Genomic DNA, 56,414 nt, shown 5'->3' on the forward strand with positions numbered 1-56,414 from the left:
ATGGTGGGTCGTGTGGGATTCGAACCTACGACCAATTGGTTAAAAGCCAACTGCTCTACCAACTGAGCTAACGACCCAAATATGGTCGGGGTAGGGGGATTCGAACTCCCGACATCCTGCTCCCAAAGCAGGCGCGCTACCGGACTGCGCTATACCCCGGTTTGAAATTGGCTCCGTGACCAGGACTCGAACCTGGGACCCAATGATTAACAGTCATTTGCTCTACCGACTGAGCTATCACGGAACTACATATTTCAAAGTTACTGCTGTGTTGCTTCCTCTTCGACCCTGTCCGTATCGCTACGTTAGCGTCTCTGAGGCGCGCTATTCTACAATCTTAAAAACCCCTGTCAACCCTTTAAATTGCTTTTAAGACAATGATTTGCGCTTCTTTCTGATTTCTTCTTGGGGAGAAGAAACCCGTGGGCTGACGTTGCTGCGGGGCGCACTTTACAAGCCTTTGCCTTACAGTTCAACGCCCTATCGAAAAAAAAGGCCCCGCAATGCGGGGCCTTCTATGGTTGCGCCAAGCGCAGGGCTTAATGGAAGACGATTTCGTCGTCTTTCACCGTCGCCGTGACGCGGGTGCCAGGCATAAAGCTGCCCGACAGAATCAGCTGCGCCAGTGGGTTCTCGATCCAGCGCTGGATCGCACGTTTGAGTGGCCGTGCGCCATACACCGGGTCGTAACCAACCGCGATCAGCTTGTCCAACGCTTCGCCGCTCAGCTCAAGGTCCAGCTCGCGCTCAGCCAGGCGGCTACGCAGGCGGCCCAACTGAATCTCGGTGATGCCCGCGATCTGATCCCGCGCCAGAGGCTCGAAGATCACCACTTCATCGACCCGGTTGATGAATTCCGGACGGAAGTGCGTGGTCAACGCGTCCATCACCGCCGCACGCTGAGCTTCACGATCACCTACCAATTCCTGGATCTGTGCCGACCCCAGGTTGGAAGTCATCACGATCACCGTATTGCGGAAGTCCACCGTACGCCCGTGGCTGTCCGTCAAGCGACCATCCTCCAGCACCTGCAGCAAGATGTTGAACACATCCGGGTGCGCCTTCTCGACCTCATCCAGCAGGATCACCGAGTAAGGCTTGCGCCGCACGGCTTCGGTCAGATAACCGCCCTCTTCATAGCCTACATAGCCTGGCGGTGCACCGATAAGGCGAGCCACCGAGTGTTTCTCCATGAATTCGGACATATCGATCCGCACCATGGCCTCTTCAGTATCAAAGAGGAACTCGGCCAGGGCCTTGCACAACTCGGTCTTACCCACACCGGTCGGGCCGAGGAACATGAACGAGCCGCTTGGACGGTTCGGGTCGGACAAACCTGCCCGGGAACGCCGTACCGCGTTGGACACCGCCACCACGGCCTCTTCCTGGCCGATGACGCGCTGATGCAACAGGCTTTCCATCTTCAGCAACTTGTCGCGCTCGCCTTCGAGCATCTTAGACACAGGAATACCGGTCCACTTGGAGACTACTTCGGCAATTTCTTCCTCCGTCACCTTGCTGCGCAGCAACTGGTTTTCAGGCTTGCCGTGCTGGTCGACCATCTGCAGGCTGCGTTCCAGGTCCGGGATCACCCCATACTGCAACTCGGCCATGCGGTTCAGGTCGCCTTTGCGGCGCGCCGCTTCAAGTTCCTGGCGAGACTGCTCGATCTTTTGCTGGATCTGCGCCGAACCCTGTACTTCGGCTTTTTCCGAGGTCCAGATTTCTTCGAGGTCCGAATACTCACGTTCCAGGCGGACAATTTCTTCCTGAAGTTTTTCCAGGCGCTTCTTGGCCGCTTCGTCTTCTTCTTTCTTCAACGCCTGGGATTCGACTTTCAGTTGAATCAGGCGCCGATCCAAGCGATCCAGCACTTCCGGCTTGGAATCGATCTCCATACGGATGCGGCTTGCCGCTTCGTCGATCAGGTCGATAGCCTTGTCCGGCAACTGGCGATCGGTGATATAGCGGTGGCTCAATTTGGCCGCCGCAATAATCGCACCGTCGGTGATCGCCACCTTATGGTGGACCTCATAGCGCTCTTTCAGGCCACGCAGGATCGCGATGGTGTCTTCTTCGCTCGGTTCTTCCACCAGTACTTTCTGGAAGCGACGCTCAAGGGCTGCGTCCTTTTCGATGTACTGACGGTATTCGTTGAGCGTAGTAGCGCCGACACAGTGCAACTCACCCCGCGCCAAGGCCGGCTTGAGCATGTTGCCGGCGTCCATGGAGCCTTCGCCCTTACCGGCGCCGACCATGGTGTGCAATTCGTCGATAAACAGAATGATCTGCCCTTCCTGCTTCGACAATTCGTTAAGCAAGGATTTGAGGCGCTCTTCGAACTCACCCCGGAACTTGGCACCGGCAATCAGCGAGCCCATATCCAGAGACAGCAGGCGCTTGCCTTTGAGGCCGTCTGGCACTTCACCATTAATGATGCGCTGGGCCAGGCCCTCGGCAATCGCGGTTTTACCCACGCCAGGTTCACCGATCAACACCGGGTTGTTCTTGGTGCGACGTTGCAACACCTGGATGGTGCGACGAATTTCGTCGTCACGGCCGATCACCGGGTCCAGCTTGCCTTCTTCGGCACGCTTGGTCAGGTCTACGGTGTACTTGTCCAAGGCCTGGCGCGACTCCTCATGGTTAGGGTCGTTCACCGCCTCGCCGCCACGCAGGTTGTTGATGGCGTTTTCCAGGGCTTTCTTGCTCACGCCCTGGCCCAGCAACAATTTGCCGAGCTTGCTGTTTTCGTCCATGGCGGCGAGCAGCACCAGTTCGCTGGAGATGAACTGGTCACCTTTCTGCTGGGCCAGGCGGTCGGCCTGGTTGAGCAGGCGCGCCAGATCCTGGGACATATTCACGTCACCGGTGGGATTCTGGATTTTCGGCAGTTGGTCGAGCTCTTTGCTCAACTCCTTGCGCAGGCTGTTAACGTCAAAGCCCACCTGCATCAGCAAGGGTTTGATAGAACCACCTTGCTGTTCCAGGAGTGCCTGCATCAAGTGCGCAGGCTCAATGGCCGGGTGGTCGAGGCCCACCGCCAAGGATTGAGAGTCGGACAAGGCCAACTGTAATTTGCTGGTTAAACGATCAATACGCATTAGTCACCTTCCTTTTGAGCAGGCCGGAGCTATGAACAAACACATCCTGAATGAAGAAACCTGCCAGATACCCTTATAGATGGGGTGGATTCTGGGCGTTTCAAGCGGCGGACGGTTGATACAGATCAGGACAGTCTAGCGTTCAAGCCAGATAAGGGAGGCGAATCGGCCCGTACGTGGGCTTCGGCGATAAGAAAAGAAACGCGGGTCGGTCACAGTGCACAACCCGCCACCATACACAGCGCTAACACCGCGCGCGGCCAGACGCAGGCGCGCCAGCTGGTAAATGTCAGCCAGGTACTTGCCAGGGTTGTGGCTGGGAACAAAGGCTTCAGCGGTGGCACGCAGTTGCTGCATGAACACTTCACGCACTTCCGGGCCAACCTCAAAGGCTTGTGGGCCAATGGCAGGGCCGAGCCAAACCAGAACGTCTGCGGGAGCGCTATCCAGGCTTTCGAACGCGGCCTCCAGCACCCCAGCGGCCAAGCCACGCCAACCGGCATGGGCTGCGGCAACCCGGGTGCCCGCTCGATTACAGAACAGCGCAGGCAGGCAATCGGCGGTCATGGATGTGCAGGCAATGCCAGCGGTGCTGGTCCAACTGCCATCTGCCTCGACAGTACGACCCGGATCGGCTTCAACCACCCGAGTACCATGGACTTGGCGCAACCAGGCAGGCTGGATATCGAAGGCGTCACTCAGGCGACGGCGATTCTCAAGGACGGCCTCAAGGCTGTCCTCGACATGATCGCCGAGGTTGAGGCTATCGAACGGCGCCAGGCTGATGCCGCCCGCACGGGTGGTGACGCAGGCTTTTACCCCAGCCGGCGCGGGCCAGTCAGGTATCAGCCAGTCATTCATCCGACAAACGCCTCGCGATCCTGCTTGAGCAGCGAAAGCAGCCAGACCAGATCGTCTGGAAGTGGCGATTCCCAGCTCATGCGCTTACCGCTCGTCGGATGATCCAGTTCCAGGAAGCGTGCATGCAGTGCCTGGCGCGGGAACGTCTTGAGCGACTCAACCATGGTCTGGCTGGCCGCCGGCGGAATACGGAAGCGGCCACCGTAGGCTGGGTCGCCGACCAACGGAAAGTTGATGTGCGCCATGTGCACGCGAATCTGGTGGGTACGCCCGGTTTCCAGCTTGACCCGCACATGGGTGTGAGAGCGGAAACGCTCCAGCACACGGTAGTGGCTGACGGCCTGCTTGCCGCCCTCCATCACCGCCATACGCTGGCGCTGCTGGCCGTGACGACCAATGGGCGCGTTGATTTTGCCACCGGCCACAACGACGCCGATCACAATGCACTCATAGATGCGGCTGACGCTACGGCTCTGCAATTGCGTAACCAGTTGCGTCTGCGCCTGAATGGTCTTGGCTACCACCATAAGGCCGGTGGTGTCCTTGTCCAGACGGTGCACGATGCCGCAGCGCGGCACATTGATGATGTCCGGCACGTGGTGCAACAGGGCATTGAGCAAGGTGCCATCAGCGTGCCCGGCGGCCGGGTGAACCACCAGACCCGCGGGTTTGTTGATGACCAGGATGTCGTCGTCTTCATAGACGATATCCAGCTCGATGTCCTGGGCAACCCATTCTCCCTGGGCTTCCTGCTCGGCAGTCAGCTCAAGAATCGCACCGCCATGGACTATGTCTCGCGGGCGGATAACCGCCCCATCCACAGTCAGGCGGCCGTCTTTGATCCAGGCGGAAAGGCGCGAGCGCGAGTGCTCAGCGAATAATTGTGCGGCGACTTGATCGAGGCGTTGGCCGCCCAATTCGGACGGCACCTCTGCGCGAAGTTCAATTTTATCGGACATGCTCAGACTAGGCGTGGCGTAGCCTTTGGTTTCGGCTGCGCGCTTGTGGTTAAATACGGCGTCTTTTGCCCCGAGGCTTTCAACGGGGCGCTCATCATAACAGGACGGCCCCGCCCAAGACAGCGGCCGTCATAGGGACGCAAGCCGCCATGCAAGTGAAACACCTGCTGCTGATCGCCATCCTCGCCATGACTGCTGCTTGCTCGTCAACAAAGGACGTCGTCGACGAAAACCTGAGCGAAGTCGAGCTGTACCAGCAAGCTCAGACAGACTTGGACAATAATAGCTTCACCAGCGCCACAGCGAAGCTGAAGGCATTGGAGTCGCGTTACCCGTTCGGCCGCTATGCCGACCAGGCCCAGCTTGAGCTGATCTACGCCAACTACAAGAACGCCGAGCCGGAAGCTGCCAAGTCCGCTGCCGAGCGTTTCATCCGCCTGCACCCGCAGCACCCGAACGTGGACTACGCCTACTACATGAAGGGCCTGACCTCGTTCGACCAGGATGTTGGCCTGCTGGCGCGCTTCCTGCCGCTGGACATGACCAAGCGCGACCCGGGTGCTGCCCGCGACTCCTATAACGAGTTCGCCCAGCTGACCAGCCGCTACCCCAACAGCCGCTATGCGCCGGACGCCAAGCAGCGCATGATCTACCTGCGCAACCTGCTGGCTTCGTACGAGATCCACGTGGCCCACTACTACCTGACCCGTCAGGCTTATGTGGCCGCCGCCAACCGTGGCCGCTACGTGGTGGAAAACTTCCAGGAAACCCCGTCCGTGGGTGACGGCCTGGCCGTGATGACCGAGGCTTACCAGCGTCTGCACCTGGACACCCTGGCGACCACCAGCCTGGAAACCCTGAAGCTCAACTACCCTGACCACCCTAGCCTGAAAGACGGCCAGTTCGTGCCTCAGGTTGACGAAGCGGACAACCGTTCGTGGCTGAGCAAGTACACCCTGGGCCTGATCGAGTCCCGTCCACCGCTGCCGCCGGGTGAAACCCGCGCCAACCAGGACGTGATCAAGCAGTACCAGGACGCCAAGGACGCCATTCCTTCGGAGCTCAAGCCGCACGACGAGAACGGCGATGTGATCGAAGAAGAAGAGCCGCAAGCCCTGGGCGACAACCAGGACCGTTCGTGGTTCAGCTACATGACCTTCGGTGTGTTCGACTGATTGTTCGACGCAACGCAAAAGGGAGCTCTGAAGGAGCTCCCTTTTTTATGAGCGAGTATTTATTGCCCTGTGCGCCCGTGACCACCTTGGCTAAACTGGCGCATTACTTGTCGAGAAACTGCCCATCATGCTTCGTCTACTGTTCTGGATTGCCGTCATTGCTGCCGCGGTATGGTTCTGGCGCAAATTCAAAAACCCTGCCGGCCGCCAGCAGCGGCCTGCTGAGCCGGATGCGGCCCTGATGGTGCGTTGCGCCCACTGTGGCGTGCATCTGCCCCAGGACCGCGCACTGAGCTCACGCCAGGAATGGTACTGCACCCAAGCGCACCTGGAACAAGGGCCAAAGTTTATCCAGCGTTGAGGCGCCCTACAGGGGCGTAAGGCGCTGGATCAATGATCGGAGCCCGCGCCAGCAGCAAGTCGGTGAACAACTGGCAAGATGCCGGTGCGAGTACCAGACCATTGCGGTAATGCCCGCAATTGAGCCACAGCCCCCTGAAGCCAGGGACCTCACCGATAAACGGTATACCTTCGGGTGAGCCAGGCCGCAAACCGGCCCAATGCCCGACTACCTCGGCGTCCGTCAAGGCGGGAATCAGTTCCTGCGCAGATGCCTTGAGGCTTTCAAGCGCGGTGTCGGTCGGCGTCTTGTCGAATCCTTCATGCTCCAACGTGCTGCCGATCAGGATGTGCCCATCCCGCCGGGGGATCGCATAACGCCCCTTGGCCAGGACCATGCTGGATAAAAAATCGGACGCGCATTTGTACAGGATCATCTGGCCTTTAACCGGCTCCACGGGTAGCCCCAAGCCCAGCGTACCCAGCAATTGCCCGCTCCAGGCGCCGGCCGCGAGCACCACGTGATCCCCCAAAACGTGGCCCGTAGCGGTATTCACACCCACCACCCTGCCGCCGCCGAGTACAAAGCCCGACACATCGCATTGCTCGCGAATCGTCACGTTCGGCAACGCCAGCAGCGCCGCCTTCAATGATTTGACCAGGCGCGGGTTGCGAACATTGGCTACGTTGGCCATGTAGATCGCCTGGGAGTAGCCGCCCCCCAGCACCGGCACCGCGTCATGGGCCGCCGATACATCCACCTTGCTCAACGGTCGCCCTTCACGGGCAGCCCAGGCCAGTGCTTGCGCTTCGTCACCCAGGTCGAGCCAATACAAACCCGTGGTATGTACCTCCGGATCGACGCCGGTAGCGGCAAATAGCCGTTGCGCCAGTTGGGGGTAAAAATCCTGGGACCAATGGGCCAAGGCAGTGACCGCCTGGCTATATCGCCACGGGTACAACGGCGAGACAATCCCACCGCCCGCCCAGGAAGCCTCTTGCCCAAGCCCACCGCGCTCCAGCAGCGTGACCGCCTGGCCCTCACTGGCGAGGTTGTACGCCGTCAACAGCCCGATTACTCCGCCGCCGACAATCACCACTTGCTGTTGCTTAGCCATCATTTGATCCAGCCGATACACAGGGAAAGGCGCGCCCGGCGCCCACGCTTCAAGTACGCTCATCCTTGCCCCCAGCAGACCTTGGGCGACATTTCAGGCCCTGCTCCCGGGTTGCCGCGCATACCGGTGCTGGTCAAGCTGAATGCTGCGCACGCGTCGTTCGCCATGACCGAGTCCGCAGCGGGTGTGGCGAGCAGGTCAAAATCCTGAGGGTTGAGGACGGCACTGATTCTATAATGATCATTGCCCGCGCTGACGTCGCCTGCATCAATAAAAGTGCCATTCCTCGTATAAGAACGCTCCAGTTGCTGGGCCTGTTCGCTCAACAACGCGACGATCTGCGCCCGATACGCCTTCTTCACCTGGCTGAGGTACCCGGGATACGCAATCCCGGCCAGCAACGCGATGATCGCCACGACGATCAGTAACTCAATCAGGGTAAAACCCTGGCTCTCCTTGCCCATCCGATTGCTCCTTATTGAAGTTGCCGCCATAAGACCCGTCGAAACTTGACGCGGCCGCCCTCCTCTACACGGGCATAGACCGTCTCCAGCACCGTGCGCGATTGCCCCGCGAGACCGACCGAAGTGACTCGAAAAAGCGTGGCCAGGGAATGGGACGGCAAATGAGCCAGCCCTTCACCCTCGCCGAGGGATTGAATGCCATAAAACCCATTCTTCAAGGCGAGCCAGGTGATCGCCGAGACAGGGTTCGTCCCGGCCGCCGTCAAGGAAAACGCTTCAGCAGGCGGCGCACAACGGGTGATCGAATGGCAGACAGGCATCGTCTGGCCAACCCTTTGCACGGTCGACTCCCCCAACCTCAGGCCGCTTTCGGCAGATTGAAACGATTGATTGCGATGCCACAGGCTGCTCGCGACTTTTTGCTGGGAGACCGCAGCCTGCATCGAGGACAGCCCCACCTGCGACAGCACCAACAGGAACACCAGACTGATCAGCAGCACCGTCCCGGCCTGCCGCATTTGGATGCCTCCCTGCATGGCCGCTGCCCCTACCCCAGCCGATTTCGCAGTGCCGCCACGACACTGTAGGTCTGGTCCTTCACCCGCCCAGCGGGGTCTTGAAGGGTCATGAGGATGCGCACGCTGCGTATCAACGACGCATCGGCCGGATGGCTGTCATAGCGCTCCACAACTGTTGATGCCGAGGTGGCTGCCATGCCGAAGCTGACGTCGAATGCCAGCACGTTATCCATCAATACTGCCTTGGCCGGTGCTGCCGGGGTACTGATCTTCAACTGACCCGATTCGTAGGTATAGGTAAGTTGGCGTATGCCAAAGCGAAGTTGGCCGGGTTCGGCTCCTGGCGGTGTGCCTGCATAAGCCCTGGCCGTCTCCTTGCAGTCGGACAACACTGTCCAGTCAGTCTTGCCGACGCCATCGGCGACATTCGCGGTCACCAGCGTCAGTGACTTCGAACTCCCCGCCGCTTCCCAGCTTATGGGCCGATCAAAGGCAGCCGGAGCATTGTCGATAGCGGAAACGGCCAAACACCCCAGCATGCCTGCCTGGCGAATATCCTGGGTGATCTTGCTCAGCACAAACCGCGCATCATCCTGCAGCAGCATGGCGGCCTGCTGGCTGGCATGGGTCAACCGCGAACTGATCAGTATCTGGCTCGCCCCCAGTATCAAGACCAACCCGATGGCAAGCGCCAGCAACACTTCCACCAGACTGAAACCTCGCGCAAGACGCTTCATTGCGACACTCCCTGTTCATTACTGATGCGACTGGTCAGCGTGAAGGTTTCCCGCGCACCTGGACGGTTTGCTGCCCGGGCATCTGCCCAACTGATGCTGATGGTGACCTCTTGCCCGTTCACCACCACTGAACCTTTGGCATCCTCGCCGGCAAAACCCGTGATATTGGCCTCGAAATCGTGCAGGTCGAGGTCACGCACGCTGGCGGTGGCAGTGTTGGGCGGCGCCAGCTCTGCCCTGCCCCATGTGTAATCGGCGCCAGCATTGGTGCGAATGCGGTCGAGCATGTCATAGGCAATAAAACTGGCTTGGCTGGTCATCCTGGCGCTGTTGGTGTACTTGAGCGCGTTGAGTTGCAGCACCGCAGCGCCCATCAGGCCGATCGCCAAAATCAACAGCGCTACCAGCACCTCGACCAGCGTCATGCCGGATTGGCGCGAGTGCGCAACGCGCAGGAATCGGTTCTGGCAGGCTGGCATTTGCGTCGTCATCCATGTCGAAGGCCGGTGAAAAAAAGCAGGCGAGACCTGCTGTGCGACCCAAGACTAGCGTCGGTTTTCGAGCGGCGCTGCTCCCGGAACAAAGGGAAATACTTTGGACATAAAGGCCATCATCCAGCGCCACCGACCAAGCGCTATACCTAGAAAACCCACTCGTGCCCAAGGAGGGAACGCACATGAAACAACAAGGTTTCACCCTGATTGAGATGTTGCTGGGGCTGATCGTCACCAGTTTCCTCGCGCAACTGGCCGTACCCGGTTTCAAGGGTTTACATGAATCGCAGCAACGACAAAACGTGGCCCAAGCACTTGCCTCCGGGCTGCGCTACGCACGCACCGAGGCCATAGCGCGTAACCGGGCGGTGGTCATTCATGCAAAGGACGAGGACTGGAGCCTGGGATGGCGCGTGATACTGGATGTGAGTGGGCGCGGCCACCTGGATGACGACAATCCGGTATTGCTGGAGCGCGAGAGCAATGGGCGCGTGCCGGTCGCCGGTAATGGCCCGGTTTCGAGCCAGGTGCGCTTCAGCGGCCTGGGGGAGCCAGTGTTCGCCGGCGGGGGATTTCGTGCCGGCACCGTGCATGTGTGTGGCAAGGACCAGGCACAGAGCCTGTATCAGATCGTGCTGGCCCCCAGCGGGCGCGTCAGCCTGCGCAGTGACAAGACCGAACAGGCCTTATGCCGAGGCTATTCCAGCACCCTGGCCGTCAGAGCAGCGAGCGGACCCGCAGTTCCTTGGGCATCGAGAACGTGATGTTTTCTTCACGACCCGCCAGCTCATCGGCGCCGGTAGCACCCCAGGCTTGCAACTGTTGGATCACACCGCGCACCAGCACTTCCGGAGCGGAGGCACCCGCCGTGATGCCGATACGCTCGACACCATCGAACCAACTGCGCTGCATGTCTTCGGCACCGTCGATCAGGTACGCCGGTGTGGCCATGCGTTCGGCCAGCTCACGCAAGCGGTTGGAGTTGGAACTGTTAGGGCTGCCGACCACCAGCACTACATCGCATTCGTCCGCCAGTTGCTTGACCGCATCCTGGCGGTTTTGCGTGGCGTAGCAGATGTCATCCTTGCGGGGGCCGCCAATGGCCGGGAATCGCGTGCGCAGGGCGTCGATGACGCGGCTGGTATCGTCCATGGACAAGGTGGTCTGGGTGACGAAAGCCAGGCGATCAGGGTTGTGTACCTGCAAGTTGGCAACGTCTTTCTCGTCTTCCACCAGGTAGATGGCGCCGCCGTTGCTGGCGTCGTACTGGCCCATGGTGCCTTCGACTTCCGGGTGACCGGCATGGCCGATCAGGATGCATTCGCGACCGTCGCGGCTATAACGCGCCACTTCGATGTGCACCTTGGTTACCAGCGGGCAGGTGGCATCGAACACTTTAAGGCCACGGCCAGCCGCTTCGGTACGCACGGCCTGGGACACGCCATGGGCACTGAAGATGACGATAACGTCGTCGGGTACCTGGTCGAGTTCTTCGACAAAGATCGCACCGCGTGCGCGCAGGTCTTCGACCACGAACTTGTTATGCACGACTTCGTGGCGCACATAAATCGGCGGCCCGAAGACTTCCAGGGCGCGGTTGACGATTTCGATCGCCCGGTCCACGCCAGCGCAGAAGCCACGGGGGTTGGCGAGTTTGATTTGCATGCTGTGCCTCGTGCCTTGCAGGCCAAGAAATTGGATCAACTCAGCTCTATAGAATAAGCATCTGTGGGAGCGGGCTTGCCCGCGATGCAAACGACTCGATGTATCAGATACACCTAGGTGATGCTATCGCAGGCAAGCCAGCTCCCACACAAGCCAGCCCCACAGGAACCGGTTTCGTCAGTTAGAGCGCTTTAACGTCGATGATTTCAACATCAAACGTCAAGGTTTTACCGGCCAACGGATGGTTGAAATCGATGGTCACTTGCGCATCATCGAAGGCTTTGACCACACCAGGCAATTCGGTATTCGCCGCATCATTGAAGATCACCAGCAAACCTTCCGACAGGTCCATGCCGTCGAACTGCGAACGCGGGATGATCTGCACGTTTTGCGGGTTGGGTTGGCCGAAAGCGTTTTCCGGCAGGATCTGCAGGTTGCGCTTGTCGCCCGCCTTGAACCCGAACAATGCCGCTTCAAAACCAGGCAGCAGGTTACCGTCGCCAACCTTGAAGGTCGCCGGGGCTTTGTCGAAGGTGCTGTCTACCGTGTCGCCATTTTCCAGGCGCAATGCGAAATGCAAAGTGACTTCCGTGTTCTGGCCGATGCGTTGCTCAGCCAATACCTGATCAGTCATTGACGGTTTCTCCGGTTTTCTTGCTCTTGAACATATCCAGCGCCAGCATGATTGCACCAACGGTGATGGCGCTGTCGGCAAAGTTGAACGCCGGGAAGTAGTGGCGGTTTTGCCAATGCACCAGGATGAAGTCGATCACATGGCCCAGGGCGATGCGGTCATACAGGTTACCCAGCGCGCCGCCCAACACCAGGGCCAGCGCGATAGCCAGCCAGGTGTCGTCGCGGCCCAGGCGCTTGAGCCACACCACCAGCACGGCACTGACCACCACGGCGATCAGCGCGAACAGCCAGCGCTGCCAGCCACCGCCATCAGCGAGGAAGCTGAAGGCGGCACCCGTGTTATAGGCCAGGGTCCAGCTGAAGTAATCCGGGATCACCACGATTTGCTGGAACATTTCCAGGGAGCCCTCGAAGTGAGCCTTGCTGACCTGGTCAATGACCAGCACCAGCAGGCTCAGTACGAGCCAGCCCAGACGTCCGAAACGACTGGCTGTATTAGGCATAGTGACGAACCTCGCCTTCACCGCTGATGTTGTCGACACAACGACCACAGATTTCCGGGTGCTCAGGGTTCACGCCGACATCCTCACGGCAGTGCCAGCAACGGGCGCATTTAGGGAAGGCCGACTTCACCACCTTGAGCTTCAGGCCCGGTACCTCGGTGACCACGGCATCTGCCGGGGCCTGGGCGAAAGGTGCCAGGCTCGCGGTGGAGGTGATCAGTACGAAGCGCAGTTCGTTGCTCAGCTTGGCCAGGTCAGCAGTCAGGCCGTCCTCGGCAAACAAGGTGACTTCGGCTTGCAGGTTGCCGCCCACGGCCTTGGCCGCACGCTGAACTTCCAGCTCCTTGTTCACCGCAACCTTGACGGCCATGACGCCTTCCCAGTACTCGCGGCCCAGTTCGAAGTCGGCCGGCAGTTCGGTCAGGCCTTCGTACCAGGTGTTGAGCATGACCGACTCGTTACGCTCGCCCGGCAGGTATTCCCACAGCTCGTCGGCGGTGAACGCCAGGATCGGCGCGATCCAGCGCACCAGCGCTTCGCTGATGTGGTACAGCGCGGTCTGCGCCGAACGGCGAGCCTTGCTGTTGGCGCCGGTGGTGTACTGGCGGTCCTTGATGATATCGAGGTAGAAACCGCCCAACTCCTGCACGCAGAAGTTGTGGATCTTGGAGTAGACGTTCCAGAAGCGGTATTCGCCGTAGTGTTCCTGCAACTCGCGCTGCAACAACAGGGTACGGTCCACGGCCCAACGGTCCAGCGCGAGCATGTCTTCGGCCGGCAGCAGGTCGGTGGCCGGGTTGAAACCGGTCAGGTTCGACAGCATGAAGCGCGCGGTATTGCGGATACGACGGTAGGCGTCGGCGCTGCGGGCCAGGATCTGGTCCGACACGGCGATTTCACCCGAATAATCGGTGGAAGCCACCCACAGACGCATGATGTCGGCGCCCAACGTATCGTTGATCTTTTTCGGTTCGATCACGTTCTTCAGCGATTTGGACATCTTGCGGCCCGTCTCGTCGACGGTGAAGCCGTGGGTCAGCAGCTCGCGGTACGGCGCGTGGTTATCGATGGCGCAACCGGTCAGCAGCGACGAGTGGAACCAGCCACGGTGCTGGTCCGAACCTTCCAGGTACAGGTCGGCACGCGGGCCGGTCTCGTGGCCCATAGGGTGCGAACCGCGCAGCACGTGCCAGTGAGTGGTGCCCGAATCGAACCACACGTCGAGGGTGTCGCTGATCTTGTCGTACAGCGGCGCTTCATCGCCCAGCAGCTCGGCGGCGTCCAGCTTGAACCAGGCTTCGATGCCTTCCTGTTCAACGCGCTGGGCCACGACTTCCATCAGCTCGACGGTGCGCGGGTGCAGCTCACCGCTTTCCTTGTTCAGGAAAAACGGGATCGGCACGCCCCAGTTACGCTGGCGGGAGATGCACCAGTCAGGACGGTTGGCGATCATCGAGTGCAGGCGCGCCTGGCCCCAGGCCGGGACGAACTTGGTGTCTTCGATGGCTTTGAGCGAGCGTACACGCAGGGTGTCGCCGCTGGTCGGCTCTTTGTCCATGCCGATAAACCACTGCGCCGTAGCGCGGTAGATCAGCGGGGTCTTGTGACGCCAGCAATGCATGTAGCTGTGCTGGATGGTGGCGGTTTGCATCAACGCACCGACTTCACGCAGCTTTTCGATGATCGGCTGGTCAGCCTTGAAGATGAACTGGCCACCGAAGAACTCGAGCGAAGGCACGTAGACGCCATTGCTCTGCACCGGGTTGATGATGTCATCGTTGACCATGCCGTACTTCTTGCAGATCACGAAGTCGTCCACACCATAGGCAGGCGAGCAGTGGACAATGCCGGTACCCGAACCCAACTCGACGTAGTCAGCCAGGTACACAGGCGACAGACGGTCATAGAACGGGTGACGGAAGTTGATCAGCTCCAGCGCAGAACCAGTGGTGGTGGCGATCACCGAACCTTGCAGCTCGTAACGCGCCAGGCACGACTCGACCATTTCCTCGGCCAGCACCAGCAGGCGATCACCAACGTCCACCAGGGCGTAGGTGAATTCCGGGTGCACGTTCAGCGCCTGGTTGGCCGGGATGGTCCACGGGGTGGTAGTCCAGATCACGATGGCCGCCGGCTTGCTCAGGCTTGCCAGGCCAAAGGCCTCGGCCAGCTTGGCGTCGTCGGCGATCGGGAAGGCCACGTCGATGGTCGAGGACTTCTTGTCTTCGTACTCCACTTCCGCTTCGGCCAGGGCCGAACCGCAGTCGAAGCACCAGTTCACGGGCTTGAGGCCCTTGAACACGAAACCGCCCTTGACGATTTCAGCCAAGGCGCGGATTTCACCGGCCTCGTTCTTGAAGTTCATGGTCTTGTAGGGGTTGTCCCACTCGCCCAGTACGCCCAGGCGGATGAATTCGGACTTCTGGCCTTCGATCTGCTCAGTGGCGTAGGCACGGCACAGTTCGCGGGTCTTGTCCGCGCCCAGGTTCTTGCCGTAGGTCACTTCAACTTTATGCTCGATCGGCAGGCCATGGCAGTCCCAGCCCGGAACGTACGGTGCGTCAAAGCCCGACAGGGTCTTGGAGCGCAGGATCATGTCCTTGAGAATCTTGTTCAGCGCGTGACCGATGTGAATCGTGCCGTTGGCATAAGGAGGGCCGTCGTGCAGGACGAATTTCGGACGATCCTTGCCAATTTCGCGCAACTTTCCGTACAGGCCAATACTGTCCCAGCGCTGCAGGATCTGCGGTTCGCGCTGTGGCAGGCCGGCCTTCATTGGGAAGGCGGTGTCCGGAAGGTTTAGCGTGGCTTTATAGTCGGTCATTTAAGGCTCTTCGGTTAGCGATGGGCGCTAGGTGCGGCTAGTCTAGTGCACGGGCGGCGGCGACATCCGCATTGATCGCCGTTTTCAACGCCTCCAGGGAGGCGAAACGCTGCTCTTCACGCAGCTTCTGGTGGAAAACCACCGTCAAACGCCGGTCGTATAAATCACCGGCAAAATCCAAAAGGTGAACTTCCAGGTGGGCCTTGCCATCACCTGCAACCGTGGGTCTGACGCCTATATTGGCGACTCCCGGCCACGATTGGCCATCGATGTCGACGCTTACCAGGTAAACCCCGGTCAGCGGCACACGACGGCGCTTGAGTTGCACGTTGGCGGTTGGCGTGCCCAATTGGCGCGCCAGCTTCTGGCCGTGCAATACCCGTCCGGCAATGCGGAACGGGCGACCGAGCAAACGCTCGGCCAGGTCGAAGTCGGCGGCGGCCAGGGCGTTACGCACCTGGGTGCTGCTCACGCGCAGGCCGTCCAGTTCGACGGTTTGCGCGGCTTCGACAGTGAAACCCTGATTGACACCGGCATGTTGCAGGAAATCGAAATCCCCGACCCGGTCACAACCGAAATGAAAGTCGTCGCCGACCTCCAGGTGCTGTACACCCAAGCCGTCCACCAGGATGCGGTCGACGAACTCGGCGGCGCTGAGGCTGCGCAAACGCTGGTTGAATGCCAGGCAGAGAACACGGTCCACGCCCTCCTCCGCCAACAGCTGCAGCTTGTCCCGCAAGCGCGCCAAGCGGGCCGGCGCGGTTTCGGGGGTAAAGAACTCCCGCGGTTGTGGCTCAAAAATCACCACGCAGCTGGGCACGCCCAACTCGACCGCACGCTCGCGCAGCCGAGCCAGGATAGCCTGGTGGCCACGGTGAACACCGTCAAAGTTGCCAATAGTGGCGACGCAGCCCCGATGCTCGGGGCGCAGGTTGTGGAGACCTCGAACCAGCTGCATAACGCGCTTCTTGCTCATAAAGTGGTCGATTATAACCACACCCAGCCCCGGACGACAGGCAACTGCGCAGGCCAAATGGGTCGAATCGATAAAACAACCGTTTTATCGCGGCAAAGTCTCTATCCCAACGACTTGCGATTGAAATCACGCAGGCGGAAACCCTGCAACAGCAACATCCCGAAGTACACCACCACGCCCGCCACTACCAATGCGCCCAGGCGCATGAAGCGCTCCAGCATATTGCCTTGGCCCCAGGCCGGCATGATGTGCATCAGGCCAAACAGCACAACCGACATCGCTGCTACCGCCACCAGCAACTTGAGCGCAAACAACCCCCAGCCTGGCTGCGGCTGGTACATCTGTTTTTTGCGCAATTGGTAAAACAGCAGGCCTGCGTTTATACATGCCCCCGCGCTGATCGCCAAAGCCAGGCCGGCGTGGGCCAACGGGCCGATAAACACCAGGTTGAGCAGTTGCGTGACAACCAGGGTAAAAATCGCGATTTTCACCGGCGTGCGGATGTTTTGCTGGGCATAGAAGCCGGGCGCCAGCACCTTGATCACGATAATGCCGAGCAGGCCGACAGAGTAGGCGACCAACGCATGCTGGGTCATCAAGGCGTCATGGGCGTCGAATTGCCCGTATTGAAACAGCGAGACCGTCAACGGCTCGGCGAGGATGCCCAGGGCCAGGGCGCACGGCAACACCAGCAGAAAGCACAGGCGCAGGCCCCAATCGAGTATGCGTGAGTATTCCTGGCGATCCTTGCTGGCGTATGTACGCGCCAGGGTCGGCAGCAGGATGGTGCCCAACGCCACGCCCAGCACACCGGATGGCAATTCCATCAGGCGGTCGGCGTAGTACATCCACGACACCGAGCCGGACACCAGCAACGAGGCGAACGCGGTGTTGATGATCAGGGAAATCTGACTGACTGACACTCCGAGGATCGCCGGCAGCATGTTGCGCATGACACGCCAGACGCCGGTGTCCTTGAGATTCAGGCGCGGCAGTACGAGCATGCCGATTTTTTTCAGGTGTGGCAGCTGGTACAACAACTGTGCCAGCCCGCCGGCCAGCACCGCCCAGCCCAGGGCCATGACGGGTGGATCGAAATACGGGGTGAGGAACAGCGCAAAAATAATCATGCTGACGTTCAGCAAGGTCGGCACAAAGGCCGGTACCGAGAAACGATTCCAGGTATTGAGGATCGCCCCGGCGAGCGAAGACAGGGAAATCAGCAATATATAAGGAAAGGTCACCCGTAGCAGATCAGTGGTCAGCGCGAACTTTTCCGGCGTATTGGCAAAACCGGGCGCCGTGGCCCAGATCACCCAGGGCGCGGCGAGCATCCCGACGATGGTTACCAGCATCAGCACCAGCGTCAGCAAACCCGAGACGTAGGCGATGAACGTACGAGTCGCCTCCTCGCCATGCTGGGTCTTGTATTCGGCCAGAATCGGCACGAACGCCTGGGAAAACGCGCCTTCGGCAAAGATCCGCCGCAACAGGTTGGGCAGTTTAAAGGCAATAAAGAACGCATCCGTGGCCATGCTGGCGCCAAAGATGCGGGCCAGCAGGGTGTCACGCACGAACCCCAATACCCGGGAAATCATCGTGATAGAGCTGACGGCAGCCAACGATTTGAGCAGATTCATTGAAAGAGTTTGCGCCTATAGATAAAGAGCAGGCGAACTACGCGCCCACTTATGCGATACTGCGCGTCTGCAACAGCACAGAGCCAAAGCTCGCGAGTTTACAGGTCAAGCGCCGGAAATAAATCACCCGCCTCTTCAGATCGACCACTCAGCAGTTCGCATCAGCCGCCCTTGACAACCCGTCAAGTCATCGGCATGATTCGCGGCCTATTTTGTTTGCTATTTCCTAAAAAGTCTTTCGAGGAGCTCGACGGTGGCCAACACACCTTCCGCCAAAAAACGTGCAAAACAGGCTGAGAAGCGTCGCAGCCACAACGCCAGCCTGCGTTCCATGGTTCGCACCTACATCAAGAATGTAGTCAAAGCCATCGACACCAAAGACGCTGAAAAAGCTCAAGCAGCTTACGTTCTGGCTGTGCCTGTTATCGACCGTATGGCCGATAAAGGCATCATCCACAAGAACAAGGCCGCTCGCCATAAGAGCCGCCTGAATGGCCACATCAAGGCTCTGAGCGTTCCTGCTGCAGCCTAAGTGGTAACAACTGCCACGTAGCCCAGGTTGCGTAACAGTTAAGAAATGCCCCGTACCGAAAGGTCCGGGGCATTTTTGTTTGCCCCTGAAAACTGTAGGAGCGAGCTTGCTCGCGAAGATCGTTAACGATGACGCGGCAAGCCTGGCGCCCAGCGGGGATCTCAGGTTTTTTCGCGAGCAAGCTCGCTCCTACAGAAAGTTGACCGGGAATATTCTCAAGGCAAAAAAAACGCCCCGAACCAGTCGGGGCGTTTTTGCTACCACCTGATCAAAACATCAATCAATGGTGATGACCGCCTTCACCGTGGACATGGCCGTGAGCCACTTCTTCCTGGGAAGCGTCGCGGATGGCCACGATCTTCACTTGGAAGTTCAGGCGCTGGCCCGCCAGAGGGTGGTTGCCGTCAACGGTAACGTCGTCGCCGTCCAGGTCGCGGATGGTGACAATCTGCATTTGGCCGTCCGGCGCGGAAGCGTGGAACTGCATGCCCACTTCCAGCTCATCAACACCTTCGAACATGCTGCGGCTCAAGGTGCTGACCAGTTCGGCGGAGTATTCGCCGTAGGCATCTTCAGGTTCTACGGCGACGGTCAGTTCGTCACCGACGTTCTTGCCTTCCAGAGCCTTTTCCAGGCCCGGGATGATGTTACCTGCGCCTTGCAGGTAAACCAGCGGCGCGCCGCCGGCGGAGCTGTCGATGACCTCACCAGCGTCGTTGGTCAGGGTATAGTCGATGGAGACAGCCTTGTTAGCGGCGATCGTCATGGGGCGAGACCTTTTGCAAAAGAATGAAGAACGGACAAGTCTAAACAAGGATTTGCCCGAAAGCGAACGGAACCCGGACGGACGGGGCCGATCAACGGTCACGATCACAGGTTTTCATCAGGACGACGATGGGCACTGGGTGGCCGAGCTGTCCTGCGGCCACACCCAGCACCTGCGCCACCAACCGCCCTGGCAGTCGCGCGCCTGGGTGCTCGACCCCGCGCAACGCCTTGAAAAAATAGGCCAGGCCTTTGCGTGCGGCTGGTGTGCGCAAGGGCACGAATAACGATAACCTTGGCGCCTGATTCGCGGTAGGCACTCACCCATAGAGCGCCACCCAAGCCATGCACCTCCAGAGAATTCGCATGCAGACTTTTTTTATCGCGCCCACCGATTTTGGTGTGGGTCTGACCTCCATCAGCCTTGGGCTGGTGCGCACCCTGGAACGGGCCGGCCTGAAAGTCGGTTTTTTCAAACCCATCGCCCAGCCACACCCTGGCGATACCGGGCCGGAACGCTCCACCGAGCTGGTGGCGCGCACCCACGGCCTGAAACCGCCGCAGCCCCTGGGCCTGGCTCACGTGGAGCGCATGCTCGGCGACGGCCAGCTCGATGAGCTGCTCGAAGAGATCATCACCCTTTACCAACAGGCAGCCGTAGGCAAAGACGTGCTGATCGTCGAAGGGATGGTGCCGACCCGCAGCGCCAGCTACGCGGCACGGGTCAACCTGCACCTGGCCAAGAGCCTGGACGCGGAAGTGATCCTGGTCTCGGCGCCGGAAAATGAAGTGCTCACCGAGCTTTCCGGCCGTGTGGAATTGCAGGCCCAACTGTTTGGCGGTCCCAAAGACCCGAAAGTGCTGGGCGTAATCCTCAACAAGGTACGCACCGACGAAAGCATGGAAGCCTTCTCGGCGCGCCTCAAAGAGCATTCGCCGCTGTTGCGTAGCGGTGATTTCCGGCTGCTCGGCTGCATCCCCTACCAACCCGAGCTGAATGCCCCGCGCACCCGCGACGTGGCCGACCTGATGGGCGCGCAGATCCTCAACGCCGGTGACTACGAAAGCCGGCGCATGACCAAGATCATCATTTGCGCGCGCACCATGCGTAACACTGTCGAGCTACTCAAGCCCGGTGTGTTGGTAGTGACACCGGGAGATCGCGACGACATCATCCTCGCCGTCAGCCTGGCCGCCATCAATGGCGTGCCGCTGGCCGGGCTGCTGCTGACCAGCGACACCCTGCCCGACCCACGCATCATGGATCTGTGCCGAGGCGCCTTCCAGGCCGGGTTGCCGGTGTTGTCGGTGAGCACCGGCTCCTATGACACCGCCAACCAGCTCAATAGCCTCAACAAGGAAATCCCTATCGATGACCGCGAGCGTGCGGAAATCATCACCGATTTCGTCGCCAGCCACCTCGATGCACGCTGGCTGCACCAGCGTTGCGGCACGCCGCGGGAGATGCGCCTGTCGCCGGCGGTGTTCCGTTACCAGTTGATCCAACGCGCCCAGGCCGCCAACAAACGCATCGTGTTGCCCGAAGGCAGCGAGCCGCTGACCGTACAGGCCGCCGCAATCTGCCAGGCCCGCGGCATTGCCCGTTGCGTGCTGCTGGCCAAGCCTGCGGATGTGGAGGCAGTCGCCCGCGCCCAGGGTATCGACCTGCCCGAAGGCCTGGAGATTCTCGACCCCGACCTGATTCGCCAACGCTACGTGGAGCCGATGGTCGCCTTGCGCAAGAGCAAAAGCCTCAACGCGCCCATGGCCGAGCAACAACTGGAAGACACCGTGGTGATCGCCACCATGATGCTCGCTCTCGACGAAGTGGATGGCCTGGTCTCCGGCGTTATTCACTCCACCGCCAATACCATTCGCCCTGCCCTGCAACTGATCAAGACCGCGCCGGGCTGCACCTTGGTGTCGTCGGTGTTCTTTATGCTGTTCCCCGAGCAGGTACTGGTGTACGGCGACTGCGTGATGAACCCGCACCCAAGCGCTGCGGAACTGGCGGAAATCGCCCTGCAAAGCGCCGACTCGGCGGCCGCGTTCGGCATCACGCCACGGGTGGCGATGATCAGCTATTCCAGCGGTGACTCGGCCAGCGGCGAGGAGGTGGAAAAAGTCCGCGAAGCCACCCTGCTCGCCCACGAACAACAAAGCTCGCTGCTGATCGACGGCCCGTTGCAATACGACGCCGCCGCCAACGAAAACGTCGCCCGACAACTGGCGCCCAACAGCCAGGTGGCAGGCAAGGCCACCGTCTTTGTATTCCCGGACCTGAACACCGGCAACACCACCCACAAAGCCGTACAACGCAGCGCCGATTGCGTGAGCCTGGGGCCGATGCTCCAGGGCCTGCGCAAACCGGTCAATGACCTGCCACGAGGCGCCCAGGTGGACGACATCGTGTACACCATCGCCCTGACGGCGATCCAAGCCGCCAACCGACCCATGGATATCTAAATGCTGGATTTTCTACCTGCCGCCGTGCGCGGGGTGATCGCTTCGCTGTTGCTGGCGCTGAACACGATCCTGCTGTGTTCGTTCCTGTTTATCGTGGCGCTGTTCAAGGCGCTGCCGTTCGCCAAGCGCCTGAGCGAATGGCTGATGAACCACACCCATGAAGCCTGGGTCACCAACAACAAGGGTTGGATGAACCTGGTGCGCCGTACGCGCTGGCACCTGACTGGCCTTGAGGGCCTGGACTACCAGCACTCGTACCTGGTGACCAGCAACCATCAGAGCTGGGTCGACATCATGGTGTTGCAGTACGTGCTCAATCGGCGCATTCGCCCCCTGAAGTTCTTCCTCAAGCAAGAGCTGATATGGGTACCGGTGATTGGCCTGGCGTGGTGGGCGCTGGGCTTTCCCTTCATGAAGCGCTACAGCAAGGCTTATTTGGAGAAGCACCCGGAGAAGAAAGGCAAAGACCTGGAAACCACGCGCAAGACCTGTGCGAAGTTTCGCGACAATCCCGTGGGGATTTTCAACTTTGCCGAAGGCACACGCTTTACGCCGGGCAAGCATGCGCAGCAGCAGTCACCGTTTCGCTACCTGCTTAAACCCAAGGCGGGCGGCATTGCGTTTGTGTTGGATGCCATGGGCGAGCAGCTCAAGTCACTGATCAATGTGACCATCCACTACCCCGCCGGGCGCCCAGGTTATTGGGATTTGCTGTGCGGTAACGTGAAGGACGTGGTGGTGCACTTTGAAGAGGTGCAGATACCGGCCGAATTCATCGGCAAGAATTATGAGCAGGATGGGGAATATCGACTGGCGTTCCAGGGCTGGATCAACCAGTTGTGGCAAGACAAGGATGCATTGTTGGAACAGCTGCACAAAGACTTTCCGGCCAGCCGCTGATCAACATGTGGATGCAATTTAATGTGGGGGCTGGCTTGCCTGCGATAGCGGTGGATCAGCTAAGTTTCAATAAACTGACAGTCTGCTATCGCAGGCAAGCCAGCTCCCACATTGACCGAGTCCACATTTGAGAATATGTAAAAAGCCCGCCACCGGGTAACCGGTGGCGGGCTTTTTTGTGCGGCAATAAAGCTTAGATCGCGCCGCGCTGACGCAACAGTTCCAGCACTTGCTTGACGCTGTCTTCCAGCGACAACGCCTGGGTGTCGATCACAAGGTCGGCATTCAACGGCACGTCATACGGGAAGGATTCGCCAGGGATGTTATCCCCACCAGCCGCGTACAAACCTTGCGGGTCACGCTCGGCGCACACCAACGGCGATGCCTGCACGTAGACGGTCAGCAGTCGGTCCGCACCAATCAGCGCCTTGGCCTGTTCACGGCCTTCGGCATCCGGCGCAACGAAGGCTGCCAGGGTCAACAGGCCGGCTTCATTGAACTGACGCGCCACATGAGCGGCACGACGCCAGTTCTCGGTACGCCCGGCACGGTCCTGCGGCAACCCTTTGTTCAGGTCGTGACGCAGGTTCTGGCCGTCCAGTACGAACACCGCACGGCCCATGTCGAACAGCTTGCGCTCGACCGCATAGGCCAGAGTGCTCTTGCCAGCGCCCGACAAGCCGCTGAACAACACCGTGGCCGGCTGCTGGCCGAAACGCAGGGCGCGCTCTTCGGTGGCGACATGCGCCAGGCTGCCGTGCTGCGCAGCGCCGCCATGACCCACCGGTGGCGCGATGATCATGCCCGCGGCGACCGTGCCGTTGGTCAAACGATCGATCACGATGAACGCGCCGGTGGTGCGGTTGCTGTCGTAACCGTCCAGGGCGATGGCGGCGTCCAGGCTGACCTTGACCCGGCCAATTTCGTTGAGCTGCAGCGAACTCGCCGGGCCTTCGGCCAGGGTGTTTACGTCCACGCGGTGCACGATGCTGGTGATGGAACCCGGCACGTAGCTGGTGGCGCGTTTGATGTCGTATTTTTTGCCCGGCAGCATCGGTTCTTCGGCCATCCACACCAGCATGGCGTCGAAGGCGTCGGTCACTTGCGGCACGTTGTCGGCATGCACCAACAGGTCGCCACGGGAGATGTCGATCTCGTCTTCCATGGTCAAGGTCACAGCCTGGCCTGGGCCTGCGTGTTCCAGCTCACCTTCAAAGGTGACGATGGATTTGACGCGGCTGCTCTTGCCCGACGGCAATACCACCACTTCGTCGCCCTTGTGCACGATGCCGCTCGCCAGGGTGCCGGCAAACCCACGGAAGTTCAGGTTCGGGCGGTTGACGTACTGCACCGGGAAACGCAGGTCGGTGTAGTTGCGGTCGTTGGCGATCTCGACAGTCTCCAAGATCTCCATCAGCGACTGGCCGGTGTACCAGGGCGAACGCTCGCTCTTGTTCACCACGTTGTCGCCCTTGAGCGCCGACATCGGCACGAAGGCCAGGGTGCTCGGCTTGAATGCGATACCTTCGGCGAACTTCAGGTAATCGGCCTTGATCGACTCGAATACGCTTTGGTCAAAGCCGTTGATGTCCATCTTGTTGATGGCCACCACGATGTGTTTGATGCCCAGCAACGAGGCGATGTAGCTGTGACGACGGGTCTGGGTCTGCACGCCGTAGCGGGCGTCGATCAGGATGATCGCCAGGTCACAGGTAGACGCACCGGTGGCCATGTTGCGGGTGTACTGCTCATGGCCGGGGGTGTCGGCGATGATGAATTTGCGCTTGGCGGTGGAGAAATAGCGGTAGGCAACATCGATGGTGATGCCCTGCTCACGCTCGGCCTGCAGGCCATCGACCAGCAACGCCAGGTCGATATCGTCACCGGTGGTGCCGGACTTCTTCGAGTCGCGGGTAATGGCTTCCAGGTGATCTTCGTAGATCATCTTGGAGTCGTGCAGCAGGCGCCCGATCAGGGTGCTCTTGCCGTCGTCGACGTTGCCGCAGGTCAGGAAGCGCAACATTTCTTTGCGCTCGTGCTGGCCCAGGTAGGCGAGGATGTCCTCGCTGATCAAATCAGATTGATGCGACATGACAGCCCCTTAGAAATAGCCTTGACGTTTTTTATCTTCCATCGAGCCTGCACCATCGTGGTCGATGACACGGCCCTGGCGCTCGGAAGTTCGCGTCAGGAGCATTTCCTGAATGATGTCCGTCAGCGTCTCGGCTTCGGACTCCACCGCGCCCGTCAACGGGTAGCAGCCAAGGGTGCGGAAACGTACTTTCTTTTTGACGATGCGGGCTTTGTCTTCCTCGGACAGGTGCTCGAGGATGCGATCGTCGTCGATCATGATCAACGTGCCGTTCTTCTCGATCACGTCGCGCTCGGCGGCGAAGTACAGCGGCACGATCGGGATGCCTTCGAGGTAGATGTACTGCCAGATGTCCAGCTCGGTCCAGTTGGACAGCGGGAACACGCGGATCGACTCGCCCTTGTTGACGTTGCCGTTGTAGACGTTCCACAGCTCCGGGCGTTGGTTCTTCGGGTCCCAACGGTGCTTGCTGTCGCGGAACGAGTACACGCGCTCTTTGGCACGGGATTTCTCTTCATCGCGACGGGCGCCGCCGAATGCTGCGTCAAAACCATGCTTGTCCAGCGCCTGCTTGAGGCCCTCGGTCTTCATGATATCGGTGTGCTTGGCACTGCCGTGGGTGAACGGGTTGATGTTCTGCGCCACGCCATCGGGGTTGATGTGGGTAATCAGGTCCAGGCCCAGCTCCTCGACCATCTTGTCGCGGAACTTGTACATCTCCTGGAATTTCCAGCGAGTGTCGACGTGCATCACCGGAAATGGCAGTTTGCCCGGGAAGAAGGCCTTGCGTGCCAGGTGCAGCATCACGGCGGAGTCTTTACCGATCGAGTAGAGCATCACCGGGTTATCGAACTCGGCGGCGACCTCGCGGATGATGTGGATGCTTTCCGCCTCCAGCTGTTTCAGATGCGTCAGTTTGTCGACCATGGTTACTCACGGAAAAACGATCTTATGGACGGCCAGCGGGCCGTGTTCGAGCGAGGCATGCTAGCACAGCAACTTCTTCTATTTAGGGCGCCAGCTAGACCGAAACGATATATGAATATGCCGCCGAGTTTGGCGCTCAACTCGGTTAATGGGGGAGCTGGCTTGCCTGCGATACAGGCGCCCCGCTCATTCAGGCTGACCGAGGTGATGCCATCGCAGGCAAGCCAGCTCCCACAGTGTTCAATGCTGTGCTTTAGATCGGATTGGGGCAGTCGATGAACAGATGCTCCAGGGCAAAGCGCCGCGCCAGGTAGTCGCCCAAGGCCTGCACGCCGTAGCGTTCGGTGGCGTGATGGCCGGCGGCGATGAAGCTGATGTCGTTTTCCCGGGCGCTGTGGAAGGTCTGTTCGGACGCCTCACCGCTCAGGTACAAATCGACACCGGCGGCAATCGCCTGGTCGATATAGCCCTGGCCGCCACCGGTACACCAGCCGACGCGGCGAATCATCTCGCTGCCTTCGATCAGCAGCGGTTCGCGGCCCATCACGTCCTGCACGCGACGGGCGAAGTCACGAGGTGACAAGGGCTCGGCCAGGGAGCCGACCAGGCCGACGATTTTTGGGTTGCCCGGGTCCAGCGGGCCTTCGACGGTGATGTCCAGGTGGCGAGCCAGTTGCACGTTGTTGCCGACATCGGCGTGCAGGTCCAGGGGCAAGTGGTAGGCCAGCAGGCTGATGTCATGCTTGAGCAGGGTTTTGAGACGGCGCTGCTTCATGCCGGTGATGCACGGGTTTTCGCCCTTCCAGAAGTAACCGTGGTGCACCAGCACCAGGTCGGCCTTGGCTTCGACGGCAGCGTCCAGCAGGGCTTGACTGGCGGTCACGCCGCTGACAATGCGCATCACTTGGGGCCGGCCCTCGACCTGCAGACCATTGGGGCAGTAATCGGCAATTTTGGCGCTGCCGAGGTAGCGGTCGGCTTCCTCGACGAGGGTAGTAAGGGGCACGGCCATAAAAGACTCCTAAATATCCCGTTCGCAGGCGTCACAGCCTCGTATAATGCGCGACATTATGGGCGCTCTCCCGCCCCCTGCAACCTGTCAGGACTTACTTGATGCTCAAGGCACTGCGTTTTTTTGGATGGCCATTGTTGGCTGGCGTGCTGATCGCGATGCTGATTATCCAGCGTTATCCCCAGTGGGTGGGCCTGCCCACACTGGATGTGAACCTGCAACAGGCGCCGCAGACCAACACGGTGGTCCAGGGCCCGGTCACCTATGCCGACGCGGTCACCATCGCGGCCCCTGCGGTGGTCAACCTGTACACCACCAAGGTCATTAACAAGCCCGCGCATCCGTTGTTTGAAGACCCGCAATTTCGCCGCTATTTCGGTGACAACGGCCCCAAGCAGCGCCGTATGGAATCCAGCCTCGGCTCCGGCGTGATCATGAGCCCCGAGGGCTACATCCTCACCAACAACCATGTGACCACCGGCGCCGACCAGATCGTGGTGGCCCTGCGTGACGGCCGCGAAACCCTGGCCCGTGTGGTGGGCAGCGACCCGGAAACGGATCTGGCGGTACTCAAGATTGATCTGAAGAACCTGCCGGCCATCACCCTCGGCCGCTCCGACGGTTTGCGCGTGGGCGATGTAGCGCTGGCCATCGGCAACCCTTTCGGGGTGGGGCAAACGGTGACCATGGGCATCATCAGCGCCACCGGGCGTAACCAGTTGGGCCTTAACAGCTACGAAGATTTCATCCAGACCGACGCCGCGATCAACCCCGGCAACTCGGGCGGTGCGCTGGTGGACGCCAATGGCAACCTGACTGGCATCAACACCGCGATTTTTTCCAAGTCTGGCGGTTCACAGGGCATTGGTTTTGCCATCCCGGTAAAGCTGGCGATGGAAGTGATGAAGTCGATCATCGAGCACGGCCAGGTGATTCGCGGCTGGCTGGGCATTGAAGTACAGCCCTTGACCAAGGAACTGGCCGAGTCATTTGGCCTGACCGGGCGTCCAGGCATCGTGGTAGCGGGGATCTTCCGCGACGGCCCGGCGCAGAAAGCCGGCCTGCAACTGGGCGATGTGATCCTCAGCATCGACGGCGCGCCGGCGGGTGATGGCCGCAAGTCGATGAACCAGGTGGCGCGGATCAAGCCGACCGACAAGGTGGCGATCCTGGTGATGCGCAACGGCAAGGAGATCAAACTGTCGGCGGAAATCGGCCTGCGCCCACCACCGGCGACCGCGCCAGTGAAAGAAGAGCAATAACCGTCGCGACCCAAGCGCCCGTTCGCGGGCGCTTGTAAGGCCATATTTCTTAGCGATTCATTCTCATTAGTCATGTTATATTGTTTCAATATCGCTATTGGAACGCTCTATGTCGTCTCGAAAGTTTGTGCCCTTGGCCGGCCTGACCCTGGGTTTGCTGCTCGACCCTGCCTACGCCGAAGAAAACACCCTGGAACTGGACACCATCAGCGTCACTTCCGACGCCTATGAATCCGCCACCGGTCCGGTCGACGGCTACCGTGCCACCCGCTCTGCCAGTGCGACCAAGACCGACACGGCCTTGCGCGACATCCCGCAGTCGATCAGCGTGATTCCGGCCACGGTACTCAAAGACCTGGGCAGTACCAGCGTTGAACGCGCCCTGGAATTCGCCGGCGGTGTGTCCAAGCAAAACAACTTCGGCGGCCTGACTCTCTACGAATACAGCGTGCGCGGCTTCACCACATCCGAGTTCTACCAGGATGGTTTCAGCGCCAACCGTGGTTACCCCAGCACCCCGGACGCAGCGAATATCGAGCGCATCGAAGTGCTCAAGGGCCCCGCCGCCAGCCTCTATGGGCGTGGCGATCCCGGCGGCACGGTGAATATCGTCACCAAGAAACCCCAGCCCGAGGCCTTCACCACGCTGCAGACCAGCGCCGGCAGTTGGGACCGTTACCGCACCGCGCTGGATGTGAATACGCCGCTGGACAGCGAGGGGCGTGTGCTGACGCGAGTGAACCTGGCCGTTGAAGACAACCACAGCTTTCGCGATCACGTCGACGCCAAGCGCGTGTTCGTCGCACCCTCCTTCAGTTGGCAACTGGACCCGGACACCACCCTGCTGGTGGAAAGTGAGTTCGTGCGCCACAGCTCCACCTTCGACCGAGGCATCGTCGCCAATACCGGCATGTCCCATTCCACCTTCCTCGGCGAGCCCAACGACGGCAATATCCGCAACCACAACAACCGCATTCAGGCGGCGTTGGAACACCACCTCAACGACGCCTGGAAACTGCGCCTGGCCAGCCATTACAAGCAAGGTAGCCTGTGGGGCGATGCTTCGGAAAGCCGAGCATTGAACGCAGACGGCCACAGCGTCAATCGCCGCTACCGTGAACGCTCCACCGGTTGGCATGACAGCATCACCCAGCTGGAACTGCGCGGGGTGTTCGATATCGGCAGTTGGCAACATGAACTGTTGATCGGTACCGAGTACGAGGATTACCGCAAGAAAGAGCGCGTGACGGCGATCGCAGGCGACTATCCCATCGACATCTACAAGCCGGTGTACGGCCAACCCAAACCCAACGGCAAACGCTCCGGTACCGACTTCTTCGAACAAACCAAAAGCCACGCACTGAACCTGCAAGACCAGATCATCTTCACCGACCGCCTGCGCGGCATGATCGGTGCGCGCTTCGAGCATTTCGAACAAAGCACCGACGACTTCACCCGCAACCACGCCAAGAGCCGCCAAACCCACGACGCCTTCACCCAGCGCGCCGGCCTGCTCTACCAGCTCACGCCAGAAGTCGGCGTGTTTGCCAACGCCTCCACCTCGTTCAAGCCCAATAGCGGCCTGGATGCCGGTGGCAAGTCCTTCAAGCCCGAAGAAGGCGTGGGTTATGAGGTGGGCATCAAGAGCGAGCTGTTTGACGACCGCCTCAGCGCCACCCTGGCGGCCTTTCATATCGAAAAGGAAAACGTGCTGACCCTCGACCCGACGACCAACCTCAACCGCGCCATGGGCAAGGCCCGCAGCCAGGGCTTCGACCTGCAAGTAACCGGGCAAGTGACCAACGCCGTCCGCGTGATCGGCGCCTTGGCCTACATCGACGCCGAAGTGACCAAGGGCGACAAAACCATCCCCACGGGCAGCCGCATTCTCGGCGTGGCCAAGCGCAGTGGCAGTGTGTTGGGTGTGTATGAATTCCAGGACGGCGCATTGCGTGGCTCAGACCTGGGCGCAGCGTTCACCTATGTAGGTGACCGCTCAGGCGAAGCCGGCACAGGCTTCGAACTGCCCGCCTACCACACCGTGGATTTGCTGGCCCATTACAAGGCCACGCAGAACGTGACGGTGGGGCTGAACCTCAACAACCTGTTCAATGAAAGGTACTACGAGCGGTCCTACAGCAACTATTGGGTCAACCCGGGTGAGCCGCGCAACTTCACGGTTAGCCTGACCCTTAATCTGTAGATACAGTCAAAATGTGTGGCTTGCCTGCGATGACCATAGGTAATCACGATGCGAAGCGAGCCGCTCTTGATCTTGATCTGCTTGTGATCTTGATCTCAGGCGCCCCGTTAAACCACGCTGGCCGAACGCAGGCTTGAATTCGTGGGTAACCCGGCAGGACGCCGGGTTAGCCGCCCCGCGCCATGGATGGCGCGTGGCGGCGGCCCACGGATTCAAGCCTGCGTTCGGGCACACCGAGCCTAGGCGAGGTGCCGAGTGGTGGGGCAAGAGCCCTTTGGTTACTTTGGGCTGGGCCGGCATTCCGGCTCTTTTCCAAAGTGACCCGCTGTAAAAGCGGAACCCTAAGCAGCCGTTACCGCAGGAATGGATATGTACACAATCCAACTGTGTTGACTGCCATGCCGCCTTCGCGAGCAAGCCAGCTCACACAATTGGATCACCGCAGGGCTCGATTACAAGGCAACCGGCGCCCGTTCGCACAGGGTATTAAGCGCCGCCGCCCACTGCGGCTCGTCATTCAGGCAAGGCACCAACACCAACTCCTCGCCCCCCGCTTCACGAAATTGCTCGCGACCGCGATCGCCAATTTCCTCCAACGTCTCAATACAGTCGGCGACGAACGCCGGGCACATCACCAGCAGCTTCTTCACCCCTTGCTGGGCCAATGCCTCAAGGCGTGCCTCGGTGTAGGGTTCGATCCACTTGGCCCGGCCCAGGCGGGACTGGAACGCCACCGACCATTTGCCCTCAGGCAAACCCAGCCGCTCGGCCACATCCCGCGCCACGCTGAAGCACTGCGCGCGGTAACAGGTGGCAAGCACTTCAGGGGATGCGTTCTTGCAGCAGTCGGCGTCCTTGAAGCAGTGCTGGCCGGTAGGGTCGAGCTTGGTCAGGTGACGCTCAGGCAAGCCATGGAAACTGAGCAGCAAGTGATCGTAATCCTGCTCCACATAAGGGCGCACACTCGCCGCCAGCGCATCGAGGTACTCAGGCTGATCGTAGAACGGTTGCAGGATCGAAAACTGCACATTCAGTTGCTTGTCGCGCACCACTCGCTTGGCTTCCTCTATCACCGTGGTGACGGTGCTGTCGGCAAACTGCGGGTACAACGGCGCCAGTGTGATTTTTTGAATACCCTGGGCGGCGAGGCGCGTCAGGACCGTTTCCAAGGACGGTTCGCCGTAACGCATCGCCAGTTCCACCGGGCCCTGGGTCCACTGCGCGGTCATCTGCTGTTGCAGGCGGCGGCTCAGCACCACCAGCGGCGAGCCCTCGTCCCACCAGATCGACGCATAGGCATGGGCCGATTGCTCGGGGCGCTTGATAAGGATCAGCGACACCAGCAAGCGCCGCACCGGCCACGGCAAGTCGATCACATAAGGGTCCATCAGGAACTGATTGAGGTAGCTGCGCACATCGGCCACTGAAGTGGACTTTGGCGAACCCAGGTTGACCAGTAACAACGCGTGATCGGTCATGCAACATCCTATCTTTAGAGGCGGCTGGACAAGTCATCCAGAGCCGCACGCAACTCAGTGAACTGGAAAGTGAAACCTGCGGCCTGCAGCCGTTCAGGCAAAGCCTTTTGCCCGCCCAGCAACAAGCCGGACAACTCACCCAGGCCAACCTTCAACGCAAATGCCGGCATCGGCATGAACGCCGGGCGGTGCAGCACCTGGCCCAAGGTCTTGGCAAATTCGCGGTTGCGCACCGGGTGTGGCGCGCAGGCATTATAAGGACCGTTGGCGTCTTGCTTGTGCAGAAGAAAATCAATCAGGGCGATTTGATCCTTGATATGCACCCAGGGCATCCACTGCCGTCCATTGCCAATCGGCCCGCCCAGCGCCAGTTTGAACGGCAGCAGCAGGCGCGACAAAAAGCCGCCCTCGGCAGACAGCACCAACCCCGTACGCACCAGCACCACGCGAATGCCCAAGGCTTCGGCACGCTGGGCGGTTTCCTCCCAGGCGATACACAACTGGCTGGGGAAGTCATCCAGCACCGGGCCGCTGGCTTCGGTCAGTTCGCGCTCGCCGCCGTCGCCATACCAACCCACCGCAGAACCGGAGATCAGCACCGCCGGTTTTTGCTCCAGGCTTTCCATCCAGGCCAGCAAGGTTTCGGTGAGGTGAATGCGACTGTTCCACAACAATGCCTTGCGCTTGTGGGTCCAAGGCCGGTCGGCGATAGGCGCGCCTGCCAGGTTGACCACCGCGTCCACCGTGCCAATCACCTCTTGTAGGCGAGCCACTCCGAGCACCTGCGCACCGCACACCTGGGCGACCGTTTCCGGTTGCCGGCTCCACACCGTCAGGCGATGGCCTTGCGCGAGCCAGTGCTTGCAGAGTTGGCGACCGATCAAGCCGGTACCGCCGGTCAGCAAAATATGCATGGGACTCTCCTCATGTAACGTTCGCCGCCGCTCACTGGTCTATTTTATAAGCAGGGATCAATTTGATAATTGAGCGTGACGGGGGTTCAAGCCTTAGCTTAACCATAGGTCACGCCACACAATCAGGCACGCCAAAACTTATACCAAAAAACAATATTGTACAGCTATTGGTGTCGGCGTAGTCTGTACCCAACGGTAAAACGAGGCCTCCCATGACTGTTCCCATCGCGATCATTGGTACCGGCATCGCCGGTCTCTCCGCCGCCCGAGCGTTACAAGACGCCGGGCACGCAGTACAACTCTTCGATAAAAGCCGCGGCAGCGGTGGCCGCATGTCCAGTAAGCGCAGCGACGCCGGCGCGCTGGACATGGGCGCGCAATATTTCACCGCCCGCGACCGGCGCTTCGTCAACGAAGTGCAGCGCTGGCAAAGCAACGGCTGGGCCGAGCAGTGGAAGCCCCAGCTGTATAACTTCAAGTCCGGGCAATTGACGCCCTCCCCCGATGAGCAGATCCGCTGGGTGGGCACACCGCGCATGAGCGCCATCACCCGCGCCCTGCTCGACGACTTGCCGGTGGAGTTCGGTTGCCGCATCACCGAAGTCTTCCAGGGCACGCAGCACTGGAACCTGCTCGACGCGGACGGCGGCAATCACGGCCCTTTCAGTCACGTGATCATTGCCACGCCGGCGCCCCAAGCCACCGCCCTGCTGGCCGCCGCGCCCAAGCTGGCGAGCGCCGCCGCCGGGGTGAAAATGGACCCGACCTGGGCCATCGCCCTGGCGTTCGACAAGCCCCTGGATACGCCGATGGAGGGCTGCTTCGTGCAAGACAGCCCCCTCGACTGGCTGGCGCGCAACCGCAGCAAGCCTGGGCGCGACACCACCCTCGACACCTGGGTGCTGCACGCCACCAGCGCCTGGAGCAAGGCCCACCTGGACCTGCCCAAGGAAACGGTGATCGAACACCTGCACGGCGCCTTTGCCGAATTGCTGCACAGCGCCATGCCCGCGCCGTCGTTCAGCCTGGCGCATCGCTGGCTCTACGCACGCCCCTCCAGCAGCCATGAGTTCGGTGTGCTGGCCGACGCCGACCTGGGCTTGTTCGTTTGCGGCGACTGGTGCCTGTCCGGTCGGGTGGAAGGTGCCTGGTTGAGTGGCCAGGAAGCGGCGCGACGCTTGATCGAGCACCTGCAATGAACCGCATCAACCCCGCCAAACTGCTGCTGTCAAAATGGACGGCAGCTCATCCTCGCCACAAGGAAAAACACTTCCTGGTCACCGAGTTGTTCCGTGACGACGAGGGCACGGTGCTGGACATCGAACTGCAGGCCATCCTTACTCGGCGCGCCGAACGCCTGCCCTGGCAGACCCTGAAAAACGCTGAGGACTGGAAAATCGGCTGGAAATAAAGCGGCGGCACAAACCTGTACAAATTATTTGACTTGTACAACATCGAGCCTATGATGAGATTTAGTTGTACAAGATTTTTAGCTTGTACAGGATTCTTGCAGAGGTTTGCTTATGTCCAGCCATGTGAAACCGAAGATCGCCATCAGCGCCTGCCTTCTGGGTGAGAACGTGCGCTTCAATGGCGGTCATAAACAGTCCCTGCTATGCAGCCAGACCCTCAGTGACTACTTCGATTTTGTCCCGTTGTGCCCTGAAGTTGCCATCGGCCTGGGCATTCCGCGGCAAGCGATCCGCCTGGTCGGCGATCCCAACCAACCGCAGGCTGTGGGCAGCGTAAACCCTGCGCTCAATGTCACTCAGCCACTGGACGATTACGGCCAGCAAATGGCCCGGGAACATACCGACCTGTGCGGCTACATTTTCATGCAAAAGTCACCGTCTTGCGGGCTGGAGCGGGTCAAGGTGTACCGCGACAACGGCACGCCCGTCGACGGTGGCGGGCGCGGGATTTACGCCCAGGCGTTTTGTGCCCGCCACCCCAACCTGCCGGTGGAGGAAGACGGTCGCCTGAACGACCCGGTGCTGCGAGAAAACTTCCTCACCCGCGTATTCGTGTACGCCAGTTGGCAGCAACTATTGGCCGACGGCCTTACCCGTCACCGCTTGCTGACGTTTCACTCGCGCTACAAGTACCTGCTGATGGCCCACAGCCCGGCGCATTACAAAAGCCTGGGCCACTTGCTCGGCAGCATGGGCAAGGGCATTGACCTGCAAGCTTTGGCCGACGGCTATTTCAGCGAACTGATGGCGGGCCTGAAAAAATGCGCGACTCGCGGTACCCATACCAATGTGCTGCAACACATCAGTGGCTACCTCAAGCAGGCCATCAGCGCCGATGACAAACAGGAAATGCAGACCGTCATCGGCCAATACCGCCACGGCATCGTGCCACTGGTGGTGCCGCTGACCCTGCTCAAGCACCACTTTCGCCAACATCCGGACCGCTACATCGCGCAGCAGGCCTACCTGCAACCGCACCCGGAAAACCTCAGCCTGCGTAATGCGATCTAACCCATGAAACCTGCCCTGCTCGACGAACCCGGCGAAGACATCGCCCTGGCCCTGGAAAACGGCTGGCTGCCGATCCGCGAGGTGGCGCGCCAGACCGGCGTGAATGCGGTGACGCTGCGCGCGTGGGAGCGCCGCTACGGCCTCATCGTGCCCCAGCGCACGCCCAAAGGGCATCGGTTGTTCAGCGCCGAACACGTACAACGCATCCAGGCCATCCTCACCTGGCTCAATCGCGGCGTGCCGGTCAGCCAGGTCAAAGGGCTGATCGACTCCGCCCAAGGTAGCCCGGAGCCGATGGAAAACGAGTGGCAGAGCCTGCGCCAGCATTTGGTGAGTGCCATCAGTGAACTGGCCGAGCGCCGGGTCGATGACGCCTTCAACCAGGCCATGGCGCTCTACCCGCCACGTACCTTGTGCGAGCAACTGATGCTGCCGCTGCTCAACGAGCTGGAACAACGCTGGCAGGGCCAGTTCGGCGCGCAGATGGAGCGGGTGTTCTTCCTGTCCTGGCTGCGCAGCAAGTTTGGCGCACGGATCTATCACAACAATCGTCAACTCCACGGCGCGCCGCTGTTGCTGGTCAATCATTCCGACCTGCCCCTGGAACCCCACCTGTGGCTCAGCGCCTGGCTGGCCAGCAGTGCCGATTGCCCGGTGGAAGTGTTCGATTGGCCGCTGCCGGTGGGCGAACTCGCCCTGGCGGTGGAACACCTGCAACCGCGTGCGGTGCTGCTGTATTCGAGCAAGGCGTTGCAGGTGCCGGCACTCAGCAAACTGCTGGGCGGCATCCGTTGCCCAACCGTGATTGCCGGACCAACGGTGTGCATCCACCACGCCGAGTTGGGCGTATTAACCCAGGACATCCCTGAGTTGTCCGTGGCCGAGGACCTGTTGTCGGCCCATCAATTATTGATCCAGCGTGGAATTGTCTGAATGCATCTGATCTGGTTGCGCACCGACTTGCGCCTGCACGACAACACTGCCCTGGCGGCCGCGAGCCAGCGCGGCCCCGTCGCGGCTGTTTACCTGATCACGCCCGAGCAATGGCAGGCGCATGATGACGCGCCGTGCAAAGTCGATTTCTGGCTGCGCAACTTGCAGCACCTGAGCCAGGCACTGGACAACCTCAACATCCCCCTGTTAATCCGCCACACCGCGACCTGGGACCAGGCGCCGACGGTCCTGAGCCAACTGTGCCGCGAGCTGTCGGTGGAGTCGGTACACGTCAACGAGGAATACGGCATTCACGAGAGCCGCCGCGACAGCGCCGTGGCCCAGGCCCTGGAAGCTGACGGCGTGACCTTCCACAGCTACCTGGACCAACTGTTTTTCCAGCCGGGTAGTGTGCTGACCAAGACCGGCACCTACTTCCAGGTGTTCAGCCAGTTCCGCAAGGTCTGCTACAGCCGCCTGCACAGCGCCCTGCCCCGCGTGGTGCCGACGCCAAAGGCCCAGCCCGAGCCTGGCGTGAAGAGCGACCCTGTGCCAACGGCAGTCGAAGGGTTCCCGACACCCAGCGAAACCTTGCGTGCCCTCTGGCCCGCTGGCGAAGACGAAGCGCGCCGTCGCCTTGATGCCTTCGCCGATCAGCAGATCAGCTATTACAAGGACGAACGCGACTTCCCGGCCAAGCCCGGCACCAGTCAGCTTTCTGCCTACCTGGCCGCCGGTGTGGTTTCGCCGCGCCAGTGCTTGCACGCCGCGCTGCAAGCCAACCAGGGCGAGTTCGAAAGCGGCGACATCGGCGCTATCACCTGGATCAACGAGCTGCTGTGGCGCGAGTTCTACAAGCACATCCTGGTCGGCTACCCACGGGTTTCCCGCCACCGCGCGTTTCGCCCGGAAACCGAAGCGCTGGCCTGGCGCAAGGCGCCCGAAGACCTGGCCGCCTGGCAACAGGCGCGCACCGGCTTGCCGATCATCGACGCGGCCATGCGCCAACTGCTGGAAACCGGCTGGATGCACAACCGCCTGCGCATGGTGGTGGCGATGTTCCTGACCAAAAACCTGCTGATCGACTGGCGCGAAGGCGAGCGCTTCTTCATGCGCCACCTGATCGACGGTGATCTGGCGGCCAACAACGGCGGCTGGCAGTGGAGTTCGTCCACCGGCACCGACTCGGCGCCGTATTTCCGGATATTCAGCCCGCTGAGCCAATCGGAAAAATTCGACGGCGACGGCGTATTCATCAAACGCTGGCTCCCGGAACTGGCCGCGCTGAATAAAAAACAAGTGCACAACCCCGAAGCGGCTGGCGGCCTGTTCGGCGTGGCGGATTACCCGCGTGCCATCGTCGATTTGAAACAGTCTCGTGAGCGCGCCTTGGCCGCATTTCGCCGGCTGCCTTCGCGTCAGGAGATGGCCGAACATGAGTGACTTCCTGCGCCAGTTCGCCCCCACCTTCGCCACGCTGGACAAGCACAACCTGCACCTGCTCGGCCGCCTGTACAGCGAGGACGTCGCCTTCGCCGACCCCCTGCATGAAGTTCAGGGCCTGTCAGCGTTGCAGCGTTACTTTGCCGACTTGTACAGCAACGTCAGCGAGCTGCATTTTGACTTCCACGGCTTCGATACCGTGGCCGAAGGCGAGGGCTACCTGCGCTGGACTATGCGTTTTCGTCACCCACGCCTGGCCGGCGGCCAGGTGATCGAGGTGCCAGGCTGTTCCCATTTGATGTGGCACGACAAGGTTTACCGCCATCGCGACTACTTCGATGCCGGCGCCCTGCTCTATGAACATGTCCCCCTACTGGGTCGCGTTATTCGTTGGCTGAAAAGGAGAATGGGATGAGCCTTACACCGCCCCGTCGTTATTGGCTGACCGGCGCCAGCAGTGGTATCGGTGCGGCGCTGGCCGTGGAGTTGCTCGACAGCGGCGCCCACGTGGCCCTCAGTTCCCGCACCCAAGGCCCGCTGGATGCCCTCGCCGTTCGATATCCAGGCCAGGTGCTGGTGGTGGCCGGCGACCTGACCAACAGCCAGACCGTGCGCGAGATCGGTGAGCGTATCAGCGAGGTCTGGGGTTCGCTGGACACGGTGATCCTCAACGCCGGCACTTGTGAATACGTCGACGCCCGGCAATTTGACGCCTCGATCATCGAGCACGTGGTGCGTACCAACCTGCTGGCGAGCAGTTATTGCATCGAGGCCGCGCTGCCGCTGTTGCGCGCCGGGCGTACCCCGCATCTGGTGGGCGTGGCCAGTGCCGTGACCTACCTGCCCATGCCTCGCGCCGAAGCCTACGGCGCGTCCAAGGCCGGCCTGCGTTACTTGTTCGAATCCCTGCGTATCGGCCTGTCGCCAGAAAACATCGATGTCACGGTGATCAGCCCAGGCTTCGTCGACACGCCGCTGACCGAGCGCAATGATTTCCCGATGCCCCTGAGCTGGCCGGCCGACAAAGCCGCGAAACACATCTTCGCCAAGCTGGAAAAACGCCCGCTGGAAATCGCCTTTCCGGCCCTGTTCATTGCCACCTTGTGGCCGCTGTCGAAGCTGCCCAACCGCGCGCAACTGATCATCGGCAAACGCATGCTGCGCAGCCCGCCACCGAAGAAGGACGAGCTGTGAAGATCGCCATTATCGGCAGCGGCATCGCCGGGCTGACCAGCGCCTACCTGCTCAGCCGTCGCCACGACATTACGCTGTTCGAGGCCAGTGACTGCATTGGCGGGCATACCCACACGGCCAAGGTGACGGTCGACGGCAAAAGCTATGCGGTGGACACGGGCTTCATTGTGTTCAACGACTGGACCTACCCCAACTTCATCCGTCTGCTGGAGCAGATCGGGGTCAGGTTCAAACCCACCGAGATGAGCTTTTCGGTGTGTGACCAAAGCACTGGCTTTGAGTACAACGGCAACAACCTCAACAGCCTGTTTGCCCAGCGCCGCAATATTCTGTCGCCGGGGTTCTGGGGCATGTTGCGCGATATCCTGCGCTTCAATCGCCAGGCGCCCCTGGACTTGCAAGAGCAGCGCATCAGCGCCGACATGACCTTGGGCGATTACCTCACCGCCGGCGGCTATGGCCCAAGGTTTATCCGGCATTACATCGTGCCGATGGGCGCGGCTATCTGGTCCATGTCCCTGGCCGATATGCTCAAGTTCCCCCTGCAATTTTTTGTGCGCTTCTTCAAGAACCACGGCTTGCTCTCGGTGAGCAACCGTCCGCAATGGTGCGTGATCGAAGGCGGTTCCAGCCGTTATATCGAGCCGCTGACCCGCAGCTTTCGCGAACAGATACGGCTCAACTGCCCTGTGCATAAGGTGCAACGCAGCGAAGAGGGTGTGGTTATCCACAGCCCGGCCGGCAGCGAAACCTTCGACCGTGTGGTGTTCGCCTGCCACAGCGATCAGGCCCTGGCCTTGCTCGATGACCCCAGCCAGGCCGAACAGCAGATCCTCGGTGCCCTGCCCTACGCCGACAACGACGTGGTGCTGCACACCGACACACGCCTGCTGCCCGACCGCAAACTGGCCTGGGCCAGCTGGAACTATCGGCTGACGGGCAACGTGCAACAACAGGCCGCCGTCACCTATGACATGAACATCCTGCAAGGCATCGACAGCGCCACTACCTTTTGCGTCAGCCTCAACCAGACGCCGATGATCAACCCGCTGAAGATCCTGGCGCGCTACACCTACGCCCATCCGCAATACAGCCTGGCCGCAGTCGCCGCACAGGCACGCTGGGAAGAATTGAACGGCGTGCGCAATACCTTTTACTGCGGGGCCTACTGGGCCAACGGCTTTCACGAAGACGGCGTGGTCAGCGCTCTGCGCGTGGCCCAGGCATTTGGGGAAACCCTGTGAACAGCGCCTTGTACAGCGGCTGGATCGCCCATCGGCGGTTTACGCCCAAGGCCCACGCCTTTCGCTACCGCATCGGCCTGCTGTACCTGGACCTCAGCGAAGAGGACGAAGTACTGGGGCTCTCGCCGCTGGCTGGCACGAGTCGCCTGGCGCCTTTCGGTTTCCGCCAGCAGGATTACCTGCGTGAATTCACGCGCCACGGCATGAGCTTGAGCGATGCTGTGCGCGACGAAGTCGGCAAGGCCCTGGGGCATACGCCCCAGGGCGCTATCTGCCTGCTGACCCAGGCCCGCAGTTGGGGCCTGGCTTTTAACCCGGTGAGTTTCTTCTACTGCTTCGAGGCTGACGGGCGACTGGCCGCGATCCTGTGTGAAGTGACCAACACCCCATGGTGCGAGCGCTATCACTACGTGCTGCCTGCCCAGGCACTGGGCGCCGATGAGCACCAGCATTTCGCCGTGGCCAAGGCCTTCCATGTGTCGCCGTTTTTGCCTCGCGAGCTGGAATACCGCATGAGTTTCAGCCCGCCCGCCGCCAGGCTCGGCGTGCATATGGCCGATTGGCAGGGCACGCAAAAAATCTTCGACGCCACCTTGAGCCTGGAAAAACAGGCACTGAGCCGCGCCAGCCTGCATCGCTATCTGTGGCGCTTTCCCTGGATGACCGCCAAGACCGGCCTTGCGATCTACTGGCAAGCCTTGCGCCTGCTGCTCAAACGCACACCGATTTTTTCCCACCAGGCCGCCGATGGCGCCTCTCGCACCGCAGTCGGGTATACCAAGGATCGCCACCATGAAATCCCCTAGCTTATCGGTCAAGGCTAACCGCCTGAACGTCAACGGCATGACCGCTGCGCTGTTGCGCAAAGGCGTGTTGCGCCAGCTCAGCCAATTGCGCCACGGCCAGTTGGTGATCATCGAGGATGGCGAGCGGCAAGTCTTCGGCGCACGGGAAGCGCACCTGCTGGGCGAGATCCAGATTCTCGACGCGGCGGTATGGGGGCTGGTAGCGGCCAATGGCTCGATCGGCGCTGGCGAAGCGTTTATCCATGGTTACTGGACCAGCCCCGACCTCACCGCCGTGGTGCGGGTGATGGTCAGCAACCTGGAGGTGCTCGACGCCATGGAAGGTGGCCTGGCACGCCTGGCGCGGCCGTTCACTCAGGGCCTGCACTGGCTCAACCGCAACACACGCAAAGGCTCGCAAAAAAACATCGCCGCCCATTACGACTTGGGCAACGACCTGTTCGAAGAATTTCTCGACCCCACCATGATGTACTCGGCCGCGCAATTCCTGACCCCCGATGACACCCTGGAACAGGCACAACTGAACAAATTAGCGCGCATCTGCCAGAAACTGGCGCTCAAGCCCAGCGACCATCTGCTGGAAATCGGTACCGGCTGGGGCAGCATGGCGTTGTATGCGGCGCAGCATTATGGTTGCCGGGTCACCACCACGACCTTGTCCAAGGAACAGTTCGCCTACACCGCCCAGCGTATCGAGGCGCTGGGCCTGCAAGATCAAGTGACCGTGCTGCTGAGCGATTACCGCGACCTCACCGGTGAGTACGACAAGCTGGTGTCGATCGAAATGATTGAAGCGGTGGGCCATCGTTTCCTGCCCACCTATTTCAAACAATGTGCCCAGTTGCTCAAGCCCGACGGCCTGATGCTGCTGCAAGCCATCACCATACGTGAACAGCGCTTTGAACAGGCCAAGCGCAGCGTCGACTTTATCCAGCGCTACATCTTCCCCGGCGGCGCGCTGCCCTGTGTGCAAAACATGCTGCAGATCGTCAGCCGCGACACCGACATGAACCTGCTGCACATGGAAGACTTCGGCCTGCACTACGCTCGCACCCTGCGCCTGTGGCATGAAAACTTTCGCCGCGCCCATGGCCGTCTTGCGGAACTCGGTTATGACGAATACTTCCTGCGCCTGTGGGAGTTTTACCTGTGCTACTGCGAAGGTGGCTTTATGGAGCGCACCATCGGCACCGCGCAGTTGCTGCTGGCCAAACCGGCGGCCATCAATCCGCCGCTGCTCGGGCGTTTCAGTGCTTAAATCCCTGGCCAATGCCGTGCTGTTTCAGTGCGGCTGGTTTGCCTGCGTACTCGGCGGCGATAGCCGTTGGTTGCTGATCGGCGTCGCGGTGCTGGGCGCACACTTGCTGTGGATAAGTGCTTGGGCAAGAGAGGGGCAAGTGATTCTGGCCGTGACGGTGCTGGGAACACTGGTCGATACGGCATTGCGTGGGCTCGGCGTGTTTGAGTTCAATACGCCGGGGGCACTGATTCCGCTGTGGCTGATACTGTTATGGGCCTTGCTGGCCACCACCTTGCGCCATTGCCTGGCCTGGAGCGCACGGCCCTGGTGGCTGGCCAGCCTGCTAGGCGCGGTGGGCGGGCCGTTGTCTTATTACGCCGGCAGTCAATTGGCAGGCGTGAGTTTTGCGTACGGCACCACCCCAACACTGATCGGCCTGGCGCTGTTATGGGCCATGCTCTTTCCGCTGTTGCACGGGGTTGCACAGAGGCTGGAATACTGACGCCCGTCCGAGCATTCATACGCGTCTAGCGCACTTGCCTTACACTGCGCGCCTATGACCAACATCCCTCACATTCAAATCACCGAACCCGTCACCTGCTCGACGTGCGCGGCCTGTTGCTGCCAGCTGGAAGTCATGCTGATCACCGACACCGGCGTGCCGCAACGCTTTATCGATACCGACGATTGGGGGGGCGAGGTGATGCTGCGCCTGGACGACGGCTGGTGCGCAGCGCTGGACCGCGACACGATGATGTGCACGATCTATGAGCTTCGGCCGTTGATTTGCCGGGAGTTCGAGATGGGAGCGCCGGAATGCCTTGAAGAGCGCGAAGGTATTACCACGGCCTATCGCTGACCCCGAACTCCGTGACGATCACGGGCTTGTGTGGGAGCGGGCTTGCTCGCGAAGGCGGTGGGTCAGTCTAGGCATGTGCTAGCTGATACACCGCTTTCGCGAGCAAGCTCGCTCCCACAGGGGGCTCAACTGTTCTTGAGATTAGAGCGGCATGGTGTAGTGCAGCGAGTAGCTCTCTACCCCATCGTTATTGCTGCTGATGCCGGCATTGGAATAATGCGTGGCACGAATGCCCACTTCATGCCCGCCGTTGAACCGCAGGCCGAAACCCAGGCGGTCTTCGAACTGGAAGGACTGGCCGATGTTGTTGTCTTCCAGCCGAGTGCGAGAGAACAACGCCACGCCGATACCGGCTTCGATGTAGGGCTTGACCGACTCGCCGGCAAACTCATACACAAACACCGGCGAGAACGACAGGCTGCTGGCGCCTGCACGGTCGTCCCCTTCCCAATAGGTATAGGCGCCGCTCCAGTAGCCGGTCAGTCGGCCGACATTGCTCTGCATCCAGCTTTTGTCCCAATCGGAGGTCAGGCCCAGGCGGTAGGTCAGCGTCGAATCGCTGGTGCTCCCCAAGCCGAACTCCAGGCCGGCGGCCTGGGCTGAAACAGAGTGTCCCAACATAGCGGCCGCAATCGCAGCCAAACAGAACAAGCGCTTCATGTGAAACGTCCTTTGCAAACGGAATAATTGGGTTATGTACAGGCTAACGGGCTATAGAAGCCGACGCATAGCCAGAAGTTCAGCTTTTTTTCAGTGTTATTTCACGAAATTTTCACGAGCCAAAGCTTCGCACAACTCCAGGATGTTTCCAAAGTGTCGGTAGGATATTTCTTAGGTGACACAGATCGCCGCTGGTCCAGAACTGTGCAGGTTCAGGTTCGCCAACGGCCAGCAGGTCGCGCTCACCCAGCAAGCGCTTGAGCTGGCGCGCCACGGCGGCGCCGGTATCAATGAGGATGGTGCTGGGGGGCAGCATCTGCGCCAGGAGTGGCTTGAGGAAGGGGTAATGAGTGCAACCCAGGATGATGGTGTCGCAACCGGCGCTGAGCAGCGGCTCGACATAGCCTTGCAGCAGGGCGCGCAAGGCCGGGCTGTTGAGGTCGCCGGCTTCAATCAGCTCCACCAGGCCCGGGCACGGCTGGGTAATCACCCGTACATCGGTGGCGAAGCGGTCGAGCAAGGCGGCGAACTTGGCGCTTTGCAGGGTGCCGGTGGTGGCGAGCACACCCACCACGCCACTGCGCGTGGCCGCGGCAGCAGGTTTGACCGCAGGCTCCATGCCTACCAGCGGCCAGTCGGGGTAGTGCTGGCGCAAATCGGCCACCGCGGCGACCGTGGCCGTGTTGCAGGCAATCACAAAGGCCTTGGCGCCCCGCTCGCGGAAAAACTCAGCGACCGAGCGAGAACGCTCAAGAATGAACGCCGGCGTTTTTTCGCCATAAGGAATGTGCCCGCAGTCCGCCACGTACAGCAGTGACTCGTGGGGCAACAACTGCTGGATTTCTTCCAGCACCGTGAGGCCGCCGATGCCGGAATCGAACACACCAATAGGCGCGCCCTTAACCATGCTGTGTCCCGCAGACGCTGCAGCCTGCGTCACGCTTGACGCGCAACTCGCGAAAACGCGTGGTCAGCGCATCGATCAACAACAGGCGCCCCACCAGCGGCTCACCAAAACCGGCCAGCAGCTTCAAGGCTTCCAGCGCTTGCAGGCTGCCAACCACCCCCACCAACGGCCCGACGACGCCGGCTTCGCTGCAGGTCAGTTCCGTGTCGCTGCCGTGCCCGTACAAACAGTGGTAACAGGGGCTGTCGGCGCGACGGGGGTCGAATACCGACAACTGCCCCTCAAGGCGAATGGCCGCGCCACTGACCAGCGGTTTACCGGCGGCGACGCAGGCCGCGTTGACCGCCTCGCGGGTAGAGAAGTTGTCGCTGCAATCGAGCACCAGGTCCACTGCGTTGACCGCAGCGGCCAGCGAGTCGGCATCCAGCGCAGCACGATGGGCGACCAGGGCGATTTCAGGGTTGATCGCTCTCAGGCGCCCCATGGCCGAATCGACCTTGGTCTGCCCCACGCTGTTAGTGTCATGGATGATCTGGCGTTGCAGGTTGGTCAAATCGACTGTATCGAAATCCGCCAGGTGCAATTCGCCCACCCCTGCAGCGGCCAGGTAAAGCGCCACCGGAGCGCCCAGGCCACCCAGGCCGACAATCAACGCGCGGCTTTGCTTCAGGCGTAATTGGCCGTCGATGTCGACAGGCTGCAACAGAATCTGCCGGCTATAGCGCAACAGCTCCTGATCGGTCAGCACGGGCGGCGCCCCAAGGTGATGCGTTCGTGACCGCCGAGGTCGATGCGGCTATGTACGCCTTCGAAACCCTGGTTCAGCAACAATTCGCGCACGGCCTGGGCCTGGTCGTAACCGTGCTCGAGCAACAGCCAGCCTCCGTCGTTCAGGTGGTCAGGAGACTCTAGGGTGATCAGGCGCAAATCGTCCAGGCCATCGTGCCCCGCCACCAGCGCACTGGCCGGTTCGAAGCGCACATCGCCGGCCACCAGGTGCGGGTCATTGTCGGCAATGTAGGGCGGGTTGCTGATGATCAGGTCGAAGCGCTGGCCTTGCAGGGCACTGAACCAGTGGCTGTTGAGCACCGTGGCGTTAGTGAGGTGCAGGCGTTGACGATTGCGCTCGGCCAGGGCCACGGCCTCCAGCACACGGTCGACCGCCGTGACCTGCCAGGCCGCACGTTCGCTGGCCAGGGCCAAGGCGATGGCGCCGCTACCGGTGCCCAGGTCCAGGACCTGGGCGGGCGTGGCGGGCAGCAATTCCAGGGCAGCTTCCACCAGCAACTCAGTTTCCGGGCGGGGGATCAAAGTGTGCGGTGCTACTTCCAGGTCGAGTTTCCAGAAGCCTTGCTGGCCGAGGATATAGGCCACCGGCTCGCCGCTGCGGCGTCGCTGCAGGTAGCCGGCAAAGGTCAGGGCATCTTCGCTGCTGACGATCTTTTCCGGCCAGGTATGCAGGTAGCTGCGCGATTTGCCCAGGGCAGCGGCCAGCAGCAACTCCACGTCCAGGCGCGCCGTTGGCGAGTCGGGGAGGTCAGCGGCGCGCAGCAGGCTGGCAATGATGGTCATTCAGTCACCTATCGCCGCCAGTTGGTCGGCCTGGTATTCGGCGAGCAACGGCTCGATCACCGCATCCACGCCACCGGCGAGAATTTCGTCGAGGGAGTACAGGGTGAGGTTGACCCGATGGTCGGTAACCCGGCCTTGGGCAAAGTTGTAGGTGCGGATACGCTCGGAGCGGTCGCCGGAGCCCACCAGCAGCTTGCGTTCGCTGGCAATTGCGTTGGCCGCGGCGCTGGTCTGCTGGTCGTTCAACTTGGCCGACAGCCAGGACATGGCCCGTGCACGGTTCTTGTGCTGGGAACGTTCTTCCTGGCACTCCACCACAATGCCCGACGGCAAGTGCGTGATACGGATCGCCGAGTCGGTCTTGTTAACGTGCTGGCCACCCGCGCCGGATGAGCGGTAGGTGTCGACGCGCAGGTCCGCCGGGTTGATCTCGATGGCTTCCTGTTCATCCGGCTCAGGCAACACCGCGACGGTGCATGCCGAGGTGTGGATACGCCCCTGGGATTCGGTCGCTGGCACCCGCTGTACGCGGTGCGCACCGGACTCGAACTTCAGCTTGCCGTAAACGTTGTCGCCTTCAACCCGGGCGATGACTTCTTTATAGCCGCCGTGCTCGCCCTCGTTCTCGGAAAGGATCTCCACCCGCCAGCCGCGACGCTCGGCATAGCGCGAATACATGCGGAACAGGTCGCCGGAAAAAATCGCCGCCTCGTCGCCACCGGTACCGGCGCGGATTTCGAGGAACACGTTGCGCCCATCATTAGGGTCCTTGGGCAGCAACATGCGTTGCAAATCACCCTCAAGCTCGGCGAGTTTTTCCTTGGCTTCGCGGACTTCTTCCACGGCCATTTCACGCATGTCCGGGTCGCTGTCCTTGAGCAGGGCCTGGGCACCTTCGAGGTCGGCCTGGACTTTCAGCAGGTTTTTATAGGTGGCCACAATGGGCTCAACTTCGGCGTATTCCTTGGAATAGGCACGGAATTTGGTCTGATCGGAAATGACCTCGCCATCGCCGAGCAAGGCGGTCAGTTCTTCGAAACGGTCCTGGAGCACGTCCAGTTTATTGAGCAGTGACGCTTTCATTGCGGTTTTTTATCCGAAGAGCTGTCTGACGCGCCCTCACCGAGGGCAAAGAGTTCCTGGGCCATGGCCAGCGCATCGAGGCGGCCTTCGGCGGTAAGCTTTTTCAACTGGACGCTAGGCGCGTGAAGCAGTTTGTTGGTCAGGCCACGGGCCAATTGCATCAGCACCTCTTCGGCGCCACTGCCATTGGCAAGCATGCGCTGGGCCTTGAGCAACTCTTCATCACGCAGGCGTTCACCCTGCTGACGATACGCCTTGAGCACATCCACTGCCGCCAGTTCACGCAGGCGCACCATGAAATCTTCGGCACCGGTGCTGACCATTTCCTCGGCGGCCTGGGCGGCACCCTGCCGGCTCTTGAGGTTTTCAGCGACCACTTCATGCAGATCATCGACGCTATAGAGGTAAACGTCGTCCAACTCGCCGACTTCGGGCTCGATATCCCGGGGAACGGCGATATCCACCATGAAGATCGGCTTGTGCTTGCGCAGCTTCAACGCGCTCTCGACCGCGCCCTTGCCCAGAATCGGCAATTGGCTGGCGGTGGAACTGATGACGATATCACTGCGCACCAGTTCAGCGGGAATGTCCGACAGCAGCACCGCATGGGCACCGAACTGCTCGGCCAGAATGCTGGCGCGCTCCAGGGTGCGGTTGGCGACCACGATGCGCTTCACGCCAAGATCGTGCAGGTGACGGGCCACCAGGGTGATGGTTTCACCAGCGCCGATCAGCAGGGCCTGGCTGCGCTGCAAGTCGCTGAAAATCTGCTTGGCCAGGCTCACAGCGGCAAATGCCACGGACACCGGGTTTTCGCCGATGGCCGTATCGGTACGCACTTGCTTGGCGGAATTGAAGGTGGCCTGGAACAGGCGGCCCAGCAATGGGCCGACGGTGCCGGCCTCACGCGCCACGGCGTAGGCAGACTTCATCTGGCCGAGAATCTGCGGTTCACCCAACACCAGCGAGTCGAGACCGGCCGCCACGCGCATCATGTGACGAACTGCCGCATCCTCTTCATGCACATAAGCGCTGGCACGCAGGTCATCGAGGCTCAAATGGTGATAATCGGCCAGCCAGCGCAGCACCACATCCGCCGAGAGATGTTCCTGCTCTATATAGAGCTCGCTGCGATTGCAGGTCGAAAGGATCGCAGCTTCGCGGCTGTCGGTAAGCCGGCAGAGCTGCTGCAGGGCCTCAACCAACTGCTCTGGCGTAAACGCCACGCGCTCGCGCACGTCTACGGAGGCAGTCTTGTGGTTAATACCGAGTGCGAGGAAGGCCATTCAATATCGCTGATGATGTCGGGAAGCCGACAATTGTCCTACTTCGAAAGATCCAGAACAACCACCGTCGTCTATTGTCCCTATACCTTATGCCTATCAATGCACTTTTGCAGGAGCGAGCTTGCTCGCGAAAATCGTCAACGATAACGCGGCAAGCCGGGCGCCCAGCGGCGCTCTCAGGTTTTTCGCCAGCAAGCTCGCTCCTACAAAGGAAAGGCAAAAGGCAGCAATAGTCGTATTCCGAGTGCCCCGGTTATGTTTGGCCGAAGGCTTGTGTCATGATGATCCGACCGCAGGTTAGTCGTCCTCTTCCTATATGAATAGATCTTCCGCGTTGCTCCTCGCTTTTGTCTTCCTCAGCGGCTGCCAGGCCATGGCACCCGTGTCGCCGGACGCTACGTCGCCGGTAGAAGACAGCACTCCCGCCCCTGAAAAACCCAAGGTTTATTCCTCGTTCAGTGAAGAAACGATCTACAGCCTGCTGACCGCTGAACTGGCCGGCCAGCGCAATCGCTTTGATATTGCGTTGGATAATTACGTGACCCAGGCCATCAACACCCAGGACCCGGGGATTTCAGAGCGAGCGTTTCGTATCGCCGAATACCTGGGCGCCGACCAGGCAGCACTGGATACCTCGCTGATCTGGGCCAAAAATGCCCCGGATGATCTGGAAGCCCAGCGCGCCGCAGCCGTGCAACTGGCGCGTGCCGGGCGCTATGACGACTCCATGGTTTATATGGAGAAGGTCCTGCAGGGCAAAGGCGACACACATTTTGACTTTCTTGCGCTGTCGGCCGCCGACACCGACCAGGACACGCGCAACGGCCTGATGAAGAGTTTCGATCGCCTGCTGCAAAAGCACCCGAAGAACAGCCAGTTGATTTTCGGCAAGGCCCTGCTGCTGCAACAGGACGATGAAGCCGACGCCGCGCTAAAACTCTTGGAACAGAACCCTCCGGAAGAAGGTGAAATCGCCCCGATCCTGTTGCGTGCACGCCTGCTGCAAAGCCTTAACCGCGGCAAGGAAGCGATTCCGCTGCTGGAAAAAAGCATCAAGAAATACCCCGGCGACAAGCGCCTGCTCCTGACCTATGCACGCATGCTGGTTGAGCAGGACCGGATGGAAGACGCCAAAGTGCAGTTCGCCAACCTGGTCCAGCAATACCCGGACGACGACGAACTGCGTTATTCCCTGGCATTGGTGTGCCTGGAAGCCAAGGCATGGGACGAGGCCAAGGGCTACCTGCAAGAGCTGATCGAACGTGACAGCCATGTGGACTCGGCGCACCTGAACCTGGGCCGCATCGCTGAAGAGCGCAACGACCCTCAAGCGGCCCTGCTTGAATACGCCCAGGTCGGCCCCGGCAATGATTATCTGCCAGCGCAGTTGCGCCAGGCCGATATCCTGATGAGCAACGGCCGCACCGACGAAGCGGAAAAACGCCTGGCCGCGGCCCGCGATGCCGAACCGGACTATGCCATCCAGCTGTACCTGATCCAGGCCGAGACCTTATCGGCCAACAAACAGGGCGAACGCGCCTGGAAACTATTGCAACAAGCGTTGCTGCAATACCCCGACGACTTGAACCTGCTGTATACCCGCGCCATGCAGGCGGAAAAACGCAATGACCTGGCACAGCTGGAAAAAGACCTGCGCCTGATCATCAAGCGTGACCCGGACAACGCCATGGCCCTTAACGCCCTGGGCTACACCTTGTCCGACCGCACCACGCGCTACGCCGAAGCCAAGGTGCTGATCGAACAGGCTCATGCGCTCAACCCGGAAGACCCGGCCGTACTCGACAGCCTGGGCTGGGTGAATTACCGCCTGGGCAACCTCGACGAGGCCGAACGCTTGCTGCGCCAGGCACTGGAGCGTTTTCCGGACCAGGAAGTTGCCGCACACTTGGGCGAAGTGCTCTGGGCCAATGGCAAGCAGCGCGAAGCCCGACAAATCTGGGAAAAATTCCTCAAGGAACAACCCGACAGCCCTATCCTGCGCAGCACCATCAAGCGCCTGACCGGATCCGAGACCCTTTAAATTTATGTTCTTGCGCCACGTTATCGTTTTCAGCTTCATCGCCCTGCTCGCCGGTTGCGCGGGCATCGGCAGCCGTGAATCCGTTGAAGGCCAGGGCAACCCGGCCCAATGGAAACAACACAAGGATCAGCTCAGCAGCATCGATGGCTGGCAGATCGAGGGCAAGGTCGGAGTACGTGCGCCGAAAGACTCTGGCAGCGGCACGCTGTTCTGGCTGCAGCGCCAGGACTATTACGACATTCGCCTCTCGGGCCCCCTGGGCCGTGGCGCGGCCCGCCTGACTGGCCGGCCAGGGCAAGTGAGCCTGGAAGTGGCCAACCAGGGCCGCTACGAGGCAACCTCCCCGGAAGAATTGCTGGAGCAGCAAATTGGCTGGAAGTTGCCCGTCTCGCATCTGGTCTGGTGGGTGCGCGGTCTGCCGGCGCCGGACAGCAAGAGCCGTCTGAGCCTCAATGGCGACAGCCGCCTCGCCACCCTGGAGCAGGATGGCTGGCAGGTCGAATATTTGAGCTACGTGGAGCAAAGCGGTTATTGGCTTCCCGAACGTATCAAGCTGCATGGCACCGACCTTGATGTCACGCTGGTGATCAAGGACTGGCAACCGCGCAAACTGGGGCAATAACGTGTCCGCACAAAAATTGACCCTGCCCTCCCCGGCCAAGCTCAACCTGATGCTGCACATCCTCGGTCGCCGTGAAGATGGCTACCACGAGCTGCAGACGCTGTTTCAGTTTCTCGACTACGGTGATGAACTCACCTTTGCCGTGCGCGACGATGGCGTGGTCCAGTTGCACACCGAATTCGACGGCGTGCCCCACGACAGCAATCTGATTGTGCGGGCGGCAAAAAAACTTCAGGAACAATCTGGCTGCAGACTCGGCATCGATATCTGGATCGACAAAATTCTGCCCATGGGCGGAGGTATCGGTGGCGGCAGCTCCAATGCCGCGACCACTTTGTTGGGCCTCAATCATTTATGGCAGCTGGGCTGGAACCACGACCGCCTTGCTGCGCTGGGCCTCACGCTGGGCGCCGACGTCCCGGTTTTCGTGCGGGGGCACGCCGCATTTGCTGAAGGCGTCGGGGAAAAACTCACCCCTGTAGAGCCCGAAGAACCTTGGTATGTCGTGCTGGTGCCGCAAGTATCTGTAAGTACAGCAGAAATTTTTTCAGATCCGTTGTTGACACGTAACTCTTCTCCCATTAAAGTGCGCCCCGTTCCCAAGGGAAACAGTCGAAATGACTGCTTACCGGTTGTAGCAAGGCGTTATCCAGAGGTACGTAACGCTTTGAATTTGTTAGGTAAATTTACCGAAGCAAAATTAACCGGCACTGGAAGTTGTGTGTTTGGGGGCTTCCCAAGCAAAGCTGAAGCTGATAAAGTCTCGGCCCTTCTTACAGAGACCCTTACAGGGTTTGTAGCAAAAGGAAGCAACGTTTCGATGTTGCATCGCAAGCTGCAAAGTCTGCTCTAAAAGGAACCGAGTGTTAGGCACTCGTTGCAACAGATACAGGGGCGTCGCCAAGCGGTAAGGCAGCAGGTTTTGATCCTGCCATGCGTTGGTTCGAATCCAGCCGCCCCTGCCATTTTCTAATACTCATCCAGGTTACCCTCAGCCTCTAGGTACTGCGCGTGTCCAAGATGATGGTCTTTACGGGGAATGCCAACCCCGATCTGGCTCGACGTGTCGTACGTCAGCTGCATATCCCTCTCGGTGACATCTCTGTCGGTAAATTCTCCGACGGCGAAATTACAGCCGAGATCAATGAAAATGTCCGCGGTAAAGACGTCTTCATTATTCAGCCGACCTGCGCTCCGACCAACGATAACCTGATGGAACTCGTCGTGATGGCTGATGCCTTCCGCCGCTCCTCAGCGACTCGAATCACAGCTGTAATCCCTTACTTTGGTTATGCCCGTCAGGATCGCCGTCCGCGCTCCGCACGTGTAGCTATCAGCGCGAAAGTCGTTGCTGACATGCTGACCGTGGTAGGTATCGACCGTGTGCTCACGGTTGACCTGCACGCTGACCAAATCCAGGGGTTCTTCGATATTCCGGTAGATAACATCTACGGCTCCCCCGTCCTGGTGGATGACATCGAAGACCAGCGCTTTGAAAACCTGATGATCGTGTCCCCGGACATTGGTGGCGTCGTGCGTGCACGGGCTGTTGCCAAATCCCTGGGCGTGGACCTCGGGATCATCGACAAACGCCGTGAGAAAGCCAATCACTCTGAAGTGATGCATATCATCGGTGATGTCGAAGGGCGCACCTGTATTCTGGTTGATGACATGGTCGACACCGCCGGCACCCTGTGCCACGCGGCGAAAGCCTTGAAAGAGCACGGTGCAGCAAAAGTCTTCGCCTACTGCACACACCCTGTGCTGTCGGGCCGAGCGATCGAAAACATCGAGAACTCCGTGTTGGACGAACTGGTGGTGACTAACACCATCCCGTTGTCCGCCGCAGCTCAAGCCTGTGCACGTATCCGCCAACTGGATATTGCACCGGTCGTTGCCGAAGCGGTTCGCCGCATCAGCAATGAAGAATCGATCAGCGCGATGTTCCGTTAAGGGTCAAACCAACGGATCACCTCACTGACGAAAAGCGCCCCGCCCCAGCATTCCGCTGGGGCGGGGCTTTTTTGCCCATATCGAGTTCGGCGCTGGTCGCAAACGCCCCTCGACGATGGCTATTTTGGAGATACAACATGAACGAATTTACTCTGAACGCCCAAGCGCGTACTGACCTGGGGAAAGGTGCGAGCCGCCGCCTGCGTCACGCCGCCAACATCCCAGCCGTTGTCTACGGTGGTAACAAGCCTGCTGAATCCGTGACCATCCTGGCCAAGGAAATCGCCAAACTGTTTGAAAACGAAGCTGCCTACAGCCACGTTATCGAGCTGAACGTCGACGGCGCCAAGCAGAACGTCATCGTTAAAGCGATGCAGCGTCACCCTTCCAAGCAGTTCATCATGCACGCTGACTTCGTTCGCGTTGTAGCTGGCCAGAAACTGACCGCCATCGTGCCTGTGCACTTTGTGGGTGAAGAAGCTCCGGTCAAGAAAGGCGGCGAGATCTCTCACGTCCTGAACGAAATCGAAGTGACCTGCCTGCCGAAAGACCTGCCTGAGTTCATCGAAGTCGACCTGTCGGCTCTGGAAATCGGCGCCATCGTTCACCTGTCCGACCTCAAGGCCCCTAAAGGCGTTGAGTTTGTCGCACTGGCTCACGGTGATGACAAAGCTGTTGCCAACGTTCACGCTCCACGCGTTGCTCCAGAAGAAGCTGAAGAAGGCGCTGCAGAGTAATTCACTCTGTATTGCCGGAGCTTGAGGAAACATCGCGGACCGAAACGTAGCGAGAAAGCGGGCGATAACGCGGCGTTTACTCTTGAGTAAATGATGTAGTGTCGTCCACTTTCGCCGCACCTGGGTACGGCGATGTTATCCACAACTCCAAAGGAAGGGCTCCTGTCGTGACTGCCATTAAACTGATCGTTGGCCTGGGAAATCCAGGCGCCGAATACGAACAGACCCGGCATAACGCGGGGGCCCTTTTTGTTGAGCGCATCGCCCACGCCCAAGGCGTCAACCTGGTGGCCGATCGCAAATATTTTGGCCTGACCGGGCGCTTCTCGCACCAGGGTCAGGATGTTCGTCTACTGATTCCCACCACCTATATGAACCGCAGCGGCCAGGCTGTCGCGGCGCTTGCGGGCTTCTTCCGGATCAAACCCGAAGAAATCCTGGTGGCCCATGACGAACTGGACTTGCCGCCCGGCGTAGCCAAGCTCAAGCTCGGCGGCGGGCATGGTGGGCACAATGGCCTGCGTGACATCATCGCGCAGTTGGGCAATCAGAATAATTTTTACCGTCTGCGGCTCGGCATTGGCCACCCAGGCGTTGCCAGTATGGTTTCAAATTTCGTCCTGGGTCGTGCGCCACGCGCCGAACAGGAAAAACTCGATGCCAGCATCGATTTTGCCCTCGGCGTGCTGCCGGATATCTTCGCCGGTGAATGGAACCGTGCGATGAAAAACCTGCACAGCCAGAAGGCTTGACTCTTATCCGAGGGGAAACACCATGGGATTCAATTGCGGCATCGTCGGCCTGCCCAACGTCGGCAAGTCCACCCTGTTCAACGCCCTGACCAAGTCCGGTATTGCGGCGGAGAACTTCCCCTTCTGCACCATCGAACCCAACAGCGGCATCGTGCCGATGCCGGACCCGCGTCTTGACGCACTGGCGGCCATCGTCAATCCCAAGCGCATCCTGCCGACCACCATGGAGTTCGTCGACATCGCGGGCCTCGTCGCCGGCGCCTCGAAAGGTGAAGGCCTGGGCAACAAGTTCCTGGCCAACATCCGCGAAACCGATGCTATCGCCCACGTGGTCCGCTGCTTTGAAGACGAGAACGTGATTCACGTCTCCAACAGCGTAGACCCCAAGCGCGACATCGAGATCATCGACCTGGAACTGATCTTCGCCGACCTCGACAGCTGCGAAAAGCAACTGCAGAAAGTCGCGCGTAACGCCAAGGGCGGCGACAAGGATGCGGTGGTCCAGAAGGGCCTGCTGGAGCAGTTGATCGCGCACTTCACCGAAGGCAAGCCGGCGCGCAGCCTGATGAAGAACATGGGTGCCGATGAGAAGGCCGTGATCAAGGGCTTCCACCTGCTGACCACCAAGCCTGTTATGTACATTGCCAACGTTGCCGAAGACGGCTTCGAGAACAACCCACTGCTCGACGTGGTCAAGGCTATTGCCGACGAAGAAGGCGCCATCGTTGTTCCGGTGTGCAACAAGATCGAAGCGGAAATCGCCGAGCTCGATGACGGCGAAGAAAAGGACATGTTCCTCGAGGCCCTGGGCCTGGAAGAGCCTGGCCTGAACCGCGTGATCCGCGCCGGCTACGAAATGCTTAACCTGCAGACCTACTTCACCGCCGGTGTCGAAGAAGTCCGCGCCTGGACTGTCAAGGTCGGTGCTACCGCGCCGCAGGCTGCTGGCGTGATCCACACCGACTTTGAGAAAGGCTTTATCCGCGCTGAGGTGATCGCTTACAACGACTTCATCCAGTTCAAGGGTGAAGCCGGTGCCAAGGAAGCCGGTAAGTGGCGCCTGGAAGGTAAGGATTACATTGTCAAAGATGGCGATGTCATGCACTTCCGTTTCAACGTGTAAGCGTTAGCTGAACCTCTGCCCGATACAAAAAAACCGACGCATTGCGTCGGTTTTTTATTGCCTCCTGTTTCTACCTGCCACCCAACTAAAAGCCCCAGCCATAGAAAACTTAATCATTCATAACCCAGGATCGGTTTAAACGATGAATCCTTCAAGCCTTAAGTCTTCTCCTACACTAAACATTCACCAACCAACAAGAATGCACTTGAATAATATAGCGCCCTGACATAGTTAATATTTGACACTCTCTCGCGCAGTATTTTCATACTAACAGGCACGATGACATTTTTGATTATTTGCGTTCTACTGGCCGCACGCCAACAGCGTTCTATCAACAGTGAAGTGATAGCGATAGTGGAGCACCCTGACTATGTCAGCCTCTTACAAGACAACAAATGAGACATACTTCCCTTCTGTTGAAACCTTGGATATCGAGCATACGCTCAAGAGTACTGCAGCGCTCGATATCGATATTTTGTTATTGGGGGAGACGGGTACTGGCAAGGATACCCTGGCCCAACGGATCCATCGTTTGTCGGGGCGACGAGGTCATTTTGTCGCAGTGAACTGCGCCGCCATCCCGGAAAGCCTCGCAGAGAGCCAACTGTTCGGCGTCAACAGCGGCGCCTATACAGGAGCAGTGCAATCACGTGCGGGTTTTATCGAAACCGCACACCTGGGCACCTTGTATCTGGATGAAATCGACAGCATGCCGCTTTCCATGCAGGCCAAACTGCTGCGTGTGCTTGAGTCACGCGGCGTCGAACGCCTGGGCTCAACCCGGTTTATCCCGGTGGACATGCGAGTCATCGCCTCTGCGCAACAGTCCCTGCATGAGATGGTCGAGCAGGGAAAGTTCAGGCGCGACCTGTATTTCCGCTTGAACGTCGTAAATATCAATCTGCCTGCGCT

The 56,414-nt window shown here is 60.2% G+C and carries 55 protein-coding genes, 4 tRNA genes and 1 pseudogene (1 of these 60 running past the window's edge); 31 read left to right on the top strand and 29 right to left on the bottom strand.

The annotated features are described in order from the left end of the window. Position 1: 1 nt before the first annotated feature. The 6 genes from AC07S6_RS20725 to rluD all read right to left on the bottom strand — a co-directional run bounded on the left by AC07S6_RS20725 (position 2) and on the right by rluD (position 4,924). A tRNA-Lys gene (locus tag AC07S6_RS20725) sits at positions 2-77 on the bottom strand. A 5-nt stretch (positions 78-82) separates the two neighbouring features. Continuing rightward, positions 83-159: transfer RNA gene (locus AC07S6_RS20730), tRNA-Pro, on the bottom strand. Positions 160-168: 9 nt separating this feature from the next. Further along, positions 169-244: transfer RNA gene (locus AC07S6_RS20735), tRNA-Asn, on the bottom strand. A gap of 295 nt (positions 245-539) precedes the next feature. Continuing rightward, a complete protein-coding gene (clpB, locus tag AC07S6_RS20740; protein WP_197880100.1) occupies positions 540-3,104 on the bottom strand; it encodes an ATP-dependent chaperone ClpB in 2,565 nt (854 codons plus the stop codon). 135 nt (positions 3,105-3,239) lie between these two features. Further along, positions 3,240-3,965 carry a peptidoglycan editing factor PgeF gene (gene pgeF / locus AC07S6_RS20745; RefSeq protein WP_495112937.1) on the bottom strand — a complete coding sequence of 242 codons (726 nt, stop codon included), beginning with the start codon at positions 3,963-3,965 and terminating at the stop codon, positions 3,240-3,242. Next, positions 3,962-4,924: a 23S rRNA pseudouridine(1911/1915/1917) synthase RluD gene (rluD, locus tag AC07S6_RS20750; RefSeq protein WP_003188422.1), complete on the bottom strand. Its 963-nt coding sequence runs from the start codon at positions 4,922-4,924 to the stop codon at positions 3,962-3,964. Before rluD ends, pgeF begins: the two co-directional genes overlap by 4 nt. Before the next feature lie 149 nt (positions 4,925-5,073). Between rluD and AC07S6_RS20755 the strand changes: the two genes are divergently transcribed. Both AC07S6_RS20755 and AC07S6_RS20760 read left to right on the top strand, forming a co-directional pair. Beyond that, entirely contained in the window at positions 5,074-6,099 is a 1,026-nt protein-coding gene (locus AC07S6_RS20755) for an outer membrane protein assembly factor BamD (RefSeq protein WP_034128050.1), read from the top strand. 127 nt (positions 6,100-6,226) lie between these two features. Next, the gene (locus AC07S6_RS20760) at positions 6,227-6,460 is read left to right on the top strand and encodes a PP0621 family protein (protein WP_495112938.1); all 234 of its coding nucleotides are present in this window, start codon (positions 6,227-6,229) and stop codon (positions 6,458-6,460) included. On the opposite strand, the gene thiO is transcribed toward AC07S6_RS20760, so the two are convergent. The 5 genes from thiO to pilV are packed head-to-tail and all read right to left on the bottom strand — an operon-like array spanning position 6,447 to position 9,754. Next, a complete protein-coding gene (gene thiO, locus AC07S6_RS20765) occupies positions 6,447-7,556 on the bottom strand; it encodes a glycine oxidase ThiO (RefSeq protein ID WP_495112939.1) in 1,110 nt (369 codons plus the stop codon). The two genes, AC07S6_RS20760 and thiO, sit on opposite strands and share 14 nt — an antisense overlap. A gap of 59 nt (positions 7,557-7,615) precedes the next feature. Next, positions 7,616-8,020: a type IV pilin protein gene (locus AC07S6_RS20770; protein WP_054896885.1), complete on the bottom strand. Its 405-nt coding sequence runs from the start codon at positions 8,018-8,020 to the stop codon at positions 7,616-7,618. Between the two features lie 11 nt (positions 8,021-8,031). Next, the gene (locus tag AC07S6_RS20775) at positions 8,032-8,556 is read right to left on the bottom strand and encodes a pilus assembly PilX family protein (RefSeq protein WP_495112940.1); all 525 of its coding nucleotides are present in this window, start codon (positions 8,554-8,556) and stop codon (positions 8,032-8,034) included. An 11-nt stretch (positions 8,557-8,567) separates the two neighbouring features. After that, on the bottom strand, positions 8,568-9,275 hold the full coding sequence (locus AC07S6_RS20780; protein WP_495112941.1) for a PilW family protein: 708 nt from the start codon (positions 9,273-9,275) through the stop codon (positions 8,568-8,570). Continuing rightward, entirely contained in the window at positions 9,272-9,754 is a 483-nt protein-coding gene (gene pilV, locus AC07S6_RS20785; protein ID WP_034128056.1) for a type IV pilus modification protein PilV, read from the bottom strand. Before pilV ends, AC07S6_RS20780 begins: the two co-directional genes overlap by 4 nt. Before the next feature lie 197 nt (positions 9,755-9,951). Here pilV and AC07S6_RS20790 point away from each other — a divergent pair, with 197 nt between their 5' ends. Then, entirely contained in the window at positions 9,952-10,533 is a 582-nt protein-coding gene (locus AC07S6_RS20790) for a GspH/FimT family pseudopilin (protein ID WP_490614791.1), read from the top strand. Here the strand turns inward: AC07S6_RS20790 and ispH are convergent. The 6 genes from ispH to murJ all read right to left on the bottom strand — a co-directional run bounded on the left by ispH (position 10,487) and on the right by murJ (position 18,013). Next, complete coding sequence (ispH, locus tag AC07S6_RS20795; protein WP_003188409.1) at positions 10,487-11,434, bottom strand: 4-hydroxy-3-methylbut-2-enyl diphosphate reductase; 948 nt, start codon at positions 11,432-11,434, stop codon at positions 10,487-10,489. The two genes, AC07S6_RS20790 and ispH, sit on opposite strands and share 47 nt — an antisense overlap. Positions 11,435-11,615: 181 nt before the next feature. Continuing rightward, positions 11,616-12,053: an FKBP-type peptidyl-prolyl cis-trans isomerase gene (locus AC07S6_RS20800; RefSeq protein WP_197880190.1), complete on the bottom strand. Its 438-nt coding sequence runs from the start codon at positions 12,051-12,053 to the stop codon at positions 11,616-11,618. Positions 12,054-12,060: 7 nt separating this feature from the next. Continuing rightward, entirely contained in the window at positions 12,061-12,573 is a 513-nt protein-coding gene (gene lspA / locus AC07S6_RS20805) for a signal peptidase II (protein ID WP_014716859.1), read from the bottom strand. Then, the gene (gene ileS, locus AC07S6_RS20810; protein ID WP_495112942.1) at positions 12,566-15,397 is read right to left on the bottom strand and encodes an isoleucine--tRNA ligase; all 2,832 of its coding nucleotides are present in this window, start codon (positions 15,395-15,397) and stop codon (positions 12,566-12,568) included. Before ileS ends, lspA begins: the two co-directional genes overlap by 8 nt. Before the next feature lie 37 nt (positions 15,398-15,434). Next, on the bottom strand, positions 15,435-16,355 hold the full coding sequence (gene ribF / locus AC07S6_RS20815) for a bifunctional riboflavin kinase/FAD synthetase (RefSeq protein WP_495112943.1): 921 nt from the start codon (positions 16,353-16,355) through the stop codon (positions 15,435-15,437). A gap of 119 nt (positions 16,356-16,474) precedes the next feature. Then, positions 16,475-18,013, bottom strand: coding sequence for a murein biosynthesis integral membrane protein MurJ (gene murJ, locus AC07S6_RS20820; protein WP_495112944.1), 1,539 nt, complete (start codon positions 18,011-18,013; stop codon positions 16,475-16,477). A 253-nt stretch (positions 18,014-18,266) separates the two neighbouring features. Here murJ and rpsT point away from each other — a divergent pair, with 253 nt between their 5' ends. Continuing rightward, positions 18,267-18,545, top strand: coding sequence for a 30S ribosomal protein S20 (gene rpsT, locus AC07S6_RS20825; protein ID WP_003188401.1), 279 nt, complete (start codon positions 18,267-18,269; stop codon positions 18,543-18,545). Positions 18,546-18,825: 280 nt separating this feature from the next. Here the strand turns inward: rpsT and AC07S6_RS20830 are convergent, their stop codons facing one another. Continuing rightward, complete coding sequence (locus AC07S6_RS20830; RefSeq protein ID WP_003188398.1) at positions 18,826-19,311, bottom strand: FKBP-type peptidyl-prolyl cis-trans isomerase; 486 nt, start codon at positions 19,309-19,311, stop codon at positions 18,826-18,828. On the opposite strand from AC07S6_RS20830, the gene AC07S6_RS20835 reads away from it, so the two are divergent. The 3 genes from AC07S6_RS20835 to yihG all read left to right on the top strand — a co-directional run bounded on the left by AC07S6_RS20835 (position 19,310) and on the right by yihG (position 22,676). Next, positions 19,310-19,597, top strand: a complete 288-nt coding sequence (locus AC07S6_RS20835; protein ID WP_078802457.1) for a DUF3565 domain-containing protein — start codon at positions 19,310-19,312, stop codon at positions 19,595-19,597. The genes AC07S6_RS20830 and AC07S6_RS20835 overlap by 2 nt on opposite strands. A gap of 79 nt (positions 19,598-19,676) precedes the next feature. Then, the gene (gene pta, locus AC07S6_RS20840; RefSeq protein ID WP_003188396.1) at positions 19,677-21,776 is read left to right on the top strand and encodes a phosphate acetyltransferase; all 2,100 of its coding nucleotides are present in this window, start codon (positions 19,677-19,679) and stop codon (positions 21,774-21,776) included. Next, the gene (yihG, locus tag AC07S6_RS20845; protein ID WP_014716856.1) at positions 21,777-22,676 is read left to right on the top strand and encodes a 1-acylglycerol-3-phosphate O-acyltransferase, YihG family; all 900 of its coding nucleotides are present in this window, start codon (positions 21,777-21,779) and stop codon (positions 22,674-22,676) included. It abuts the gene before it with no gap. 193 nt (positions 22,677-22,869) lie between these two features. On the opposite strand, the gene cysN is transcribed toward yihG, so the two are convergent. The 3 genes from cysN to AC07S6_RS20860 all read right to left on the bottom strand — a co-directional run bounded on the left by cysN (position 22,870) and on the right by AC07S6_RS20860 (position 26,707). Then, positions 22,870-24,768, bottom strand: a complete 1,899-nt coding sequence (gene cysN, locus AC07S6_RS20850) for a sulfate adenylyltransferase subunit CysN (protein ID WP_003188392.1) — start codon at positions 24,766-24,768, stop codon at positions 22,870-22,872. 9 nt (positions 24,769-24,777) lie between these two features. Beyond that, positions 24,778-25,695, bottom strand: coding sequence for a sulfate adenylyltransferase subunit CysD (gene cysD / locus AC07S6_RS20855; protein ID WP_054896879.1), 918 nt, complete (start codon positions 25,693-25,695; stop codon positions 24,778-24,780). A gap of 253 nt (positions 25,696-25,948) precedes the next feature. Beyond that, on the bottom strand, positions 25,949-26,707 hold the full coding sequence (locus AC07S6_RS20860) for a Nif3-like dinuclear metal center hexameric protein (protein WP_020302961.1): 759 nt from the start codon (positions 26,705-26,707) through the stop codon (positions 25,949-25,951). Positions 26,708-26,808: 101 nt separating this feature from the next. Here AC07S6_RS20860 and algW point away from each other — a divergent pair, with 101 nt between their 5' ends. Together algW and AC07S6_RS20870 are read left to right on the top strand one after the other, a co-directional pair. After that, positions 26,809-27,969: a Do family serine endopeptidase AlgW gene (gene algW, locus AC07S6_RS20865; protein ID WP_057977380.1), complete on the top strand. Its 1,161-nt coding sequence runs from the start codon at positions 26,809-26,811 to the stop codon at positions 27,967-27,969. Between the two features lie 109 nt (positions 27,970-28,078). After that, complete coding sequence (locus AC07S6_RS20870) at positions 28,079-30,172, top strand: TonB-dependent siderophore receptor (RefSeq protein ID WP_495112945.1); 2,094 nt, start codon at positions 28,079-28,081, stop codon at positions 30,170-30,172. Positions 30,173-30,624: 452 nt separating this feature from the next. Here the strand turns inward: AC07S6_RS20870 and hemH are convergent, their stop codons facing one another. Further along, positions 30,625-31,650 carry a ferrochelatase gene (hemH, locus tag AC07S6_RS20875; RefSeq protein ID WP_495112946.1) on the bottom strand — a complete coding sequence of 342 codons (1,026 nt, stop codon included), beginning with the start codon at positions 31,648-31,650 and terminating at the stop codon, positions 30,625-30,627. A 14-nt stretch (positions 31,651-31,664) separates the two neighbouring features. Then, a complete protein-coding gene (locus tag AC07S6_RS20880) occupies positions 31,665-32,564 on the bottom strand; it encodes a TIGR01777 family oxidoreductase (protein WP_072446999.1) in 900 nt (299 codons plus the stop codon). A 212-nt stretch (positions 32,565-32,776) separates the two neighbouring features. Between AC07S6_RS20880 and AC07S6_RS20885 the strand changes: the two genes are divergently transcribed. The 12 genes from AC07S6_RS20885 to AC07S6_RS20940 all read left to right on the top strand — a co-directional run bounded on the left by AC07S6_RS20885 (position 32,777) and on the right by AC07S6_RS20940 (position 42,766). Then, a complete protein-coding gene (locus AC07S6_RS20885; protein ID WP_130175589.1) occupies positions 32,777-33,763 on the top strand; it encodes an NAD(P)/FAD-dependent oxidoreductase in 987 nt (328 codons plus the stop codon). Then, positions 33,760-33,975: a TIGR02450 family Trp-rich protein gene (locus AC07S6_RS20890; protein ID WP_014716848.1), complete on the top strand. Its 216-nt coding sequence runs from the start codon at positions 33,760-33,762 to the stop codon at positions 33,973-33,975. The genes AC07S6_RS20885 and AC07S6_RS20890 overlap by 4 nt, the downstream gene beginning before the upstream one ends. 112 nt (positions 33,976-34,087) lie before the next feature. Continuing rightward, positions 34,088-35,047, top strand: coding sequence for a YbgA family protein (locus AC07S6_RS20895; RefSeq protein ID WP_014716847.1), 960 nt, complete (start codon positions 34,088-34,090; stop codon positions 35,045-35,047). A 3-nt stretch (positions 35,048-35,050) separates the two neighbouring features. Beyond that, positions 35,051-35,980, top strand: coding sequence for a MerR family transcriptional regulator (locus AC07S6_RS20900; RefSeq protein WP_032903986.1), 930 nt, complete (start codon positions 35,051-35,053; stop codon positions 35,978-35,980). After that, positions 35,981-37,423, top strand: coding sequence for a deoxyribodipyrimidine photo-lyase (gene phrB, locus AC07S6_RS20905; protein WP_495112947.1), 1,443 nt, complete (start codon positions 35,981-35,983; stop codon positions 37,421-37,423). It abuts the gene before it with no gap. Next, a complete protein-coding gene (locus AC07S6_RS20910; protein ID WP_495112948.1) occupies positions 37,416-37,838 on the top strand; it encodes a nuclear transport factor 2 family protein in 423 nt (140 codons plus the stop codon). Before phrB ends, AC07S6_RS20910 begins: the two co-directional genes overlap by 8 nt. Beyond that, positions 37,835-38,617, top strand: a complete 783-nt coding sequence (locus AC07S6_RS20915) for an SDR family NAD(P)-dependent oxidoreductase (protein WP_495112949.1) — start codon at positions 37,835-37,837, stop codon at positions 38,615-38,617. The genes AC07S6_RS20910 and AC07S6_RS20915 overlap by 4 nt, the downstream gene beginning before the upstream one ends. Next, positions 38,614-39,861, top strand: a complete 1,248-nt coding sequence (locus AC07S6_RS20920; RefSeq protein WP_495112950.1) for an NAD(P)/FAD-dependent oxidoreductase — start codon at positions 38,614-38,616, stop codon at positions 39,859-39,861. The genes AC07S6_RS20915 and AC07S6_RS20920 overlap by 4 nt, the downstream gene beginning before the upstream one ends. After that, positions 39,858-40,667 (top strand): DUF1365 domain-containing protein, encoded by an 810-nt coding sequence (locus AC07S6_RS20925; protein WP_495112951.1) that lies wholly within the window; start codon positions 39,858-39,860, stop codon positions 40,665-40,667. Before AC07S6_RS20920 ends, AC07S6_RS20925 begins: the two co-directional genes overlap by 4 nt. Then, entirely contained in the window at positions 40,654-41,925 is a 1,272-nt protein-coding gene (locus AC07S6_RS20930) for an SAM-dependent methyltransferase (protein ID WP_020302482.1), read from the top strand. The genes AC07S6_RS20925 and AC07S6_RS20930 overlap by 14 nt, the downstream gene beginning before the upstream one ends. Then, positions 41,918-42,409 carry a DUF2878 domain-containing protein gene (locus AC07S6_RS20935; RefSeq protein WP_072434147.1) on the top strand — a complete coding sequence of 164 codons (492 nt, stop codon included), beginning with the start codon at positions 41,918-41,920 and terminating at the stop codon, positions 42,407-42,409. Before AC07S6_RS20930 ends, AC07S6_RS20935 begins: the two co-directional genes overlap by 8 nt. A gap of 54 nt (positions 42,410-42,463) precedes the next feature. Further along, complete coding sequence (locus AC07S6_RS20940; protein WP_003188364.1) at positions 42,464-42,766, top strand: YkgJ family cysteine cluster protein; 303 nt, start codon at positions 42,464-42,466, stop codon at positions 42,764-42,766. 141 nt (positions 42,767-42,907) lie between these two features. On the opposite strand, the gene AC07S6_RS20945 is transcribed toward AC07S6_RS20940, so the two are convergent. From AC07S6_RS20945 to hemA, 6 genes are all read right to left on the bottom strand, one after another. Next, entirely contained in the window at positions 42,908-43,426 is a 519-nt protein-coding gene (locus tag AC07S6_RS20945; protein ID WP_014716838.1) for an acyloxyacyl hydrolase, read from the bottom strand. A 112-nt stretch (positions 43,427-43,538) separates the two neighbouring features. Next, the gene (gene murI / locus AC07S6_RS20950) at positions 43,539-44,333 is read right to left on the bottom strand and encodes a glutamate racemase (RefSeq protein ID WP_038448804.1); all 795 of its coding nucleotides are present in this window, start codon (positions 44,331-44,333) and stop codon (positions 43,539-43,541) included. Beyond that, positions 44,326-45,081: a molybdopterin-synthase adenylyltransferase MoeB gene (locus AC07S6_RS20955; RefSeq protein ID WP_495112952.1), complete on the bottom strand. Its 756-nt coding sequence runs from the start codon at positions 45,079-45,081 to the stop codon at positions 44,326-44,328. The genes murI and AC07S6_RS20955 overlap by 8 nt, the downstream gene beginning before the upstream one ends. Further along, a complete protein-coding gene (gene prmC, locus AC07S6_RS20960; protein WP_495112953.1) occupies positions 45,075-45,905 on the bottom strand; it encodes a peptide chain release factor N(5)-glutamine methyltransferase in 831 nt (276 codons plus the stop codon). The genes AC07S6_RS20955 and prmC overlap by 7 nt, the downstream gene beginning before the upstream one ends. Beyond that, the gene (gene prfA / locus AC07S6_RS20965; RefSeq protein WP_003188358.1) at positions 45,906-46,988 is read right to left on the bottom strand and encodes a peptide chain release factor 1; all 1,083 of its coding nucleotides are present in this window, start codon (positions 46,986-46,988) and stop codon (positions 45,906-45,908) included. Then, positions 46,985-48,274 carry a glutamyl-tRNA reductase gene (gene hemA / locus AC07S6_RS20970; RefSeq protein ID WP_003188356.1) on the bottom strand — a complete coding sequence of 430 codons (1,290 nt, stop codon included), beginning with the start codon at positions 48,272-48,274 and terminating at the stop codon, positions 46,985-46,987. Before hemA ends, prfA begins: the two co-directional genes overlap by 4 nt. A gap of 121 nt (positions 48,275-48,395) precedes the next feature. On the opposite strand from hemA, the pseudogene AC07S6_RS20975 reads away from it, so the two are divergent. The 10 genes and pseudogenes from AC07S6_RS20975 to AC07S6_RS21020 form a co-directional block, all read left to right on the top strand. After that, positions 48,396-48,482: pseudogene (locus AC07S6_RS20975) on the top strand (outer membrane lipoprotein carrier protein LolA); the annotation flags it as partial. Positions 48,483-48,590: 108 nt separating this feature from the next. Continuing rightward, entirely contained in the window at positions 48,591-50,315 is a 1,725-nt protein-coding gene (locus AC07S6_RS20980) for a tetratricopeptide repeat protein (protein ID WP_003188355.1), read from the top strand. Positions 50,316-50,319: 4 nt separating this feature from the next. Then, positions 50,320-50,937: a lipoprotein insertase outer membrane protein LolB gene (gene lolB / locus AC07S6_RS20985; RefSeq protein ID WP_032893661.1), complete on the top strand. Its 618-nt coding sequence runs from the start codon at positions 50,320-50,322 to the stop codon at positions 50,935-50,937. A 49-nt stretch (positions 50,938-50,986) separates the two neighbouring features. Next, positions 50,987-51,790 (top strand): 4-(cytidine 5'-diphospho)-2-C-methyl-D-erythritol kinase, encoded by an 804-nt coding sequence (gene ispE, locus AC07S6_RS20990; RefSeq protein ID WP_232103882.1) that lies wholly within the window; start codon positions 50,987-50,989, stop codon positions 51,788-51,790. Positions 51,791-51,827: 37 nt separating this feature from the next. Next, a tRNA-Gln gene (locus AC07S6_RS20995) sits at positions 51,828-51,902 on the top strand. A 46-nt stretch (positions 51,903-51,948) separates the two neighbouring features. Beyond that, positions 51,949-52,890 (top strand): ribose-phosphate pyrophosphokinase, encoded by a 942-nt coding sequence (locus tag AC07S6_RS21000; protein ID WP_003171603.1) that lies wholly within the window; start codon positions 51,949-51,951, stop codon positions 52,888-52,890. 137 nt (positions 52,891-53,027) lie between these two features. Beyond that, positions 53,028-53,627 (top strand): 50S ribosomal protein L25/general stress protein Ctc, encoded by a 600-nt coding sequence (locus AC07S6_RS21005; protein WP_003188351.1) that lies wholly within the window; start codon positions 53,028-53,030, stop codon positions 53,625-53,627. A 167-nt stretch (positions 53,628-53,794) separates the two neighbouring features. Continuing rightward, positions 53,795-54,379 carry an aminoacyl-tRNA hydrolase gene (pth, locus tag AC07S6_RS21010; protein ID WP_010213318.1) on the top strand — a complete coding sequence of 195 codons (585 nt, stop codon included), beginning with the start codon at positions 53,795-53,797 and terminating at the stop codon, positions 54,377-54,379. A gap of 22 nt (positions 54,380-54,401) precedes the next feature. Next, positions 54,402-55,502, top strand: coding sequence for a redox-regulated ATPase YchF (ychF, locus tag AC07S6_RS21015; protein WP_014716830.1), 1,101 nt, complete (start codon positions 54,402-54,404; stop codon positions 55,500-55,502). A 370-nt stretch (positions 55,503-55,872) separates the two neighbouring features. Next, positions 55,873-56,414 carry the 5' portion of a sigma 54-interacting transcriptional regulator gene (locus tag AC07S6_RS21020; protein ID WP_197880079.1) on the top strand. It continues 376 nt past the right edge of the window, so 542 of the gene's 918 nt are visible here — the first part of the coding sequence; it begins with the start codon at positions 55,873-55,875; its stop codon lies off the right edge, out of view.

The sequence above is a fragment of the Pseudomonas sp. GW821-FHT07B01 genome (assembly GCF_059419065.1).

Bases quoted from the DNA above. Each gene is read 5' to 3' on its own strand.
- cysN (WP_003188392.1), bottom strand. From the start codon at position 24,768: ATGTCGCATCAATCTGATTTGATCAGCGAGGACATCCTCGCCTACCTG.
- pilV (WP_034128056.1), bottom strand. From the start codon at position 9,754: ATGCCAGCCTGCCAGAACCGATTCCTGCGCGTTGCGCACTCGCGCCAA.
- AC07S6_RS20780 (WP_495112941.1), bottom strand. From the start codon at position 9,275: ATGAAGCGTCTTGCGCGAGGTTTCAGTCTGGTGGAAGTGTTGCTGGCG.
- phrB (WP_495112947.1), top strand. From the start codon at position 35,981: ATGCATCTGATCTGGTTGCGCACCGACTTGCGCCTGCACGACAACACT.
- clpB (WP_197880100.1), bottom strand. From the start codon at position 3,104: ATGCGTATTGATCGTTTAACCAGCAAATTACAGTTGGCCTTGTCCGAC.
- AC07S6_RS21005 (WP_003188351.1), top strand. From the start codon at position 53,028: ATGAACGAATTTACTCTGAACGCCCAAGCGCGTACTGACCTGGGGAAA.
- AC07S6_RS20980 (WP_003188355.1), top strand. From the start codon at position 48,591: ATGAATAGATCTTCCGCGTTGCTCCTCGCTTTTGTCTTCCTCAGCGGC.
- AC07S6_RS20880 (WP_072446999.1), bottom strand. From the start codon at position 32,564: ATGCATATTTTGCTGACCGGCGGTACCGGCTTGATCGGTCGCCAACTC.
- murJ (WP_495112944.1), bottom strand. From the start codon at position 18,013: ATGAATCTGCTCAAATCGTTGGCTGCCGTCAGCTCTATCACGATGATT.
- thiO (WP_495112939.1), bottom strand. From the start codon at position 7,556: ATGGCTAAGCAACAGCAAGTGGTGATTGTCGGCGGCGGAGTAATCGGG.
- ychF (WP_014716830.1), top strand. From the start codon at position 54,402: ATGGGATTCAATTGCGGCATCGTCGGCCTGCCCAACGTCGGCAAGTCC.
- lspA (WP_014716859.1), bottom strand. From the start codon at position 12,573: ATGCCTAATACAGCCAGTCGTTTCGGACGTCTGGGCTGGCTCGTACTG.
- AC07S6_RS20910 (WP_495112948.1), top strand. From the start codon at position 37,416: ATGAGTGACTTCCTGCGCCAGTTCGCCCCCACCTTCGCCACGCTGGAC.
- AC07S6_RS20945 (WP_014716838.1), bottom strand. From the start codon at position 43,426: ATGAAGCGCTTGTTCTGTTTGGCTGCGATTGCGGCCGCTATGTTGGGA.
- ileS (WP_495112942.1), bottom strand. From the start codon at position 15,397: ATGACCGACTATAAAGCCACGCTAAACCTTCCGGACACCGCCTTCCCA.
- lolB (WP_032893661.1), top strand. From the start codon at position 50,320: ATGTTCTTGCGCCACGTTATCGTTTTCAGCTTCATCGCCCTGCTCGCC.
- murI (WP_038448804.1), bottom strand. From the start codon at position 44,333: ATGGTTAAGGGCGCGCCTATTGGTGTGTTCGATTCCGGCATCGGCGGC.
- hemA (WP_003188356.1), bottom strand. From the start codon at position 48,274: ATGGCCTTCCTCGCACTCGGTATTAACCACAAGACTGCCTCCGTAGAC.
- AC07S6_RS20895 (WP_014716847.1), top strand. From the start codon at position 34,088: ATGTCCAGCCATGTGAAACCGAAGATCGCCATCAGCGCCTGCCTTCTG.
- AC07S6_RS20900 (WP_032903986.1), top strand. From the start codon at position 35,051: ATGAAACCTGCCCTGCTCGACGAACCCGGCGAAGACATCGCCCTGGCC.
- AC07S6_RS20890 (WP_014716848.1), top strand. From the start codon at position 33,760: ATGAACCGCATCAACCCCGCCAAACTGCTGCTGTCAAAATGGACGGCA.
- ribF (WP_495112943.1), bottom strand. From the start codon at position 16,355: ATGCAGCTGGTTCGAGGTCTCCACAACCTGCGCCCCGAGCATCGGGGC.
- AC07S6_RS20775 (WP_495112940.1), bottom strand. From the start codon at position 8,556: ATGCAGGGAGGCATCCAAATGCGGCAGGCCGGGACGGTGCTGCTGATC.
- cysD (WP_054896879.1), bottom strand. From the start codon at position 25,695: ATGGTCGACAAACTGACGCATCTGAAACAGCTGGAGGCGGAAAGCATC.
- AC07S6_RS20860 (WP_020302961.1), bottom strand. From the start codon at position 26,707: ATGGCCGTGCCCCTTACTACCCTCGTCGAGGAAGCCGACCGCTACCTC.
- AC07S6_RS20870 (WP_495112945.1), top strand. From the start codon at position 28,079: ATGTCGTCTCGAAAGTTTGTGCCCTTGGCCGGCCTGACCCTGGGTTTG.
- AC07S6_RS20915 (WP_495112949.1), top strand. From the start codon at position 37,835: ATGAGCCTTACACCGCCCCGTCGTTATTGGCTGACCGGCGCCAGCAGT.
- AC07S6_RS20790 (WP_490614791.1), top strand. From the start codon at position 9,952: ATGAAACAACAAGGTTTCACCCTGATTGAGATGTTGCTGGGGCTGATC.
- AC07S6_RS20760 (WP_495112938.1), top strand. From the start codon at position 6,227: ATGCTTCGTCTACTGTTCTGGATTGCCGTCATTGCTGCCGCGGTATGG.
- AC07S6_RS20755 (WP_034128050.1), top strand. From the start codon at position 5,074: ATGCAAGTGAAACACCTGCTGCTGATCGCCATCCTCGCCATGACTGCT.
- prfA (WP_003188358.1), bottom strand. From the start codon at position 46,988: ATGAAAGCGTCACTGCTCAATAAACTGGACGTGCTCCAGGACCGTTTC.
- rluD (WP_003188422.1), bottom strand. From the start codon at position 4,924: ATGTCCGATAAAATTGAACTTCGCGCAGAGGTGCCGTCCGAATTGGGC.
- AC07S6_RS20885 (WP_130175589.1), top strand. From the start codon at position 32,777: ATGACTGTTCCCATCGCGATCATTGGTACCGGCATCGCCGGTCTCTCC.
- AC07S6_RS20830 (WP_003188398.1), bottom strand. From the start codon at position 19,311: ATGACGATCGCCGCTAACAAGGCTGTCTCCATCGACTATACCCTGACC.
- yihG (WP_014716856.1), top strand. From the start codon at position 21,777: ATGCTGGATTTTCTACCTGCCGCCGTGCGCGGGGTGATCGCTTCGCTG.
- AC07S6_RS20770 (WP_054896885.1), bottom strand. From the start codon at position 8,020: ATGGGCAAGGAGAGCCAGGGTTTTACCCTGATTGAGTTACTGATCGTC.
- prmC (WP_495112953.1), bottom strand. From the start codon at position 45,905: ATGACCATCATTGCCAGCCTGCTGCGCGCCGCTGACCTCCCCGACTCG.
- AC07S6_RS20930 (WP_020302482.1), top strand. From the start codon at position 40,654: ATGAAATCCCCTAGCTTATCGGTCAAGGCTAACCGCCTGAACGTCAAC.
- ispE (WP_232103882.1), top strand. From the start codon at position 50,987: ATGCTGCACATCCTCGGTCGCCGTGAAGATGGCTACCACGAGCTGCAG.
- AC07S6_RS20835 (WP_078802457.1), top strand. From the start codon at position 19,310: ATGGGGCGAGACCTTTTGCAAAAGAATGAAGAACGGACAAGTCTAAAC.
- hemH (WP_495112946.1), bottom strand. From the start codon at position 31,650: ATGACCGATCACGCGTTGTTACTGGTCAACCTGGGTTCGCCAAAGTCC.
- ispH (WP_003188409.1), bottom strand. From the start codon at position 11,434: ATGCAAATCAAACTCGCCAACCCCCGTGGCTTCTGCGCTGGCGTGGAC.
- AC07S6_RS20940 (WP_003188364.1), top strand. From the start codon at position 42,464: ATGACCAACATCCCTCACATTCAAATCACCGAACCCGTCACCTGCTCG.
- algW (WP_057977380.1), top strand. From the start codon at position 26,809: ATGCTCAAGGCACTGCGTTTTTTTGGATGGCCATTGTTGGCTGGCGTG.
- pta (WP_003188396.1), top strand. From the start codon at position 19,677: ATGCAGACTTTTTTTATCGCGCCCACCGATTTTGGTGTGGGTCTGACC.
- pgeF (WP_495112937.1), bottom strand. From the start codon at position 3,965: ATGAATGACTGGCTGATACCTGACTGGCCCGCGCCGGCTGGGGTAAAA.